The organism is Saccharopolyspora rectivirgula DSM 43747 (genome assembly GCF_000497205.1).
In the GTDB taxonomy this organism is placed as follows: Bacteria; Actinomycetota; Actinomycetes; order Mycobacteriales; family Pseudonocardiaceae; genus Saccharopolyspora; species Saccharopolyspora rectivirgula.
Window position 1 is genome coordinate 1 of record NZ_AYJW01000012.1, and the last position, 56,360, is coordinate 56,360.

At 67.8% G+C, this 56,360-nt stretch carries 51 protein-coding genes, 3 pseudogenes and 1 riboswitch (1 of these 55 running past the window's edge); of the genes and pseudogenes, 20 read left to right on the forward strand and 34 right to left on the reverse strand.

Translation table 11 applies throughout. From position 1 onward, the window contains the following. A pseudogene (locus tag SREC43747_RS21260) lies at positions 1 to 537 on the forward strand (glycosyl transferase); the annotation flags it as partial. Between the two features lies 1 nt (position 538). On the opposite strand, the gene SREC43747_RS0105350 reads toward SREC43747_RS21260, so the two are convergent. Both SREC43747_RS0105350 and SREC43747_RS0105355 read right to left on the reverse strand, forming a co-directional pair. Continuing rightward, complete coding sequence (locus SREC43747_RS0105350) at positions 539 to 1,900, reverse strand: PrsW family intramembrane metalloprotease (RefSeq protein WP_029720124.1); 1,362 nt, start codon at positions 1,898 to 1,900, stop codon at positions 539 to 541. Between the two features lie 343 nt (positions 1,901 to 2,243). Next, complete coding sequence (locus tag SREC43747_RS0105355; RefSeq protein ID WP_029720125.1) at positions 2,244 to 3,569, reverse strand: aspartate aminotransferase family protein; 1,326 nt, start codon at positions 3,567 to 3,569, stop codon at positions 2,244 to 2,246. Positions 3,570 to 3,716: 147 nt separating this feature from the next. Between SREC43747_RS0105355 and SREC43747_RS0105360 the strand changes: the two genes are divergently transcribed. After that, the gene (locus SREC43747_RS0105360) at positions 3,717 to 5,354 is read left to right on the forward strand and encodes a PucR family transcriptional regulator (protein ID WP_081722436.1); all 1,638 of its coding nucleotides are present in this window, start codon (positions 3,717 to 3,719) and stop codon (positions 5,352 to 5,354) included. Positions 5,355 to 5,368: 14 nt separating this feature from the next. On the opposite strand, the gene SREC43747_RS0105365 is transcribed toward SREC43747_RS0105360, so the two are convergent. Genes SREC43747_RS0105365 through egtA form a run of 5 tightly spaced genes read right to left on the reverse strand, consistent with a single transcriptional unit; the run spans position 5,369 to position 10,138 of the window. Then, the gene (locus SREC43747_RS0105365; protein WP_029720127.1) at positions 5,369 to 5,839 is read right to left on the reverse strand and encodes a nitroreductase/quinone reductase family protein; all 471 of its coding nucleotides are present in this window, start codon (positions 5,837 to 5,839) and stop codon (positions 5,369 to 5,371) included. Beyond that, on the reverse strand, positions 5,836 to 6,804 hold the full coding sequence (gene egtD / locus SREC43747_RS0105370) for an L-histidine N(alpha)-methyltransferase (protein WP_029720128.1): 969 nt from the start codon (positions 6,802 to 6,804) through the stop codon (positions 5,836 to 5,838). The genes SREC43747_RS0105365 and egtD overlap by 4 nt, the downstream gene beginning before the upstream one ends. Continuing rightward, complete coding sequence (egtC, locus tag SREC43747_RS0105375; RefSeq protein WP_037331403.1) at positions 6,797 to 7,555, reverse strand: ergothioneine biosynthesis protein EgtC; 759 nt, start codon at positions 7,553 to 7,555, stop codon at positions 6,797 to 6,799. The genes egtD and egtC overlap by 8 nt, the downstream gene beginning before the upstream one ends. Next, the gene (gene egtB, locus SREC43747_RS0105380) at positions 7,555 to 8,889 is read right to left on the reverse strand and encodes an ergothioneine biosynthesis protein EgtB (protein ID WP_029720130.1); all 1,335 of its coding nucleotides are present in this window, start codon (positions 8,887 to 8,889) and stop codon (positions 7,555 to 7,557) included. Before egtB ends, egtC begins: the two co-directional genes overlap by 1 nt. Then, positions 8,882 to 10,138 (reverse strand): ergothioneine biosynthesis glutamate--cysteine ligase EgtA, encoded by a 1,257-nt coding sequence (gene egtA, locus SREC43747_RS0105385; protein WP_051387730.1) that lies wholly within the window; start codon positions 10,136 to 10,138, stop codon positions 8,882 to 8,884. The genes egtB and egtA overlap by 8 nt, the downstream gene beginning before the upstream one ends. Before the next feature lie 185 nt (positions 10,139 to 10,323). Between egtA and SREC43747_RS0105390 the strand changes: the two genes are divergently transcribed. Beyond that, the gene (locus SREC43747_RS0105390; RefSeq protein WP_029720132.1) at positions 10,324 to 10,917 is read left to right on the forward strand and encodes a TetR/AcrR family transcriptional regulator; all 594 of its coding nucleotides are present in this window, start codon (positions 10,324 to 10,326) and stop codon (positions 10,915 to 10,917) included. 100 nt (positions 10,918 to 11,017) lie between these two features. After that, the gene (locus tag SREC43747_RS0105395) at positions 11,018 to 12,403 is read left to right on the forward strand and encodes a pyridoxal phosphate-dependent decarboxylase family protein (protein WP_029720133.1); all 1,386 of its coding nucleotides are present in this window, start codon (positions 11,018 to 11,020) and stop codon (positions 12,401 to 12,403) included. A gap of 63 nt (positions 12,404 to 12,466) precedes the next feature. Here SREC43747_RS0105395 and SREC43747_RS0105400 read toward each other — a convergent pair whose 3' ends face one another. Next, positions 12,467 to 13,942 carry a peptide MFS transporter gene (locus SREC43747_RS0105400; protein ID WP_306413767.1) on the reverse strand — a complete coding sequence of 492 codons (1,476 nt, stop codon included), beginning with the start codon at positions 13,940 to 13,942 and terminating at the stop codon, positions 12,467 to 12,469. Positions 13,943 to 14,620: 678 nt separating this feature from the next. Here SREC43747_RS0105400 and SREC43747_RS0105405 point away from each other — a divergent pair. From SREC43747_RS0105405 to SREC43747_RS0105420, 4 genes and pseudogenes are all read left to right on the forward strand, one after another. Further along, complete coding sequence (locus SREC43747_RS0105405) at positions 14,621 to 15,955, forward strand: hemolysin family protein (RefSeq protein WP_029720135.1); 1,335 nt, start codon at positions 14,621 to 14,623, stop codon at positions 15,953 to 15,955. Then, on the forward strand, positions 15,955 to 16,995 hold the full coding sequence (locus tag SREC43747_RS0105410) for a hemolysin family protein (RefSeq protein WP_029720136.1): 1,041 nt from the start codon (positions 15,955 to 15,957) through the stop codon (positions 16,993 to 16,995). Before SREC43747_RS0105405 ends, SREC43747_RS0105410 begins: the two co-directional genes overlap by 1 nt. Positions 16,996 to 17,143: 148 nt before the next feature. Then, a complete protein-coding gene (locus tag SREC43747_RS0105415; protein ID WP_029720137.1) occupies positions 17,144 to 17,458 on the forward strand; it encodes a hypothetical protein in 315 nt (104 codons plus the stop codon). A 69-nt stretch (positions 17,459 to 17,527) separates the two neighbouring features. Then, positions 17,528 to 18,136, forward strand: a pseudogene (locus tag SREC43747_RS0105420) (3-methyladenine DNA glycosylase); the annotation flags it as partial. Positions 18,137 to 18,156: 20 nt separating this feature from the next. Here the strand turns inward: SREC43747_RS0105420 and SREC43747_RS20930 are convergent. Next, positions 18,157 to 18,741, reverse strand: a complete 585-nt coding sequence (locus SREC43747_RS20930; RefSeq protein WP_160173034.1) for a tetratricopeptide repeat protein — start codon at positions 18,739 to 18,741, stop codon at positions 18,157 to 18,159. Between the two features lie 29 nt (positions 18,742 to 18,770). Further along, positions 18,771 to 19,094, reverse strand: a complete 324-nt coding sequence (locus tag SREC43747_RS20505; protein WP_081722433.1) for a helix-turn-helix domain-containing protein — start codon at positions 19,092 to 19,094, stop codon at positions 18,771 to 18,773. 1,812 nt (positions 19,095 to 20,906) lie between these two features. Between SREC43747_RS20505 and SREC43747_RS0105435 the strand changes: the two are divergent. Next, positions 20,907 to 21,182: pseudogene (locus SREC43747_RS0105435) on the forward strand (3-methyladenine DNA glycosylase); the annotation flags it as partial. 243 nt (positions 21,183 to 21,425) lie between these two features. Here the strand turns inward: SREC43747_RS0105435 and SREC43747_RS0105440 are convergent. The 4 genes from SREC43747_RS0105440 to SREC43747_RS0105455 form a co-directional block, all read right to left on the reverse strand. Further along, positions 21,426 to 21,770, reverse strand: coding sequence for a hypothetical protein (locus tag SREC43747_RS0105440; protein WP_029720141.1), 345 nt, complete (start codon positions 21,768 to 21,770; stop codon positions 21,426 to 21,428). Positions 21,771 to 21,784: 14 nt separating this feature from the next. After that, positions 21,785 to 22,375 carry a hypothetical protein gene (locus tag SREC43747_RS20935; protein ID WP_152528323.1) on the reverse strand — a complete coding sequence of 197 codons (591 nt, stop codon included), beginning with the start codon at positions 22,373 to 22,375 and terminating at the stop codon, positions 21,785 to 21,787. Between the two features lie 321 nt (positions 22,376 to 22,696). Next, positions 22,697 to 23,869, reverse strand: coding sequence for a GDSL-type esterase/lipase family protein (locus SREC43747_RS0105450; protein ID WP_029720143.1), 1,173 nt, complete (start codon positions 23,867 to 23,869; stop codon positions 22,697 to 22,699). 102 nt (positions 23,870 to 23,971) lie between these two features. After that, positions 23,972 to 24,409: a MarR family winged helix-turn-helix transcriptional regulator gene (locus tag SREC43747_RS0105455; protein WP_029720144.1), complete on the reverse strand. Its 438-nt coding sequence runs from the start codon at positions 24,407 to 24,409 to the stop codon at positions 23,972 to 23,974. A gap of 108 nt (positions 24,410 to 24,517) precedes the next feature. Between SREC43747_RS0105455 and SREC43747_RS0105460 the strand changes: the two genes are divergently transcribed. The 4 genes from SREC43747_RS0105460 to SREC43747_RS0105475 are packed head-to-tail and all read left to right on the forward strand — an operon-like array spanning position 24,518 to position 27,059. Further along, the gene (locus SREC43747_RS0105460) at positions 24,518 to 25,102 is read left to right on the forward strand and encodes a non-oxidative hydroxyarylic acid decarboxylases subunit B (protein WP_029720145.1); all 585 of its coding nucleotides are present in this window, start codon (positions 24,518 to 24,520) and stop codon (positions 25,100 to 25,102) included. A gap of 12 nt (positions 25,103 to 25,114) precedes the next feature. After that, on the forward strand, positions 25,115 to 26,539 hold the full coding sequence (locus tag SREC43747_RS0105465) for a non-oxidative hydroxyarylic acid decarboxylases subunit C (protein WP_029720146.1): 1,425 nt from the start codon (positions 25,115 to 25,117) through the stop codon (positions 26,537 to 26,539). Then, positions 26,536 to 26,793, forward strand: coding sequence for a non-oxidative hydroxyarylic acid decarboxylases subunit D (locus tag SREC43747_RS0105470; RefSeq protein WP_236623039.1), 258 nt, complete (start codon positions 26,536 to 26,538; stop codon positions 26,791 to 26,793). Before SREC43747_RS0105465 ends, SREC43747_RS0105470 begins: the two co-directional genes overlap by 4 nt. Further along, a complete protein-coding gene (locus tag SREC43747_RS0105475; protein WP_029720148.1) occupies positions 26,793 to 27,059 on the forward strand; it encodes a hypothetical protein in 267 nt (88 codons plus the stop codon). Before SREC43747_RS0105470 ends, SREC43747_RS0105475 begins: the two co-directional genes overlap by 1 nt. A gap of 112 nt (positions 27,060 to 27,171) precedes the next feature. Here the strand turns inward: SREC43747_RS0105475 and SREC43747_RS0105480 are convergent, their stop codons facing one another. From SREC43747_RS0105480 to SREC43747_RS0105515, 8 genes are all read right to left on the reverse strand, one after another. Continuing rightward, on the reverse strand, positions 27,172 to 27,441 hold the full coding sequence (locus SREC43747_RS0105480; RefSeq protein ID WP_029720149.1) for a hypothetical protein: 270 nt from the start codon (positions 27,439 to 27,441) through the stop codon (positions 27,172 to 27,174). Between the two features lie 121 nt (positions 27,442 to 27,562). After that, complete coding sequence (gene gcvP / locus SREC43747_RS0105485; protein WP_029720150.1) at positions 27,563 to 30,460, reverse strand: aminomethyl-transferring glycine dehydrogenase; 2,898 nt, start codon at positions 30,458 to 30,460, stop codon at positions 27,563 to 27,565. 174 nt (positions 30,461 to 30,634) lie between these two features. Then, positions 30,635 to 30,735, reverse strand: a riboswitch (glycine riboswitch). A gap of 85 nt (positions 30,736 to 30,820) precedes the next feature. Next, entirely contained in the window at positions 30,821 to 31,384 is a 564-nt protein-coding gene (locus tag SREC43747_RS0105490; RefSeq protein WP_029720151.1) for a MerR family transcriptional regulator, read from the reverse strand. 215 nt (positions 31,385 to 31,599) lie between these two features. Continuing rightward, the gene (locus SREC43747_RS0105495; RefSeq protein WP_029720152.1) at positions 31,600 to 32,076 is read right to left on the reverse strand and encodes a bifunctional nuclease family protein; all 477 of its coding nucleotides are present in this window, start codon (positions 32,074 to 32,076) and stop codon (positions 31,600 to 31,602) included. A gap of 348 nt (positions 32,077 to 32,424) precedes the next feature. After that, entirely contained in the window at positions 32,425 to 32,889 is a 465-nt protein-coding gene (gene garA, locus SREC43747_RS0105500) for a glycogen accumulation regulator GarA (protein WP_029720153.1), read from the reverse strand. Positions 32,890 to 32,995: 106 nt separating this feature from the next. Beyond that, positions 32,996 to 33,382, reverse strand: coding sequence for a glycine cleavage system protein GcvH (gene gcvH, locus SREC43747_RS0105505; RefSeq protein WP_029720154.1), 387 nt, complete (start codon positions 33,380 to 33,382; stop codon positions 32,996 to 32,998). Between the two features lie 123 nt (positions 33,383 to 33,505). After that, positions 33,506 to 34,114, reverse strand: coding sequence for a cardiolipin synthase ClsA (gene clsA, locus SREC43747_RS0105510; protein ID WP_408005220.1), 609 nt, complete (start codon positions 34,112 to 34,114; stop codon positions 33,506 to 33,508). 244 nt (positions 34,115 to 34,358) lie between these two features. Continuing rightward, complete coding sequence (locus SREC43747_RS0105515) at positions 34,359 to 34,568, reverse strand: hypothetical protein (protein WP_029720156.1); 210 nt, start codon at positions 34,566 to 34,568, stop codon at positions 34,359 to 34,361. A gap of 304 nt (positions 34,569 to 34,872) precedes the next feature. Here SREC43747_RS0105515 and SREC43747_RS0105520 point away from each other — a divergent pair, with 304 nt between their 5' ends. Next, the gene (locus SREC43747_RS0105520) at positions 34,873 to 36,747 is read left to right on the forward strand and encodes a propionyl-CoA synthetase (RefSeq protein ID WP_029720157.1); all 1,875 of its coding nucleotides are present in this window, start codon (positions 34,873 to 34,875) and stop codon (positions 36,745 to 36,747) included. Between the two features lie 150 nt (positions 36,748 to 36,897). Here SREC43747_RS0105520 and SREC43747_RS0105525 read toward each other — a convergent pair whose 3' ends face one another. The 7 genes from SREC43747_RS0105525 to SREC43747_RS0105555 form a co-directional block, all read right to left on the reverse strand. Next, on the reverse strand, positions 36,898 to 37,140 hold the full coding sequence (locus SREC43747_RS0105525; protein WP_029720158.1) for a phosphopantetheine-binding protein: 243 nt from the start codon (positions 37,138 to 37,140) through the stop codon (positions 36,898 to 36,900). Between the two features lie 11 nt (positions 37,141 to 37,151). Next, positions 37,152 to 37,805, reverse strand: a complete 654-nt coding sequence (locus SREC43747_RS0105530; protein WP_029720159.1) for an isochorismatase family protein — start codon at positions 37,803 to 37,805, stop codon at positions 37,152 to 37,154. A 9-nt stretch (positions 37,806 to 37,814) separates the two neighbouring features. Further along, positions 37,815 to 39,461: a (2,3-dihydroxybenzoyl)adenylate synthase gene (locus SREC43747_RS0105535; protein ID WP_029720160.1), complete on the reverse strand. Its 1,647-nt coding sequence runs from the start codon at positions 39,459 to 39,461 to the stop codon at positions 37,815 to 37,817. 25 nt (positions 39,462 to 39,486) lie between these two features. After that, positions 39,487 to 40,725 (reverse strand): isochorismate synthase DhbC, encoded by a 1,239-nt coding sequence (gene dhbC / locus SREC43747_RS0105540; protein ID WP_037331407.1) that lies wholly within the window; start codon positions 40,723 to 40,725, stop codon positions 39,487 to 39,489. 26 nt (positions 40,726 to 40,751) lie between these two features. After that, the gene (locus SREC43747_RS0105545) at positions 40,752 to 41,537 is read right to left on the reverse strand and encodes a 2,3-dihydro-2,3-dihydroxybenzoate dehydrogenase (RefSeq protein WP_029720162.1); all 786 of its coding nucleotides are present in this window, start codon (positions 41,535 to 41,537) and stop codon (positions 40,752 to 40,754) included. 155 nt (positions 41,538 to 41,692) lie between these two features. Beyond that, the gene (locus SREC43747_RS0105550) at positions 41,693 to 43,033 is read right to left on the reverse strand and encodes a carboxyl transferase domain-containing protein (protein WP_029720163.1); all 1,341 of its coding nucleotides are present in this window, start codon (positions 43,031 to 43,033) and stop codon (positions 41,693 to 41,695) included. Then, a complete protein-coding gene (locus SREC43747_RS0105555) occupies positions 43,026 to 44,474 on the reverse strand; it encodes an acyl-CoA synthetase (RefSeq protein WP_029720164.1) in 1,449 nt (482 codons plus the stop codon). The genes SREC43747_RS0105550 and SREC43747_RS0105555 overlap by 8 nt, the downstream gene beginning before the upstream one ends. Before the next feature lie 291 nt (positions 44,475 to 44,765). Between SREC43747_RS0105555 and SREC43747_RS0105560 the strand changes: the two genes are divergently transcribed. Together SREC43747_RS0105560 and SREC43747_RS0105565 are read left to right on the forward strand one after the other, a co-directional pair. Then, positions 44,766 to 45,263, forward strand: coding sequence for a VTT domain-containing protein (locus SREC43747_RS0105560; RefSeq protein WP_236623040.1), 498 nt, complete (start codon positions 44,766 to 44,768; stop codon positions 45,261 to 45,263). Between the two features lie 236 nt (positions 45,264 to 45,499). Beyond that, a complete protein-coding gene (locus tag SREC43747_RS0105565) occupies positions 45,500 to 46,963 on the forward strand; it encodes an APC family permease (RefSeq protein WP_029720166.1) in 1,464 nt (487 codons plus the stop codon). A gap of 21 nt (positions 46,964 to 46,984) precedes the next feature. Here the strand turns inward: SREC43747_RS0105565 and SREC43747_RS0105570 are convergent, their stop codons facing one another. Further along, positions 46,985 to 48,412: an MFS transporter gene (locus SREC43747_RS0105570; protein ID WP_029720167.1), complete on the reverse strand. Its 1,428-nt coding sequence runs from the start codon at positions 48,410 to 48,412 to the stop codon at positions 46,985 to 46,987. Positions 48,413 to 48,630: 218 nt separating this feature from the next. On the opposite strand from SREC43747_RS0105570, the gene SREC43747_RS21600 reads away from it, so the two are divergent. Then, a complete protein-coding gene (locus SREC43747_RS21600; RefSeq protein WP_162832381.1) occupies positions 48,631 to 48,798 on the forward strand; it encodes an Rv3202a family protein in 168 nt (55 codons plus the stop codon). A 60-nt stretch (positions 48,799 to 48,858) separates the two neighbouring features. Here SREC43747_RS21600 and SREC43747_RS0105580 read toward each other — a convergent pair whose 3' ends face one another. From SREC43747_RS0105580 to SREC43747_RS0105590, 3 genes are all read right to left on the reverse strand, one after another. Next, positions 48,859 to 49,821 carry an NAD-dependent epimerase/dehydratase family protein gene (locus tag SREC43747_RS0105580; RefSeq protein ID WP_201768632.1) on the reverse strand — a complete coding sequence of 321 codons (963 nt, stop codon included), beginning with the start codon at positions 49,819 to 49,821 and terminating at the stop codon, positions 48,859 to 48,861. A gap of 130 nt (positions 49,822 to 49,951) precedes the next feature. Next, positions 49,952 to 50,155 (reverse strand): cold-shock protein, encoded by a 204-nt coding sequence (locus SREC43747_RS0105585; RefSeq protein WP_029720169.1) that lies wholly within the window; start codon positions 50,153 to 50,155, stop codon positions 49,952 to 49,954. Between the two features lie 221 nt (positions 50,156 to 50,376). Continuing rightward, on the reverse strand, positions 50,377 to 51,570 hold the full coding sequence (locus tag SREC43747_RS0105590) for a Glu/Leu/Phe/Val dehydrogenase dimerization domain-containing protein (RefSeq protein WP_029720170.1): 1,194 nt from the start codon (positions 51,568 to 51,570) through the stop codon (positions 50,377 to 50,379). 456 nt (positions 51,571 to 52,026) lie between these two features. Here SREC43747_RS0105590 and SREC43747_RS0105595 point away from each other — a divergent pair, with 456 nt between their 5' ends. After that, positions 52,027 to 52,854 (forward strand): hypothetical protein, encoded by an 828-nt coding sequence (locus SREC43747_RS0105595; RefSeq protein ID WP_029720171.1) that lies wholly within the window; start codon positions 52,027 to 52,029, stop codon positions 52,852 to 52,854. A gap of 38 nt (positions 52,855 to 52,892) precedes the next feature. After that, positions 52,893 to 54,524, forward strand: a complete 1,632-nt coding sequence (locus tag SREC43747_RS0105600) for an amidohydrolase (RefSeq protein ID WP_029720172.1) — start codon at positions 52,893 to 52,895, stop codon at positions 54,522 to 54,524. 9 nt (positions 54,525 to 54,533) lie between these two features. On the opposite strand, the gene SREC43747_RS0105605 is transcribed toward SREC43747_RS0105600, so the two are convergent. Continuing rightward, positions 54,534 to 55,328 (reverse strand): serine hydrolase, encoded by a 795-nt coding sequence (locus tag SREC43747_RS0105605; RefSeq protein WP_051387728.1) that lies wholly within the window; start codon positions 55,326 to 55,328, stop codon positions 54,534 to 54,536. A gap of 212 nt (positions 55,329 to 55,540) precedes the next feature. Between SREC43747_RS0105605 and SREC43747_RS0105610 the strand changes: the two genes are divergently transcribed. Beyond that, positions 55,541 to 56,360, forward strand: the 5' portion of a protein-coding gene (locus tag SREC43747_RS0105610) for an aldehyde dehydrogenase family protein (protein ID WP_029720174.1). 761 nt of this gene lie beyond the right edge of the window; the window shows 820 of its 1,581 coding nt (coding positions 1–820); the start codon lies at positions 55,541 to 55,543; its stop codon lies beyond the right edge, outside the window.

A 56,360-nucleotide genomic window follows, 5' to 3' on the forward strand; every position in this document is an offset into this window, starting at 1 on the left:
CTGTTCGCCATGGGGCGCGACGGCATGGTCCCCGCGGTCTTCCGGAAGGTCCACCCCCACCTGCTCTCCGCGGTGGTCCCGGTGGCCTTGCTGCCGATCTACCCGCTGTCGTTCCTCGCCCAGCACCCGAACTTCCCCAGCTTCCCGCGGCTGTACGAAACCGGGTGGCCGCAGTTGCGGGACGCGGTGGTGGAGGCGTACCAGCAGCTCCCGCCGGAGACGCGCAGCAAGACCGTGGTCGTGGCCAGTCGCTACGACCTGGCCGGCCCGCTCGACGTGTACGGCAGGCCGGCCGGTCTGCCTCGCGTCTACAGCCCGCACCGCGGCTACTGGTTCTTCGGGTCTCCTCCGGAATCGGCGGTCAACGTCTTGCACGTCGGCGAACCGGGCCCGTTGGCGGAGTGCTTCCGCAGTGCGGAGCAGCTCGGCACGGTGGAGTCCGAGCTGGTCAACATCCCGCAAGGAGTGCCGGTGACGCTCTACCGGGACCGCGAGCAATCCTGGCAGGTGCTGTGGCCCCGGCTGCGCACGATGTAGTTCAGCGCGGCCATTGCGGCCCCCGCTGCGGGGGCTGCTGCCCGGGTGGTGGAGCCGCTCCCGGGAACTGCTGACGCGGTGGTTGCTGCGGCATCGGCTGCTGCTGCGGAGGGCGCGCCGGCTGCTGCGGCGCCTGCTGCGGCCCGCTCTGCGGGAGCGTGGGCAACTGCTGCAGCTGGGCCGGCAAGGTGAAGAAACCGGACTGCTCGTGCCGCGCCCACGGGGGCGCCACCGGTTGCGGGGCCCTGCGGAAGAAGGTGTCCCGAGCGACCCGCATCAGCCCGAGGATCGCCTGCTGGCGTTCGTGGAACTGCTGCGGGGAAACGGTGCGGCGAGCCGCGTGCGCGTGCAGCAGGGCCAATTCGGTGGCGGCCAGCTGGTAGTCGCTCATGGCCCGCACCCCGGGCAAGCCGGCCTGGCCGCGCGCCCAGCGGCGGGCCTGCCGACGGCCGGACATCGTGCCCAGCATCTGGATGTCGTTCTGGTGCACCAGACCGCTGGGGATGTAGGCCGGCAGGTAGGTCTGGATCAGGCCGACGATCCGCTTGCGGTCCCGGACCAGCACCACGACGACCGCGACGATCACCAGGAACTGGATCCCGTAGGCGAGCAAGCCGCCGACGAATCCGGCGATCGTGAGACTGCCGTTCCACAGCCCGTGCAGGAAAACGGCCCCGCACCAGCCGAGCACGGGGGCGATGACGCGGCCCGCGCCCCGGTGCGTCGCCGCGTAGGCGACGCCCAGCCCGGTCATGGCCGTATAGAGCGGGTGGCCGAGCGGGGCGATGACCCCCCGGAGGATCACCACGAACCAGACGCTCCCGTTGTAGATCCCCTGCATGTAGTAGGAGACGTTCTCCACCAGGGCGAAGCCGAGCCCGGACAACGCGGCGTAGACGATCCCGTCGGTCGGCCCGTCGAACTCCTGGGGGCGGTTCAGCAGCAGGTACAGCAGCAGCAGCCCCTTGCCGCTCTCCTCCACCAGGGGGGCGACCACCGAGGACGTGATCGCCTCCGCCGACTCCTCGCCCACGGCCGGGATCAACAGCACGTGCGTCGTGGTGTTGAGCAGCAGGGCGACGAATATCGCCACTCCGGCACCCCAGCTGAAGGCCAGGATCAAGTTCCCGCGTGGTTCGGGCTCCAACCGGTCGATGAGCAGGATCAACGCCACCAGCACGATCGCCGTGGGCAGCGCCAGCAGCGACGCCACCACCACGTTGATCGGCCCGCCTTCGAACAGGTACAGGGCCAGCGCCAGCAGCAAGCAGATGCCGGAAAGCACCATTCCGACGATCAGCAAGACCGGGGTGCGGTTCGAGCTCCGTCCCGCCAGGATCGATTTCGGGCTGAGTCCGGGCATGCCTGGAAGCCTAGAAGATCACCGGGGGTCACCGTGATCGGATCGGCGAAATCAACCCGGTGCTCCCAACAGGCGGAATGGGGACGAGCACAACGGGGACAGAGGAGAACAAAAAGGACTCGGACTGTCTGATGTAGACCGCGCACCGCCAGCCGACCCACCGCGGCTGCACCGGCGCACCGGCCAGCAGCGCGCGAAGTTCCCGCCCAGCCGGGCGGGTGCGGCGCCGATCCCGCGGTGCTTCGTCACCGCACCGCGGACCCGGCGCCACATCCGAGCCGAACGGCTTCGTCAACCGTGCAGCGCCATCACCGGCGGTCGCACGGACGTCCCGGCGCGCCGATCATCCGTTCGGGTGATCAGCGCGGCTGTACAACTCCTGCTGCGCCACCGACAGCGAGTCGGTGAGGATCTGCAGCGCTTCGGAGGCTTCCTGCTCGGTCAGCGTCATCGGCGGGGCCAGGCGCAGCACGTTGCCGTACAGCCCGCCCTTGCCGATGAGCAGACCGCGGCTCTTGGACAGCTCCAGCACGCGCCCGGCAGCCGCCGCAGCAGGGCGGTCGGTGCCCGGCTCGACCAGTTCGACACCGATCATCAGTCCTTTTCCGCGGACATCGCCCATCAGCTGGCACTGCTGGGCGTGCCCGCGCAGGCCGTCCAGCAGTCGGGTGCCGAGCTTGGCCGCGTTGCTCTGCAGGTCGTGGTCGAGCAAGTAGTCCAGGGTGGCCCGCGCGCTGGCGGTGGCCACCGGGTTGCCGCCGAAGGTGGAGATGGAATTCGCGGTCAGCGAATCCATCAGCTCGGCTTCGGCCACGACTCCCCCGATCGCCATCCCGTTGGCGAGCCCCTTGGCGAAGGTCATCGCCGCCGGGGTCACCCCGTGCGCCTGGATGCCCCAGAAGTGCTCTCCCGTGCGTCCCCAACCGGTCTGCACCTCGTCGGAGATGAGGGGGATCCCGTACTCGTCGAGGACTTCCGCGAACGCGGCGAACAGGCCGTCCGGCGGAGTGGCGAAGCCACCGACCCCCTGGATCGGTTCGACGATCATGCACGCCACGTCACCGGACGTGGTCGTCTCGATCACCTGCCGGAGGTCGTCGGTGCACGCCGCGATGTAGTCGGCGTCGGAGAAGTCGCGGAACGGGCTGCGGTAGCGGTAACCGCCGTGCACGTAGCTGACCTTCACCGGGGACAGCGAGCTCGCCGACCACCCGCGATTGCCGGTCACCCCCATCGCGGCGAAGGAACGCCCGTGGTAGGAGTTGCGCAGCGCCAGGATCTGGTTGCTCCGCCGGTGCTGGGTGGCCAGCAGCAGAGCTGTCTCGTTCGCCTCGGTGCCGGAATTGGTGAAGAACACCTTCGGGTTCTTCATCCCGGACAGGCTGGCGATGCGCTCGGCGAGTTCGACCTGGTTGCGGATCAGGTACAGCGTCGAGGTGTGCAGGATGCCGGTGTCGACCTGCTTCCGGATGGCATCGCTGATCTCGGGGATGTCGTAGCCGATGGCGTTGGTCAGGATTCCGGCGAAGAAGTCCAGGTACGTGTTCCCGTCGGCATCGGTCACGTGCCGGCCGCTACCGCTGACGATTTCGATGGGCTGCTCGTAGTAGAGGGACAGCCAGTCGGGCATCACCGCCCGGTGCCGGGCAAGCAGGTCGTTGTCGCTCATCACGTCTCCCACTCGGTCCGCTTTCGGCTCAGTGTCGTCCCGGGGAACAACCTGGCACCACCGACAAGCTGTTTTGTTCTCCGCCGCGGAGCAATACGGTGTGTCCACCCGTTCGTGATCGCGTGTCCGGGAAGGTTGGTGGTGGGCTTGACACCTCCGGATGAGCTGGCGCTGCCGACCGTGGCCGAGATCCTCGAGCTGCCGGAGTTGCGCTGCGGCAAACCCCGAGTGGTGGCCGGGGGATCCGGCCTGGACAACCGGGTTCGCTGGGTGCACGTCGCGGAAATAGCCGACATAGCACCGCTGTTGAGCGGCGGGGAACTGGTCTTGACCACCGGTATCGCCCTCCCGGAGGACGCCGAGGGGTTGGGCCACTACCTGGCCGAGCTGGCCGCGGCCGGCTGCTCCGGGCTGGTCGTGGAACTGGTCCGCCGGTGGCAGGACCGGTTGCCGCAGGCCTTGGTGGACGCCGCGCACCAGCACGGCATGCCGTTGATAACCCTGGGCGAGGAGACGAAGTTCGTCTCGGTCACCGAAGCCGTGATCGCCCGCATCCGGGACGCCCAGCTCGCCGAACTGCGCGCCACGCAGGCCGTGCACGAAGTGTTCACCGCACTGACCATGTCGGGGGCCGAACCGGCGGAGGTGCTGGCCGAAGCAGCTCGCCTCACCGACCGACCAGTGGTGCTGGAGACGCTGGCCCACCAGGTGCTGGCCTATGCCGCCGCCGGGAGGGATCCGGTGGCGCTGCTGTCCGGTTGGGTGGAGCGCTCCCGGGCCGCGGTGCAGCGCGGGCGCACCTGCTACCACCCCGAACCGGGCTGGCTGACCACCGTGGTCGGTGCTCGGGGTGACGACTGGGGACGACTGGTGGTGCTGTGCGGCGGCCCACCACCGAACCGGTACATCGCGGTCGCCGAACGCGCGGCTTCGGTGCTCGCGGTGAACCGCCTGATGGACCGGGAGCGGGAGAGCCTGGAGCGGCAGGCCCACCGCGCCCTGCTGACCGGGGTCCTGGAGGGCTCGGTGGAACCGGACGACCTGTCCGCCAGGTTGACCGGGCTCGGCATCCCGGTGGACCGCCCGCTGGCGGGCATGGCCGTGCGCCCGCGGACCGCGCAGGCCTGCGCACCGGTCCTGGAGACCCAGCAGTTGCTGCGGGACCTGGCCGACTCGCTCGCGCTGGCCGCCCGCAGGGCCGGTCTGGCGGTGCTGGTCAGCGCGGTCGACGACATGACGGTGCAGGCCCTGGTGGCGCTGCCGGACGAGGAGTCCGCCACGCCCGTGCTGCGCAAACTGGCCGCTGAGGTCCGGAATTCGGCGGTGGAGCAGGCCTTCCCGCCGCTGGTGGTCGCCGCCGGCGCCCCGGTTCGGCCGGCCACCGCAGCCCGGCAGACCCTCGCCGAAGCCGCCCAGGTAGCCGAAGCCGCGGACCAGATCGGGGACGGTTCGCGCGAACTGCACCAGCTGTCCGACGTCCGCCTGCGCGGCCTGCTGCACCTGCTGCGCGGCGACGAGCGGCTGCTCGCCTTCGCCGACCGGGAGCTGGAACCGCTGCGCGAGCACGGGCGGTTGCTGACCGCGCTGCGGCTGTACTGCCGACACGGCGGGAACAAGTCGGCCGCAGCGGCAGCCGCCCACCTGTCCCGAACCGCCTACTACGCCCAGTTGGCCCGCATCGAGCAGCTGCTCGGGGTGCGCCTGGACAGCCCGGAGTCGCTGGTGTCGCTGCACGTGGCGCTGCTCATCTGGGAAACCAACGGGGTCTTCCCGGAACGGGAGTGAGCTCCGGCGCGAGATCACCTCGATTGCGGCACCAACCGGAAGACGCGGATCTGCCGCTCCCCGGCGCTCCGCTGGTAGTCGCGATAGGTCGGCCACTCGCGCACCAGCAGCTGCCACAACCGCTGCCGCTGCTGCCCGGTCGCCAGTTCGGCGCGCACCGGTATCCGCCGACCGTCCACGCACACCTGGGCGTGCGGGTGGGCCAGCAGGTTCGCCGACCAACCGGGGTGGCTGCCGCCGCCCCAGTTGGAACCGGCGACCACGAAATCGCTGCCGTCGGCGACGTACAGCAGTGGCACCGTGCGGGGCTGCCCGGTCTTCCGCCCGGTGGTGGTCAGCAGCAGCGAACGCATCCCGATCAACCGCAGCAAACCGACTCGCCCGGCGGTGCGCTGCTGGAGGGCGCGGTCCAGCGGCACCAGCAGCTTCCCCAAGCCGGTGGTGGCGAGTCGTCTCGCGACAGCGCGCAGCGGGTCCACGGTCATGCGGTCGCCAGCGCCAGGGCGAAGTCGCCGGCCTCGTCGGTCCACCAGCACTGCAGGCTGAAGCCGGCCGCGGTGAGCTCCTCGTGCACCTGCTGCTGGGTGAATTTGGCGGACACTTCCGTGCGGAGTTCCTCGCCTTCGGCGAAGTCCACCGTCATGTCCAACGCGGACAACCGGACCCGCATCGGGCGCAGCGCCCGGAGCCGCATTTCCATCCACTGCTGCTCGGTGTTCCAGACCGCCACGTGGGCGAAGTCCTCCGGCGCGAAATCCGCCGCCAGTTCCCGGTTGAGCACGTGCAGGACGTTGCGGTTGAACTCGGCCGTCACCCCGCGTGCGTCGTCGTAGGCGCTCACCAACCGGTCCGTGGCCTTGACCAGGTCCGCTCCCAGCAGCAACCATTCCCCCGCGGCCAGCGCCGCGTGCGCTGCGGCGAAGAACGCGGCCCGTTCCGCGGGCAGCAGGTTCCCTATGGTGCCGCCGAGGAAGGTGAGCACCCCGGGTGAGGCGATGCGCAGTTCTGCCAGTCCCCGGGTGAAGTCGTCCACGATCCCGGTGACCTCCACCTCCGGGTAGTCCGCCGCGATGGCTGCGACCGTGTTCTGCAGCGCTTCCCGGGAAACGTCCAACGGGGTGTACTGCCGCAGGGTTCCAGCTCCGGTGAGGGCGTTGAGCAGGAGCCGGGTCTTCTCGGCCGAGCCGGCCCCCAGCTCGCAGAGGGCAGCCGCTTTGGTCAGCTCGGCGATGTCCATCGCGTGCTGCTGCAGGATCTGCTGCTCGGCACGGGTTTGGTAGTACTCCGGCAGTCGAGTGATGCGCTCGAAGAGCTCGCTGCCGGTGGCGTCGTAGAACCACTTCGGCGACAGCCACTTCGGGTCGCTGGTGAGCCCGGCGCGCACGTCGGCCCGCAGCTGGTGCGCTGCGTCCTGTTCGGTGAACCGCACGAGGAGACTCGGATCAGTCATAGCTCTCCGTTCCGGGAATCGGCGTCATGGTCACTCGTCCGGGCACCGCGGTCAGCAGCTGCCGGTCCGGCACTCGCTGCCACTCCACGGCCGGGCCGAACGGTTCGGAAGCGACGGTCACCGAACTCCGGGTGCGCCGCACCCACAGCGCGTGGGTCCAGGTCGTGGCGAACAGCTGGTCGCCGTCGGTCAGCAGGAAGTTCAACCGCGACCCCGGGGCGCACTGCTCGACCTCGACGAGCAGGGAGCGGATCGCTTTTCCCGGTTCCACGCCCTGTTCCAGGAGCTGGTGCAACAACGCCCACAGCACCGCCGAATCGGTCGGCGCCGGCAGGGTCATCAGGGCGGCCGGGTCCAGCCGGGAAGCGATGCTGCTCAACGAATTCGGCCAGCCGATGACCTTCCCGTTGTGGCTGAACAGCCATTTCCCGCTGCGGAACGGTGCGCACGCCGCCGGGCTCAGGGGCATGCCGACGGTGGCCGAGCGCACTGCGCCGACCACCGCGGTGCTGCGGACGATCCGGGCGACTTCCCGGAAGGCCTCGTCCGTCCAGATCGGCCTGTCGTTGCGGTACACCGCTGGAGCTTCCGGGGTGTCGTACCAGCCGACGCCGAACCCGTCGGCGTTGATCTTCCCGCCCCCGCGCATGTCCGCGGGGGCCCAGGACTGCTCCAGCAGCGAGTGCTCCGGTTCCAGCAGCAGCCCGGAGAGGGTGGTCGCAGGACCGAGGTACCCCACGTGCCGGCACATCAGCCGACCTCTCCCCGGCGCGGGGTGCGGGCCAGGCGGAATCCGGCGAATATCTGCCGGCGGATGGGGAAGTCCCAGTTCCGGAAGGTGCCCCGGCACGCCAGCGGGTCGGTGCCGAACGAGCCTCCGCGCAGCACTTTGTAGTCGCTGCCGAAGAAGACCTCCGAGTACTCCCGGTACGGGAACGCGGTGAACCCCGGGTAGGGCAGGAAGTCGGAAGAGGTCCACTCCCACACGTCACCGATCAGCTGCCGCGCCCCGCACGGGGCGGCCCCGGCCGGATAGGCGCCTGCGGGGGCCGGTTGCAGGTGCCGCTGTCCGAGGTTGGCGTGCTGCGGCCCGGGATCTGCGTCTCCCCACGGATACCGCCGGGAGCGCCCGGTGCGGGGGTCGAACCGGGCCGCCTTCTCCCACTCCTGCTCGGTGGGCAGGCGTTTGCCGGCCCACGCGGCGTAGGCCTCGGCCTCGTAGTAGCTGACGTGCACCACGGGTTCCTCCGGCGGCACCGGCTCGAAGTAGCCGAATCGCCGGCGGATCCAGCTGTCCCCGTCGCGCCGCCAGAACCGGGGCGCGGACAGGTTCGCGTGCTGCCGGTAGGCCCAGCCCGCTGCGCTCCACCAGCGCTCCTGCTGGTAGCCGCCGTCCTCGATGAACTGCTGGTACTGCCCGTTGGTCACCGGCGTGGTGTCGATGAAGAAGCTGTCCACGAACACCTCGTGCGCCGGGCGCTCGTTGTCCAGCGCCCACGGTTCGGTGGAGGTGCCCATGGTGAACGGCCCGGCGGGGACCAGCACTTCTTCCGGCAGGGCTGCGGTGTCCGTCGCGGCCGGCGGGGGTTCCGCGGCGAGCACCGGTGGTCCGGTGCGCAGCTGGTGCGTGGCCAGCATGGTCTCGTCGTGCTGCTGCTCGTGCTGGGCGATCATGCCGAAGGCGAACGCGCTTTCCACCAACCGGCGGCCCCGCAGCGGATTCCGCTGGAGGACGTCCAAGGCCTTGTCGCGGACTTCACCGACGTAGTCGCGCGCCTCGGCCGGCCCCAGGAGCGGCAGTTGCGGGCGTTCTGCCCGCGGGTGCTGGAAGGCGTCGTAGAGGTCGTCGATGTCCGGGCGGAGCGGTTCGACCCCACCGACGTCCCGCACCAGCCAGATCTCCTCCTGGCTGCCGATGTGCGCCAGGTCCCACACCAGCGGCGACATCAGCGGGGAGTGCTGCCGGACCAGGTCGTGCTCGTCGACCGCTTCGGTGAGCAGGGCGCTGCGCTGCCGGGTGCGGGTCAGTTCCGCAGCGACGTGGGAGCGCAGCTCTTCGGTGGTCATTTCGTCCAGGTCAGGCATGATCGACTCCGGTTCTGTCCGCGATCAGCGCGGCATCGCGCAGCCGACGGTCGACGAAGTCGGCCAGCCGGCCGGCGAGTTCCGGTGGGCAGCCGCAGTTGGACAGTTGTTGGCAGGCCAGTTCGAAGACGGATTCGGCGGTGCGGGCCAGGGTGGTGTCGGCCAGTCCGTGCTTGGCGGCGTGCACCCAGCGGCCCGCTGCCGGGGAGGTGCGCTCCAGCACTTCGTCCACCACCGCTTCGTCGTGGAACAACGCGATCACCGCCGCGGCCGGCAGCATCCAGTCCTGGCCCGGCTGGGTGTCGAGGTAGCGGACCTCGAAGTAGCCGCGGGGGCGGACGGGCGGGAACAGGGTGCTCAGGTGGTAGTCGAGGTCGGACAGGGTGGGAGGTCTGGGCAGCGCGCCGTTGATCCACTCGGCGAAGGTGATCCCGTTGGGCACGCTCCAATCCGGCCCTTCCCGCCGCATGCACACCACCGGGGTGTCCAGCGCCCGTCTGGCCCAGCTGCCGGCCGGGTCCGGGGTGACGGGGGCGGGGTGGGTGCGCACCGGGTCGGTGCGGAGCAGGCATTGCGTCCGGGTCGACGACCACCCGGTGCGCTTGCCGAAGAGCCGTGGCGAGTTGGCGAACACCGCCAGCATGACCGGCCCCAGCGAGTGCAGTGCGGCCCAGCGGGCCGCCACCCGGTGCCGCTCCCCCATGTCCAGGCAGACTTGCACGCCAGCGGTGCTGCACATCATCAGTCGACCGCCGATGCCGATGCGGTCGAAGGCGGTTTCCATCGCCGTGTAGCGCGGGACCTGCAGGATCCGCCGCGGCGGCCGCCAGGGGTCCGTGCCTTCGGTTCCCATGGCGAGGCCGCGTTCCGCGAGTCGCCGCTGCAGGTAGTCCGCGTCGGCGGTGACCGAGTTGAACAGGGAAGCCATCGAGCTGGTGGGCAGACTGGAGATCTCCACCTGTCCGCCGGGTTCGACGGTGAGCACCGAACCGTTGGGCAGCGGCTGGTGGGTGCTGTCAGGAACGAGGGATTGCGGCGCGTGCGGTTCGAGTGCGGTGATGAGGTCGACCAGTTCGAACGGAGCAGCGGGGTCGTGGACCGGGTGCACGGTCCATTCCAGTTCAACGCCCAGCAACGTCGGCGGGCCGTGCTTGAAGCACACGGACGCCACGTACGCCTCGGCTTCGGCTCGGGTGCGTATCCGCGGGCCGGAGAGCTCTGTGGCAGTCGGGCTTAACGACACGGACATGCTGATCACCGCCAGTAATCGGACGATTACCGACGCTACCGGCACAACCAACCGATCGCATGCGTTGCAGCCGCCCGTGGCGGATCAGCGCACCGCCAACACCGGGCCGCGGGATTCACCCGCATCACAGCAACAATACGTACGTACGGATTGCATTGGAGGAATGGCCCTGCAACGATCAGTGCATGCCTCGGGTCAGCCAGGACCACCTCGAAGCCCGGCGCCGTCAGATCCTCGACGGCTCCCGGAAGTGTTTTGCGCGCTTCGGATACGAAGGTGCGACGGTACGTCGCTTGGAAGAAGCCACCGGTTTGTCCCGCGGCGCCATCTTCCACCACTTCAAGGACAAGGAATCGCTGTTCCTCGCACTGGCCGAGGACGACGCCAAGAGAATGGCCGACGTGGTCGCCGAGCAGGGCTTGGTGCAGGTGATGCGGAACCTGCTCGACCAGTCCGATTCGGATGACACGCACACCCCGGAAGCCGACTGGCTCGGCACCCGGTTGGAGGTCTCCCGCCGACTGCGCACCGACGAGGACTTCCGCGCCCGCTGGGCCCAGCGCTCCGAACAGCTCACCGAAGCCACTCGCGCCCGACTGCAGTGGCAGCACGCCTCCGGGAACCTCCGCGACGACATCAGCGTTGACGTGCTGACCGCCTACTTGGAGCTGGTGCTCGAGGGGCTGGTGTCCCACCTGGCGATGGGGTTGCCCAGGGAGAACCTCAGCCAGGTGCTGGATCTCGTCGAGGAGAGCGTCCGGCGTCACCGAAGCCGGTGATCTTCCCGCCCCGTGTGGCGCAGACTTGTGCTCTACGAACCGCGTGCCGCAGCGGCCGCGCTGGCCGGCGGCAGGTCGCACTCTGCGTACTGGAGGTGTCGTGCATCCGCTGCTTTCCCGCGATCTCAAGCGCCTGCCCGAGCTGCTCGAACAAGCCCGCAACTACGCCGTTTCAGTGCTGGCGGACTTGCCGTCCCGACCAGCAGCGGTCCCTCCGGCCCCCAAGGACGCCGAACCGCTCCCGGAGGAGGGCATCGGGTCGGCAGCGGCGCTGGAGCACTTCCAGCGCAGGTGGGCCACCGGGTTCTCCGGCAGCGCCGGTAGCCGCTACCTGGGGTTCGTCACCGGCGGCGCCACCCCGGCGGCGGTGGTCGGCGACTGGCTGACCGGCGTGTTCGACCAGAACGTGGTGTCCAGCAGCGACTCGTGCGCCACCGACCTGGAGCGGGAGACGGTCGGCTGGCTGCGGGAACTGTTCGGGCTGTCCGCCGAGCACTCCGGGGCCTTCGTCACCGGTGCGACGATGTCCAACTTCGTGGGCCTGGCCATCGGACGGGAGTGGGTCGGCGAACAGCTGGGGGTTTCGATCGCGGACGACGGCTTGGCAGCGGTCGGGGACATCCCGGTGCTGTCGAGCAGCCCGCACTCCAGCACCTTCAAGGCGCTGTCCATGCTCGGCATCGGCCGCAACAGCGTCCGCCGCATCCCCTCCCTGCCGGGCCGGGAAGCCGTCGACGTCGACCAGCTCGCCGCTGAGCTGGAAGCGCTCGACGGGCGCCCGGCCATCGTGGTCGCCAACGCCGGCACCGTGAACACCGTCGACTTCGACGACTTGCGGGCGCTCGCCGAGCTGCGGCAGCGCCACCGGTTCTGGCTGCACGTCGACGCGGCCTTCGGGGGGTTCGCGGCGCTCTCCCCGCGGTACGCCGATCTCGTCGCCGGCCTGGACCAGGCCGACTCGATCTGCATCGACCTGCACAAATGGCTCAACGTGCCCTACGACAGCGGCGTGCAGTTCAGCCGGCGACCGGACCTGCAGGTCCGGATCTTCCAGAACTACGCGACGTACCTGGGGCTCCCCGGGCCGGACCCGGATTTCGTGCACCTGACCCCGGAGAGCTCGCGCCGGCTGCGGGCGTTGCCGGCGTGGTTCACCCTCACCGCCTACGGCAGGCAGGGCCACCGGGAGATCGTCGAGCGGGACGCGGCTCTGGCGCAGGAGCTCGGCAACCGGATATCCGCCGCTCCGCACCTGCGGCTGCTGGCCCCGGTGCGGTTGAACACGGTGTGCTTCACCCTGGCCGAACAGCCCACCGCGGAGAAGATCGATGCACTGGCCAACGCGATCGCCCGGTCCGGTCAGACCTTCCTCAGCCCCACCGTCCACCAGGGGGTTCCCGCGCTGCGGGCGGCGGTGAGCAATTGGCGCACCACGGAGGACGACCTGCCGAAGATCATGGACGCGCTGGGCTGCCCGGCCGCCTAGGTGGACGAACGAGTGCGGCCGGCCGCCCCGGAGGGCGAGCCGGCCGCACCGCTGCGAGGACGGTCAGAGCACTCCGTGCATGTAGCGCTTGATGCTGCGGGAAGCGATCAGCAGCAGCACCGCACACCCGATCGTGGCCAGGCCGACGAGACCGAAGTAGATCTGCTGGTTCTCCACCGAGTACAGCTTGACCAACTGGGCGCCCAGGCCCTGCCCCATGGCCGGGGCCAGGAAGTAGAGGCCCAGCGTCTGGGAGGCGAACACCTTGGGGGCCAGCTTGGTGGTCACCGACAGGCCGACCGGCGAGAGCATCAGCTCACCCACGGTCATCAGCACGAACACCAGGGCCAGCATGAGCGGCAGGTGGTTGTCGCCGCCGGCCACGGTCTTGGACAGCACGACCCACAGGAACGCGATGCCGACGAACAGCAGACCGCCGACGAACTTCCGCGGGGTGGACGGCTGCCGCTCCCCCAGCTTGATCCACAGGGTCGCGAACAGCGGTGCCATGATGATGATGGCCAGCGGGTTGATGGACTGGAACCACGAGGCCGGGATCTCGTAGCCGAACACGTTCAGATCGGTGTCCGACTCGGCCAGGTTCGCCAGCGTGTTGGGCTGCTGCTCGAACAGCAGGAAGAACAGCGCGGTCGCCAGGAACAGCGGGATGTAGGCCAGCAGCCGGTCCCGCTCCACCTTGGTGATCTGCTTGCTGCTGAGCATCACCGCGAAGTAGACGATCGGCAGCACCGCGGAGATGAAGCTGATCAGGTTCACCAGCCCGTCGAGGCCGAGGACGCCGAGGAAGCCCAGCGCGGCCAGCACACCCAGGAAGACCACCGCGAGCGCGATGACGCGACCCAGCACCCAGGACTTCCTCTCCGCCGGCAGCGGGTTGACCGGCTTCAGCCCGGAGGAGCCGAGGTTCTTGCGGCCGATGAGGTATTGGATGAGGCCGAACGCCATGCCGACGGCCGCGGCGCCGAAGCCGAGGTGCCAGCTGACCTTTTCGCCGAGCCATCCGCACACCAGCGGCGCCAGCAGACCGCCGATGTTGATGCCCATGTAGAAGATCGAGAAACCGGCGTCCCGGCGCGTGTCGTGCTCGCCGTACAGCCCGCCCACGATGCCCGAGATGTTGGGCTTGAGCAGACCGGTGCCGATCACCAGGAACACCAGCCCGCCGATCACGCTGACCATTCCGCCGGGCAGCGCCAGGCAGATGTGGCCGAACATGATGATGAAGCCGCCCCAGAACACCGACCACTGCGCACCGATGATCCGGTCGGCGAGCCAGCCCCCGACGATGCCCGACATGTAGACGGAGGCACCGTAGATCCCCACCAGGGACAGCGCGGTGGACTCCGGGATTCCCAGGCCACCCTCGGCGACCGAGAAGTACAGGTAGTACCCCAGGATCGCGCGCATCCCGTAGTAGGAGAACCGCTCCCACATCTCGGTGAAGAAGAGCGTTGACAGTCCGCGCGGATGGCCGAAAAACCCCCGCTGCGGCGCGTCCGCAACCGCGCTTGTGCTCACGATCACGTCCTCTCGTGCATTTCAATGAAAAGGCGGCTGTAGCCGCGCGAGACTTCGAGCGGCAGATTACGCCCCGTGTCCATATTTCACACTTTCGGGTCAGCTCATTTTCGCTATCTTGTTACCTTTGGTACAGACCTCTCCGCTGGCCGGTTGTCGCCACGATCGATCCACTGGCCGACATCGACGGCAGAACTGAGCGGACGAGCGGGCCAGTGGACAACCCCAAGTAATTCCGCGAAGCTGGATCGAGCAACCGCAAACCGTCCGCCGGGCACGCCTCCCCCTCCACCGTGCCACTGTCCGTGACCAGCGGACCCGAAAAGTGTTCAGAAGAACTGGCGTCCGCTCGCACCGCTCCCGTCCGCGGTCGGCACAACACCGAACGTCAGCGACAGGAGACTAGTCGAGCATCACAGCAACGGCTTCCCGGCCAGCGCACCGAGGATGACCCGCGAGAACAGCTCGACCGCACCGATCCCGCCGAATCCGTGATGACTTTGTCACTTCGGCTGTTCCCGGTGCGCGCATATACTCGTCCTGTAATTCACGCAATGCCCAATGAGGAGTGAAAACTTCAGTGCCAGAGGCACAATCCCCCGACGGCAGTACCAAGCCGGGGCAGCATAGTCCCGGCTTTTCCAGGCACAGGACCTCCCCGTGCCGGGGTGACCGCTGATGGAGGTCCTGCTAGCAATCATCGGACTGCTGTTCGTCGCGCTGTTGACTCTGGGCACGGCACTCGCGGTCGCGGCTGAATTCTCCCTCACTTCGCTGGAGCGCAGCACCGTCGACGCGCACGCCCGGGAAATCGGGGACCGCCGGGCCAAAGCCGTGCAGCACGCTCACCGCACCCTCTCGTTCCAGCTCTCCGGCGCCCAGGTGGCCATCACCTTGACCACCCTGGTGACCGGTTACGTGGCCGAGCCGCTCATCGGCGACCTGATCAAACCAGTGCTCACCCTGGTCGGGTTGCCCGCGACAGCAGCCCAAGCCATCGCGCTGACGCTGGCCCTGCTGCTGGCCACCGCCCTGTCGATGGTGTTCGGCGAGATGGTGCCGAAGAACCTGGCGATCGCCAAACCGCTGCCCACCGCGCGGGCCATCGCGGGCTACCACTCGGGGTTCTCCCGGATCTTCCGGTGGCTGATCGTGGCCATGAACAACAGCGCCAACTGGATGGTGCGCAAGCTGGGCATCGAACCGCAGGAGGAACTGCGGTCGGCCCGCTCGGCGGACGAGCTGGGTTCGATCGTGCGCTCCAGCGCCGAGCACGGCACGCTGGACGCGCAGACCGCGGAACTGCTCAACCGGTCGCTGCGCTTCAAGCACCGCACGGCGGAGGAACTGATGACTCCGCGCGTGCGCGTGGAGTCGCTGTCCACGCAGAACACGGTGGCGGACCTGCTCGAGCTGGCCAGTCGCACCGGCATGTCCCGATTCCCGGTGCACGGCCGGGACCTCGACGACATCCAAGGAGTCGTGCACGTCAAACACGCGTTCGGGGTGCCAGCCGAGCAGCGGCACACCACCCCGGTGACCGCGCTCACCCGCCCGGTGCCAACGGTCCCGGAAAGCCTCGACGGGGACGCGCTGCTGGAGAAACTGCGCGGGTCAGGACTGCAGCTGGCCGTGGTGGTCGACGAGTACGGCGGAACCGCGGGCATCGTGACCCTGGAAGACGTCGTCGAGGAGATCATCGGAGATGTCCGGGACGAGCACGACTGGCAGGACGCCATGACCATCCAGCGGCTGGACCCGGACACCTGGTTGGCGTCCGGCCTGCTGCGCCCGGACGAGCTCACCGAAGCCACCGGTTTCGGCTTCCCGGACGGGGACTACGAGACGGTGGCCGGGCTCGTGCTCGCCCAGCTCGGCCAGATCCCGCAGGTCGGGACCTCGGTCACGGTCGGGGAATGGCAGTTGACCGTCACCAGGATGGACCGGCACCGCATCGCTGAGCTCCGCCTGGCGCACAAGCCGGCCTACACCGGCGGCGAGAAGGTGGCGTGATGAGCGACGGTCTGGCCATCTTCCTGGGCATCGCCTTGCTCTTGCTGAACGCCCTGTTCGTCGGGGCGGAGTTCTCGCTGTTGTCCTCCCGCCGGGACCGCCTGGAAGCGCTGCTGGCGCAGGGCATCGGTCGAGCGCGCATCGTGATCAAGGCGAGCCAGGAGGGCTCGCTGATGCTCACCAGCGCGCAGTTGGGCATCACCCTCTGCTCGCTCGGCCTCGGCCGGTTGGGCGAGCCCGCTGTGGCGCACCAGTTGCAGCGGCTGGTGGCACCGCTGCCGGTTCCGGAACCGGTGCTGCACTCGGCCGCTTTCGCGATCGCCTTGGCGGTCGTGGTGGTGCTGCACGTGATGATCGGCGAGATGGTGCCGAAGAACCTGGCGATCTCCGACCCCGAGCGGCTGGCGCTGTGGCTGGTGCCTCCGCTGGTCGGGTTCGTCAAGGTGGCCCGCCCGCTGATCGCGCTGTTCAACATGCTGGCCAACGGCGTGCTGCGGTTGCTGCGCGTGGAGCCGAAGGAAGAGCTGGAAACGGCGTACACCTCTGCCGAGCTGGCGGAGTTGCTCGTCGAATCCCGCCGGGAGGGGCTGCTCGCGCAAAGCGAGCACCGCCGCCTGGCGCAGGCTCTGCTGTCCGCGCAGCACACCGTCAGCGACGTGCTGATCCCGCTGGAGGAGTTGAAGACCCTGCCGGCCAACCCGAACGTCGGCGACGTCGAGCGGGCGGTGGCCACCACCGGGTTCTCCCGGTTCCCGGTGTGCTCAGCCGAAGGCAGGATGCTCGGCTATCTCCACGTCAAGGACGTGCTGGACCAGGCCGGCACCGACCCCACCACTCCGGTTCCGGCGGAACGGATCCGCCCGCTGCCGTCGGTGTCGGTGACCGACCGGCTGGACGAGGCGATGACGTCGCTGCGCCGGGCGGGGAGCCACCTGGCGATGGCCACCACCCCCAGCGGTGAAGTGGCCGGGGTCGTCGCCCTGGAGGACCTCGTCGAGGAGTACGTCGGCAAGGTCCGCGACGGCACTCACGTAAGCTGATCGCGTGATCGCACGCGGTGGGCTGCCCGCACTTGCCGGAGCAGGTGGGCAGCCCACCGCGTCCTCACTCCGATTCGGCGGTCGTCGCCTGCCGGGGCGGAACTTCTGAGGGATTCCTGCGCAGCCGGTAGCGCCGGCCCAGTCGGGTGTGGAAGGAGTCGCACGCGAATCCGCGGGCCAGGCCGAGGGCCCGAACGCGCCGCTGCACGCAAGGGGGCTGATCATGTCCACCCGGGAAGCGAGATTGGCCGCTGCCATCCGGCAGAGCCAGTGGCTGGCAGACGACGTCGCGCACGACCTGCCGTACCGGAAGGTCACCGCGGCACAGCTGAGCGAATTGGCTGAAGGGCTCACCCGCCTGGCGCTCGAGCTGTCCCGCTACGCCGGGAGCCTGGAAGAAACCGAGGAGACCGGGCTCGCCCCGCGCACCGCAGGCCGGGACATGCCGGCCCGCAACGACTGACCACCAGCTGCCCATCCGTCTCTGACCTGCGACAAGAGCAGGAATCGCGGTCGACTAACCTGACTGGCGATGCACGTGCTGTCCGAATCCGAATGGCGGTCCCGCCAAGCAGCCCACCGCCGGCGCGTGGAGCGCTGGACCATCCCCCACCGGGAGCGGCAGCTCCGCGGGGAGAAACACCCGGTGATGGACTTCATGTGGACGTACTACTCGTTCCGCCCGTCCCGGCTGGAGCGCTGGCAGCCCGGTGTTGGCGTGGTCCTGGCCGGTGGGCAGGAGTTCCTCGACCGCCGCGGGTTCAAGCGGACGAGCCACGGCGTCGCCCTGGATCCCGCCGCTTTGACCTCCAAACGCCGCGACACCGTCGAATTCGTCCGCGGTCTGCTGACGGCGACCGCGTCCCGCAAGCCGCGCCTCAACTGCTTCGGTTTGCACGAGTGGGCGATGGTGTACCGGGCGGAGCAGGAGGAGATCCGCCATTCCGGCTGGCCGCTGCGACTCGGCCGGCGCGGCACCGATGAGGTCGTCGAATCGATGCCGCTGCGCTGTTCGCACTACGACGCCTTCCGCTTCTTCACCCCGCCGGCCCGACCGCTCAACGCGGTCCAGCCCACGCGGTCGGACCAGATCAGGTTGGAACAGCCGGGCTGCCTCCACGCGAACATGGATCTAACCAAGTAGAAGCTTCTTGTAAGCATTTAGCCTGCTAGAGCGGCTAGACGCTGCTGGCACCTGCCCACTGCCCTAGCTCGGTCCGGTCCGAACAAGGTCATGGCATGTTCAAGGCGGTCCACCGCCATCGGTACGGCTTTGGAGTGTCCGGCCAGAGCCAAGGCATGTAGCGCTTTCCCGGCATCCCTGTGCGGGTGCGCGGCATGACCAGATAGGTACGGCCGGTGCGTGTCCGGCACGGTCTCAGGATCGACATCAGCGTGGGCCTCGTCGGCTAGCCCGATATGCCGGATGGTTTGGTTCCAATCCCCCATCAGCGCATACGCGTATGCCTTGGATGAGTTGGCTGAGAACAAAAGCACAGCCGGAAGTTTCTTCAATGAGTCAAGCAGCTCCAGGGATTTTTGAGGCTCACCGATGTTCGCGTAATAAGCCGCCAAATCGATTGCGACCACGCCCCGGGTTATCAAGTCCGCTTCCGCAAGCTCCAGCGCGGTCTTATACAACTTCCCTGCCCGGGCAGTTCGCCCGACATCCCCGATAGACCAGGCCAATCGATCAGCCACCCGTGCGGCCTGAGCAGACAACGCCACTCGCACGTTATCCGACATTGTCTGATTGAGGAGTCCTTCGGCCCATTTCATTGGGCTGCAGCCATTCCAGCGGACTGAACACCGCCGTGACGAAGTCCTACTGAAGTGATGAGGTCTGCGGCGCGCCGAAGAAGTTCGACGTCCGCGAAGTCAATGCGGCTGTGTAGATTAATACGTACCCCAAGGGCTTCTTCATAGGCCGCTACATGGTCAGCAGAGACACTTCTCCGGCCTGTCTCGATGTGGCCAAGGGTGGCTTTTGAGTAGTGGGTCAGCTCGGCCATGCGAGACAGACTCACCCCGGCAGCTTCACGGGCTACTCGTAGTGCTTTTCCCAGCTCTGTACCTGAGCCCGAAGAAGCTGACCTCATCTGTAGACCCCCGTAGACAGCTAACTACTCCCCTAAACATCGATCACGGGCGAGTCTATCTATGTGAGCGTCATATCCACGGATGAGCCCCTCGACCTAGAGGAGATCGTTATAGATGGCCAGGTCTGGCTAGTGTGCCCGTACGGGGGTCCCTCATGCGGTCGAGTCCTTGCCGACTCCGGTCAGATGGGCATGGATTGCATGAGTTGGCACCTTCGGTACGCCCACTGGGATAAACGTCTGGTAGCCAAACCCCTTTTCGCCGCACCTAACCATCGACGAACGGTGGGCTATTCGCCTTTGGTCGAATTTGGCGGATAAGGGCATCGACAAAGCCAATTGGCCTAGATTGAATCGCGCCATGTCATCACGCCCAAATGGTCGGTATTACAGCCCGATTAGTCGTTACTACAACTTTGGAGTTACTTTTCGATGGATACGAGGAGATAATTTCATTGCAGTCAAGCCCGGCTATGTCTGCGAAGGCCAAGCATTCATCGCAAGAGCTCAGCCTAAGAACTACACAATCCAGGATCGCCCGGGAGACAACCCTTACTCCGACGAAGAGACGTGGATCGCCTGCATCCCAGTGAACTCAGATAAATGGGATGACGATGAGTTCTTCGTCAAAAAGACACACGAATGGGCATTCCAAAATCCCGACAAAGTCGACCTAAAAGATCGAACTGATATAGCACCTGGGAAGGGGCTGCATCATGGCTTGCGATCACGTTTTTCAACCTGATCGAGATGGGATTTGGGTATGCGTTAAATGCGGTAAACGCATGTAGTACTCCAGCAGGAGCCAACCATAACCCCCTCCTCAATCATCTCGGAGGGGGTTATTGCCTTTTCCTAGTCCGCCTACCTGACATGACACAGCTAGACAACTAGTGTTGTGAGGCTACTGAGATGCCCACCTCTTCAGGTGTTTTGGCGACAACTACGGAGCACGCAGAGACATGGACTGACCGCATCGGGGTCGTCCACGAGGAGAACCCCCAGAACCCGAACGATACCCGGTGCGGTATCCGCATCGAAGGCGCATCGTGCCGAACCACACGCCGAGGGTGCGGCACCTGTATCCGACTAAACTTGGCGGAGTGGGCAGCTAACCATCGGTACACCCCGGGATGCAGGGGCTGGGTCTGCGTTTAATGCTCCTCTTGCCGCCGTTGGCGCAGCTCGTAGGTCAGTGCAGAGCCTCGTAGTACATCCGAGCAACTTTGACGGATCCGCCAGAGACATAATCACTGAAGTCCTTCCCAGCCAGCTCGCAGAACGAGTAGGCGGAAAGCTCCGCTGGGTGGTTGTAAATCCGGTAGTACATGCCCTTCGCCAGCATCGTTAGCCGCCGAAGCTCAACAGCTTGCCGGCGTTGGTGTCGAACTCTGTCTTGCTTAGGCCGTGGCACGCTTCCGGCCGCCCCATCGAGCGTTAGCCACCTTGCGGGCGTTGGCCTGGACGCTGACAGATCAGCTGAGCCCCATCTTCGTCCAGCTCCGGTAGAGCTAGCGCATTCCACAGCTGGATAGCTGTTTGCCCGTGCATTCGAAGCTCTGAAAAACAAGGGTTGGCTTGGATGCCTCCGTGCGAAGCCCGTACGAACATCTCAGCCCTCCAGTGCTTGGTACAGCTGGCATGATAGTCAGCTCGTAGCAGTAATCTGCGAGGAGCCAAAGCTCGTCCTCGCGGAAGTCGTAAGTATCAACCATCATCTTCCATACCTTCCGCGCACTGACTACAAGCCAGGTGGGGCGGCTGGATTTCTGGACATTGCCGTCTCTTCTTCGACCGAAAAGCCCCTGAGGGTTGTTCGAGTGGGCTTACAAAATGGAGCCCTTCGTGCCGGCCGAGTTGATCGCCGATTGCTTCGACCTGGCGGTGCGGGTGCGCGAACTGGACATGCGAGCCAGCCCTTACGACCTGCGCGAGCTCGGCTACGAGCCGGTGCCGATCGAAACTCCCGAGGGACGCGCGGACTACGTGCGCCAGCAACGCGCTTTCGCGGAAGAAGCAACCGCGCTGCGCCAGCGGTTGATCGAGACCTGCGACCAGGTCCTCGAATGGAGCCGCCAGCCGGCGTGAACCCTGCCTCGGACGAGGAAGCGGGATGTCCGCACCTCCCCTGCTGCCGATTCCGAAGTGGACAGCGATCGGCCGGGTTCCCGGTGCGGCAGTTGCACGGTGGCTTCGGTTCCGCCAGCGCGGACGGCAGGTCGCGGTCGGTTCCAACGATCAGCGCCGCTGCTCAGAGCAGAAGTCGGCCCCGGGCGGTAGTTCCTCCGCACCCGGGGCCCACAGCGCTTCGGCAGCCACTCGTTCGGCGCGCTAGCTCGGTGCCACCGAACTGACGCCCGTGGCGTCCGGTACGAGCTCGGTTTGTCCTGGTTTCCGCGTTCTGATCGCCTCGTCGAGGTGCACCAGGAACAGTTGGAGCGCGCCGATGATGGGCTGCGCCTCGGGGAAGGCCAGCTCCCCATCGCGTTCCATCGCGCGCAAGTGCTCCCCCAACGATTGAGGAGTCACCTGGAGTCGAAGCGGAACCTCGAGCTCGACGTCCTCCCACGAGCTCAGCTCGACGTACCCCTCGCGGGAAGTCCGCACCTGCTCGTCGCTGAGTCTGCGCAGGAATTCCTCGAAGATCTCTTGGTCGTTGGTGCGGTCCAGGTGCATGGCGATCCATCTCGTCAGCGGGCGGGGAATGCCGTGATGATCTTCTGGTCCCCGTTGGCTATCGACACAACGGGGCGGTAAGTGTCCACGACATTACCATTGGAATCGCGGATCTGAACCGGAGCGCGGTACGTCCAGGTGTCGTTCTTCTTGTTGTAGGACGGAAAACCCGGCTCGGGCGCCTTCAGGATCTGCTCGATGGCGAAGTCGGTGAACGACCGCCAGTCACTGCCGACCAGCCCCGCCAGGTTCTGCCAGTCCCTCATGTGGCGGGCCTTGATGTGCCGATATCCGAAACCCGCGGTGCCGCAAAGCAATTTCGAGGTTCCCCCTGCCCCGGGCGCACCATTGCGCCGAAAAGCGCGAACCAGCTTCCCCGCCGGGTCGTTCATCCCGCAGGCCGCCCAGATCGCCCTCGTGCCAACAGTGCCGTAGCGAACACCAGCGACCTCAATGGTGTACGTCTCGGGCTGAGTTCGCTGCATCGACGAATTCGCCGACAACGGTGGAGTCGAAGCAATCGCTGGCCCGGCGGCACCGAGCATCGACAATGCACTGAACGCCAGGACCATTGCGAGCGCACGAATTCGAAAACTCTTCAGCACAATTGTTTCTCCCCCATTTGATCAATGACGCCGCGGAGGGAGATTAACGACGATTGCGAACCCGCGGTACTACGAACATCCGAAATGGTGAACACCGTTCGTGCGCGATCGCTGCGCCCAAGAACGCGACCACGGCAGCAGCGGCCGCGCTTTCCGCCGACCGCGGATTCGCACCGCTTCGATCCGGTGGCGCGGGGACGCGAACTGGACATGCGCACCCCGCCTCCGGGAGCTCGGCCCCCAGCCGGTGCCGAACGAACTCCCGGAGGAGGCGCAGAACAACCGCCGCGCACTGCTGACTCCCCTGCTTCCGCGGGGGTCTCAACCGGCGAACGGCCCCCTCGGGCCGAAGGCGAATTCGGCGAAGCGCTCGGCAATGCGGCGATGCGCGGCAGGGCCGGGGTGGAGCGCGTCGGGCAGCGGCAGTTCGGCGAAATCGGCTTCGCCGTAGAGCTCACGACCGTCGAGGTAGTGCAGATTGGGGTCGTCGGCCGCCCGCGCCGCGGTGATGCGGGACAGCTCCTCCCGGATGACGTTGAGCGTCAGCTTTCCCGCCGCGCGCTCCGCGGGGTCCCCGGTGGCGCGGAACCGCACCTTCCCGTCCTCGAACACCGGTTCGCCGGGGCCGGGGGTGTCCTCGTGGATCGGGCACAGGATCGGTGAGATCACCAGCAGTGGTGCGGTGGGGTGCCCTTCCCGGATCGTGTCGAGGAAACCGTGCACCGCCGGCCCGAAGGCGCGCACTCGCATCAGGTCGGCGTTGACCAGGTTGATCCCGATCTTGACGCTGATCAAGTCCGCCGGGGTGTCGCGCAGCGCGCGAGCGGTGAACGGGTCGAGCAGCGCGCTACCGCCCAAGCCGAGGTTGATCAGTTCCACGCCGCCGGCGGCAGCGGCCAGCGCCGGCCAGGTGGTGGTGGAGCTCTCGGCGTTGGAGCCGTGGCTGATCGAGCTGCCGTGGTGCAGCCACACCCTGCTCCCCCGGTCCGGGAGGGGCTCGACCGGGGCGTCGGTGCGCAACTCGACCAGTTCGGTGCTCTCCCGGTACGGCAACCAGATCTCCACGTCCTTCGTCTCGGCCGGCAGCTCGTCGAACCGCACGGTGGCGATCGGCCCGGGTTCGGTGACAGCGGTTCCGGCGGCCATGTCGATGGTCAGGACGTTGCCGCCGGTCGCCGTGGCTTGGGCGGCGAGACGACCGTCGACCAGCAGGTCGTAGGCGCTGCCGGGCAGCGGCTGGGCACCCCGGTACACCGTTTTGGTGGAAAGCACGTCCAGCTCCACGACGCTCGCCCGGGTGCGGAAGGCCAGCCGAACCCCGGAGGTGTGCGACTCCGCCATGGCCAGCTGCCCGTCGGAGCACTGCGCGCGGGCACGCGCGGGCAACCGGTGCGGCAGCAGCCCCCGCTCGGTTCGCTCCAGTTCGAGCGCTCCGCGCACGAGGTCCTCGGTGATGGGGGTGACGATCGAGGCTTTCCCCGGGGAATTGTTCATGGTCCTGCTCTTCCAAGCGGTTGTCCGGTGCGCACCCGACTGCGCCCAGGGCCGGTGCTCGCGCTCAGCCCGGCGCAGCAGTTCGAGCTGTCCCAGTCAGCGCTACCCAGCGCTGACCGCGGGGGGTTCGTCCGCTGTGGAGGCTAGTTTGCCCAGCAGCCGGTGCAGCTCGCCGCGTTCTTCCGGGGTGAGCCGGGAGAGCAGCTGGCTGTCCACGGCATCGGCTACGGGGATGCTGCGCCGCAGGGTGCGCTTTCCTTCTTCGGTTAGCTCCAGCAGCCGCCGGCGGCGGTCGGTGGCGTCCACTGTGCGGCGGATGAGACCGCGCTGCTCCATCCGCAGCAGCAGGGAGGCGAGAGTGGCTTTGTCGATGGCCGCCCGTTGCCCCAGTTGGGCCTGTTCGATCCCGGGTTTTTCGTGCACGGCCCACAGCACCGCGTACTGGGGCTTGGTCAGTTCCGGCAAGCGCTGCTGCCAGTTGGCGGTGTGCTCCTGCATGACGCGGCGGATGCGGTGGAAAACAGCTTGTTCCAGCTCCACGGGTTCTCTTCCGGGTCGGCGGGTCGGTGGTTCAGATCGTAGTAAATCCAACCGCGACCAGTGATAGTATGTACACAAACGTTTGTATACGAACTAATGGAGGCAGGTATGCGGCTGGTCCTCGGGATCACCGGCGCCACCGGCGCACCATTGGGAGTACGGCTTCTCGAGGTGCTGCACGACCTGCCCGAGGTGCAGACCCACCTGGTGATGAGCCGCTGGGCGCGCACCACCATCGAGCTGGAGACGCCCTACAGCGCCCGCGAAGCCGCCAAGCTCGCCGACGCGGTCTACGGCTGCAACGACCAAGCAGCCCCCATCTCCTCCGGCTCCTTCCCCACCGACGGCATGGTCATCGCACCGTGCAGCATGAAAACGCTCGCCGGCATCCGCGCCGGCTACGCCGACGGTCTCATCGGCCGAGCCGCCGACGTGACGCTCAAAGAGCGCCGCAAGCTGGTGCTGGTCCCCCGGGAAACCCCGCTGAGCGAGATCCACCTGGAGAACATGCTGGCGCTCTCCCGGATGGGCGTGCAGATCGTTCCGCCGATGCCGGCCTTCTACAACAACCCGGAATCGGTCGACGACATCGTCAACCACGTCGTCAGCCGGGTTTTGGACCAATTCGGACTGCAGGCTCCGTTCGCCCGCCGTTGGCAAGGGTTGGCCCACGCACGCCGACAAACCGACTGACAGGAGGAAGAATTGCCCTACGACGATTTTCGCTCCTATTTGGAGGCTCTGGACGAACAAGGACAGCTGCTGCGGATCACCGAACAGGTCATGCCGGAACCCGACCTGGGAGCTGCGGCGAACGCGGCGAGTCGAATGGGGGACCACGCCCCCGCCCTGTACTTCGACAACGTCCACGGCTTCACCAACGCGCGCATCGCGCTGAACACCCACGGCTCGTGGAGCAACCACGCCATAGCGATGGGGATGCCGTCGACCACCTCCACCAAGGAACAAGTCGACGAGTTCATCCGCCGCTGGGAGCAGTTCCCCGTCCCACCTGAACGCCGGGACAACCCGCCGTTCGCCGAGAACTCGCTCGACGGCGACGACGTCGACCTGTTCCAGGTGCTGCCGCTGTTCCGGCTCAACGACGGTGACGGGGGCTTCTACATCGACAAAGCGGCCGTCATCTCCCGCGACCCGGAGGACCCCGACAACTTCGACAAGCAGAACGTCGGCATCTACCGCATGGAGGTCAAAGGGCGCAACAAACTCGGCCTGCAGCCAGTGCCGATGCACGACATCGCGCTGCACCTGAACAAAGCCGAAGAACGCGGCGAAGACCTCCCAGTGGCCATCGCCCTGGGAAACGACCCGATCATGTCCATTGTGGCGAGCACCCCGCTGCAGTACGACCAGTCCGAGTACGAAATGGCCGGTGCGCTGCGCGGTGCTCCCGCCCCGATCACCGCTGGTCCGCTGACCGGGCTGGACGTTCCGTGGGGCTGCGAAGTGCTGCTCGAAGGCGTCATCGAAGGCCGCAAGCGGGAGATCGAGGGCCCCTTCGGGGAGTTCACCGGGCACTACTCCGGTGGGCGCAACATGACCGTGGTGCGCATCGACAAGATCTCCTACCGCACCAACCCGATCTTCGAATCGCTCTACCTGGGAATGCCGTGGACCGAGGTCGACTACTTGATCGGACCGGCCACCTGCGTTCCGCTCTACCAGCAGCTGAAGCGGGAATTCCCTGAGGTCCAGGCGGTCAACGCCATGTACACCCACGGACTGCTGGCCATCGTCTCCACCAAGAAGCGGTACGGGGGCTTCGCCAAGGCCGTCGGTCTTCGCACCATGACCACCCCGCACGGCCTGGGGTACTGCAAGATCGTCATCGTCGTGGACGAGGACGTGGACCCGTTCAACCTGCCGCAGGTGATGTGGGCGCTGTCCACGAAGGTCAACCCAGCTGGGGATCTGGTGAACCTGCCCAACATGTCGATCCTGGAACTCGATCCCGGATCCCAACCCGCCGGCATCAGCAACAAGCTGGTCATCGACGCCACCACACCGGTCGCGCCCGACTCCCGCGGCCACTACAGCCAGCCGGTGACCGACCTGCCGGAGACCGGCGCGTGGTTGACCAAACTGCAGGCGCTGATGGACCAGAAGTGATCGGCCTCGAGGAGGAGAAGATGATCTGCCCCCGCTGCGCGTGGGAAGAAGTCGAACAGCTCGCGGTCTCCCCGGTGGCCGGAGCTTGGGAAGTGCTGCAGTGCGCTCGTTGCCTGTACACCTGGCGCACCACCGAGCCGGCACGCCGCACCCAGCGCGACCTGTACCCGGAAGCGTTCCGGATGACCCAGGCCGACATCGACAACGCACCTGAAGTGCCGACCGTGCCGCCGCTGCGCACCGGGAGCGCGTGATGACCGACAAGGACACGCTGATGTGGGAAGCGCGCGCCCAACCCGGAAAACTCGATCAGCTGCTCGCCTGGATCGACTCCACCGCGCTCCCGCACCTCCGGAAGCAACCGCAATTCCGCAGCGCGGATGTCTTCCGCTCGGCTGAGGACAGAGCCGTGGTGGTCATCCGGTTCACCGGGCAGCTCGCACCGCTGCCGCAGCCTCCCGCCGAACTGCTGCGGCGAGAAGTGCACCAGTGGCCGTTCCGCTACCTGGGCAGCGCGTAGCGGCCAAGGACGGCAGGGCTCCCCCGGAGTCCTCGACCCACCACCGCGCCCAGGACGCGGTCGAGAAGCTGACGGCGGTCTGACCTCGGTCAGACCGCCGCGGGCTCATCGATCAGTCCCGCACCGCCAACGCCAGTTCCCCGTTCGCGTCTCGCTCCGCGTCCAGGGTCTTGTCGTCGAGCAGTTGCGCGACCTGTTCTTCCAGGAAGACCCGGATGCCAGAAGCTTCGACCACCTGGTCGGTGGCTTCCGGGGCACTGGCGATCGAAGCCTGCAGCCCGTCACCGGCAGGAGCGATGCGCAGCCCCGACCCTTCGGAAGAATCGCCGCCGACCAGTACGAGCTTGATGACCTCGGCAGCGCTTTCGCTAATTGTGAGCATGAGCTCCACTCCTCTCGGAGGCAGGTGAAGGGCCCACGGTCCCACCTAACCCCCGGCGAGCGCAAATGTGCGCCCCGGGTCCGTGTGTCGGAACACGCGGCCCGGGGCGCACTGGGGCAGCTCAGCTCTGGTACGCCTCCAGCGGCGGGCAGGAGCAGACCAGGTTGCGGTCACCACGTGCCCCGTCGATGCGGCGCACCGGCGGCCAAACCTTCGCCACGCCGGTCCCCATCGGATAAGCGCCCTCCTCCCGGGAGTAGGCGTGGTTCCACTCCCTGGCCAACGACGCGGCCGTGTGCGGGGCGTTCACCAGCGGGTTGTCGTCGAGCGGCCACTGCCCGGACGCCACCTTGTCGATCTCGGCCCGGATCGCGATCATCGCGTCGCAGAACCGGTCCAGCTCCGCGAGGTTCTCGCTCTCCGTCGGCTCCACCATGAGCGTGCCGGCCACCGGGAACGACATCGTCGGCGCGTGGATGCCGTAGTCGGCCAGCCGCTTGGCGACGTCGTCCACGCTGATCTTGCTGCTCTTGCTGACCGGCCGCAGGTCGAGGATGCACTCGTGCGCCACGTAGCCGCCCTGGCCGGTGTAGAGCACCGGGAAGTAGCTGTCCAGCCGTCGAGCCACGTAGTTGGCGGCGGCGATGGCGGTCAGCGTGGCCCGGCGCAGCCCGTCCGCTCCCATCAACCGGATGTAGGCCCACGAGATCGGCAGGATGGAAGCGCTGCCCCACGGCGCGGCGCTGATCGGCCCGACACCGGTTTCCGGCCCGGCCGCGGGCTGCAGCGGGTGGTTGGGCAGGAACTCGGCGAGGTGCTCGCGAACCCCGATCGGCCCCACGCCCGGTCCACCGCCGCCGTGCGGGATGCAGAAGGTCTTGTGCAGGTTCAGGTGCGACACGTCGGCGCCGAACTTGCCCATCCGGGCCAGTCCGATCAACGCGTTCAGGTTGGCCCCGTCGACGTAGACCTGTCCGCCCGCGTCGTGCACCAGGCCGCAGACCTCGCGCACGGTGTCCTCGTACACGCCGTGCGTGGACGGGTAGGTGATCATGATCGCGGCCAGGTCGTCCGCGTGCTTGTCGACCAGCTCCCGCAGGTGGTCCAGCTCGATGTTGCCTTCGCTGTCGCAGCGGACCACGACCACCCGCAGCCCGGCCATCACCGCGCTGGCGGCGTTCGTGCCGTGCGCGCTGGCCGGGATCAAGCACACGTCGCGCCCGGTGTCCCCACGGCTGCGGTGGTACGCCCGGATGGCCAGCAGGCCGGCGAACTCGCCCTGGCTGCCCGCGTTGGGCTGCAGGCTCACCGCGTCGTAGCCGGTGATCTCCGCCAACCACTTCTCCAGGTCGGAGACGATCTGCAGCAGCCCTTCAGCGTCCTCCGCCGGCGCGAACGGGTGCAGCGAGGTGAACTCCGGCCACGTGATCGGCTCCATCTCCGCGGTGGCGTTGAGCTTCATGGTGCACGAGCCCAGCGGGATCATGCTCCGGTCCAACGCCACGTCCTTGTCGGCCAGCTGCCGCAGGTAGCGCAGCAGCGAGGTCTCCGAGTGGTGCGTGTTGAAGATCGGGTGCGTCAAGTACTCGGAGGTCCGGGCCAACTCCGCCGGCAGCGCGTCCGGGGTCTGCGCGTCCAGCTCGTCGACGTCCACCGCGTCCCCGATCCCGAAGGCCCGCCACACGGCGGCCAGGTGCTGCCTGGTGGTGGTCTCCGCGCAGCTGATCCCCACGCTGTCGGCATCGATCTGCCGCAGGTTGATGCCTTCCCGCCGGGCGGCGGCGACGACTTCCGCGGCCCGCCCCGGGACCTTGGCCACCACGGTGTCGAAGAAGTGCTGGTGCGCCACCTCGACACCGCTGCGGCGCAGCTGCTCGGCGAGCACCGCCGCCATCCGGTGCACCCGGGTGGCGATCTGCCGCAAGCCGTTCGGACCGTGGTAGACGGCGTACATCGACGCCATCACGGCGAGCAGCACCTGGGCGGTGCAGATGTTGCTGGTCGCCCGCTCCCGGCGGATGTGCTGCTCCCGCGTCTGCAGCGCCAGTCGGTAGGCCTGCGCGCCGTCGGCGTCGACGCTGACCCCGACCAGTCGGCCGGGGAGCTGCCGCTCCAGCCCCTTGCGCACCGCCATGTAACCGGCGTGCGGGCCACCGAACCCCAGCGGGACGCCGAACCGCTGGGTGGTGCCGACGACGACATCGGCCCCCATCTCCCCCGGCGGCCGCAGCAGGGTGAGGGCGAGCAGGTCAGCGGCCACCACCGCCATCGCCCCGCGGCGGTGCACCTCGGCGATGATCTCCTCCTGGTCGCGAACCCGCCCGGAAGCACCCGGGTAGGCCAGCAGCACGCCGAAGAACTCACCGTCGGGCAACCCCTGGGGGCCGGTGGAGAGGTCGGCGACCTCGAGCTCGATGCCGAGCGGCTCGGCCCGGGTCTCCAGCACGGCGAGGGTTTGCGGCAGCGTGTCGGCGTCCACCACGAACCGCGGGGACTTGACCTTGCCGGCCCGGCGGACCAGCGTCATCCCCTCGGCGGCCGCGGTCGCCTCGTCCAGCATCGACGCGTTGGCCACCGGGACACCGGTGAGGTCGGCGACCATGGTCTGGAAGTTCAGCAGCGCCTCCAGCCGCCCCTGGGAGATCTCCGGCTGGTAAGGGGTGTAGGCGGTGTACCAGGCGGGGTTCTCGAGGATGTTGCGCCGGATCACCGGCGGGGTCACCGTCTCGTAATAGCCCAAGCCGATCATCTCGGTGTGCGGACGGCACCGCCGAGCGAGTTCTCGCAACTCCTCCAGCACTCGGGCTTCCGAAACCGGCTCCGGCAGGGCCAACTGCAGGCTCCGCTCCCGGATCCCTTCCGGCACCGCTTTGTCGGCCAGCTCCTCCAGCGAACCCACGCCGATCACGTCGAGCATCCGGGCGAGCTCCGCGGGCGCCGGGCCGATGTGGCGGTCAACGAACGGATTGCCGTTTTCCAGGGCTGCTAGAGGGGCACGGTCGTGTCTTACGTCGGTCATCGCCAAACCTCGCTCATCGCGGCGAACACGGGGCGCCAGTGCAGCCGGGGCTGCCTTCTGGTCTCCCCCTCTGTCATGTCCGCTCAGCGAACGCCTGAGAGCTTCGCCCGGCGAGCCGGGCTTGCACCGTCGGCGGGGCCACACCGCTGGTGTGCGCCCTCTTTCCAGAGGTATCTCGCCCGTACGGTCCGGTGGCCTGAGAGGTTGTCGGGGAGGGTTGCTCCTTCGGCGCCGGCCACGGCAGCACCGTGACCGAACTCTCCCGCACGGGGTCAGCGATGCCAGGGAGCCTACCTGATCAGGTGGCTGATTCGAACCGCCGATGTCGCCGGGTACACACCCGGTCGGAGCAGTGCCTCGTCAGCCCGTCCGACGGTCCCGCCGGCGGCGGGCCAATTCGTCCTCCACCGGAGGTTCGACCTGCTGGCCGTCCGCCCGCTCAGCGGGGAACTCGTGAATGGTGCCGCTGATCTCCCGCATCGCGCCGCTGACGGCGATCCCGAAAACGCCTTGGCCGCCTTGCAGCAGGTCCACCACCTCCTCGGCGGAGGTGCACTCGTAAACCGTGGTGCCGTCGCTGAACAGGGTCAGCTTCGCCAGATCTTCCACCCCGCGGTTGCGCAGGTGCTCCACCGCGACACGGATGTTGTGCAGCGACACCCCGGTGTCCAGCAGTCGCTTGACCACCTTCAGCACCAGGATGTCCTTGAACGAATAAAGGCGCTGCGTGCCAGAACCACTGGCGCTGCGAATGGAAGGACGCACCAGCTTCGTACGCGCCCAGTAGTCCAGCTGGCGGTAGGTTATGCCGGCGATTTGGCAAGCCGCTGGGCCCCTGTAGCCGACGAGCTCATCCGGTATCGAAGCATCGCGGAACAGCTCTCCCTGCTCCGCAGCATCCCGGCTGGGTGCCTCCTCGACCACGCCTGCCTCCCCTCGTCCGGCCCGAGAGCCGATGACGATGCCCGCACCCGGCCTGTCCGGGTGCCGTGAACTGCTCCATCGCGCCAAACCACATCGGAGCAATTCATGTCTTGAAGGTAAGCCCGCCCCACATACCGGTCAACGCGACGCGCGGGCACCCCCGGGACAGACGAGCCGGCCCGGAGGGCCGGCCGCCGCCTGTGCAGATGGCAGGGTCAGGTGTCGGCACCGCGGAAGTCCTCCGGGGAAACCGAGTCGAGGAACTCCCGGAACTTCTCGACCTCGTCCTCCTGCTCATCCGGAATGATCAGGCCGGCCTCGTCCAGCACGGACTCGTCGGCGTGGATGGGCACGCCGGCGCGCAACGCAAGAGCGACGGAGTCACTCGGACGCGCGGACACCCGGACGTCGCCGTCGAACACCAACTCGGCGAAGAACGTCCCCTCCTGCAGGTCCGTGATGCGAACCTGCTCAAGGTCACGTCCCAGAGCGCCGATAACGTCCTTGAGCAGGTCGTGGGTCAGCGGCCGGGCAGGCCGAACCCCCTGCTGCTCGAGAGCGATTGCCGTAGCTTCGACCGACCCGATCCAAATGGGCAGATAGCGCTCGCCGTGCGCTTCGCGCAGCAGCAAAATCGGCTGGTTGGCTGGCAGTTCCACCCGCACGCCGACGACGCGCATCTCGCTGCTCATCGTCACATCGCCTCCTCCAGCGCGCCGAAGCGTGACCTCCCGTCGGGAGCGCACCGACGCTTTCGACGTTACCCGCGTCCCGGCGGACATGCCCATCACAAGAGCAGGCCGACGAACCGACCGCAGCAACGGGTGTCCTGGGAAGGGCTCCTCGTCGAGCATTACCCCAGCACGATACACCGCACGCCTGCCCAACAGGACCGGCTGAGAAGCGGAAAAACACCTGCTGCAGCGGTGAAACCGCGCCGAGCGCCGGGCTCCCCGGGCCACGCGACCACGCGCCACCCCCTGCAAACGGCCGGGGAAGCGCCAAGGCTCCCCCGGCCGTCTCAGAAGTCCTGCGGCAGTTCAGCGGTTGTTCTGTTCCCCATCGACCGGGCCGGTGAGGAAAACGAGCCGGAACTTCCCGATCTGGACCTCGTCACCGTTGGCCAGGACCGAGGTGTCCACCGGTTCCCGGTTCACATAAGTGCCGTTGAGACTGCCGACGTCGACCACCACGAAGTCATTGCCTTCGCGCCGGAACTCGGCGTGCCGACGCGAAACAGTGACATCGTCGAGGAAGATGTCACTGTCCGGGTGGCGGCCAGCGCTGGTGGTTTCCCGGTCGAGCAGGAAGCGCGAGCCCGCGTTCGGGCCGCGTTTGACCACCAGCAGGGCCGCACCCGCTGGCAGCGAATCGACCCCGGACGCAGCAGGCTCCGGGGGCGCACTCTCGGTGCTGTCCGGCTCCGAGAGGAAGGGCCTGAAGACCGAGGTGGTCTCCGGTGACTGCTCCGGTGGAACGTCGCCGGAGCCGCTGTTCTGGCTCACCTGAGCTCTCCTCTACGCGGATAGATCGTGCTAAGTACGTTCCAACGTACCGTGCTGCGAGAACGGCGAAGCGCCTGACTCCCATGATCGGCGGCCGGACCGCCGATCATCCCTGGTCGATCAGGTTTTGGTACGCCGCCTCGTCCAGCAGCTGATCCAGCTCTCCTGGATCGGTCATCCTCAGCTCTACCATCCATCCGGCCTCCAGCGGAGCGGAATTGACCAGCTCCGGCTGATCCGCCAGATCCTCGTTGCGCGCAGCGACTTCCCCGGAGACCGGAGCGTAGATGTCCGACACGCTCTTGGTCGACTCCACCTCGCCCATGACGGAGCCGGCGTCCAGCTGGTCACCGATCTCCGGGAGCTGCACGAACACCACATCGCCCAGCTGCTGTTGGGCGTAGTCGGTGATGCCGACCCGGACCCTCTCCGAGTCGATCGGCTTCACCCACTCATGCTGCTCGGTGTACTTGATCACGTCCGGGGCCGCCACCTGGGTCCCGCCTTCCTTGTCCGCTGCCTGCTGAGCACTGCCTGTGCGATCACCGCCTAGCGCGGTGAGCGTAGGCACCACCGGACCACCCCCGCAAGACGCGTCCCCGCAGGAGCTGAAGAGCTACCCCCGCGGTGCGGTGCGAGCTCGTCGCACCGCGGCCACGACCTGACCGAAGTAGAGGACCCCGGCCCAGAGGTACAGCGCTCCGCCCCAGCACGTGAGCGCGAAAGCCGCCGGCCTGGCGACCTCGGAGAACGGGAAGTCCCCCTGGATGAGCAGCAGCAGCGGGAAGGCGTACATCAGGCAGAACGTCGCAGCTTTGCCCAGGTAGTGCACTTCGGGTGGCCGGTAGCCGTGCCAGCGCAGCACCGGCAGGCACAGGGCCAGCACCACGTCCCGGACGATGAGGGCAGCAGCGACCCACCACGGCACCACCTCGCGCAGCACGAACGCGATCAGCGTGGCGATGATGTACAGCCTGTCCGCAGCCGGATCGAGCAGCTCGCCGAGCCTGCTGTACTGGTTGAGCCAGCGAGCCAGCTTCCCGTCCAACCAGTCCGTTATCCCGCTGACGACCAGCACCAGCAGAGCGAGCAGTTCCGCTTTGGGACCGAGCAGCAACCACAGGAAGAGTGGGACTCCTGCTAACCGGAGCACGCTGAGCAGATTCGGCACCGTCAGCCACGGGCCGGCCACCACCCCTGCTGCTGCTTCCCGCAACCGCGCAATGCCGGGGTCCGGCTGATGTGGTTGAGGGTTCTGGCTCGGTTTGCGGGGTTCCGCACCGTGTTCTCCGGTGGTGACCCCGTCCGTGGTGCTGTCAGAATCCTGCACCACGAGCCCTCCCCCCGACTCCGCTGTGAAACTTCCCCTCGTGCAGAACCCAGCTGGTCCCGCTCAGGTCAGGATCTCACATCCGGGACTCCCCAGCCGGGGTGGCCGGTGCTCAGCGAGCTGGTCGACGGTGGTGCGCTCAATCCCGGGTGCGGCTCCATCCTCGCCGGCGGAGCTCGGCGTCGGTCAGAAAACGAGGGCGCCCCCGGTCGTCCATTCCGACCCAGCGAGCTCCGTGGAGGCCCTCCAGGACGTAGGAGTGCCCGCCGCTCCACACCACGCTGCACGGGTCCGTCGGCAGTTCCGGGGCGGCGTCTTCCGCGGACTCGACCACCTGCTGCTCGTTCACCTGACTCCACCTCCACACAACCTGTCGACCTGATCTACCTGGGCGTTATCCCAAGTGGATGTTGATCAAATTCTCGGTTGGAGAGCCGGGTCCGGAGTGGAATATGCGCTCAGCGGCCCGTCCGCGTCGCCGAGCTGTCGCACCTCCTTCTGCCGTGCGGATCAGCTGAATTGAAATCCGGCTCACACTCGAGTGTGCGACAAGATGTCCGCTTCGGCCGCCCGGAACGAACCAATCCACCCCCTGGCGTCCCCGCCCCTTGTGCGGTAGGACACAAACATCATCCGCACCGAGGAGGTGACGCATGGGCTCCTATGCCGACGCTTACCGGCGCAGCCTGGCCGACCCCGAGGGGTTCTGGCTGCGAGCAGCAGCCGCGATCGACTGGGAACGCGCTCCCGAGCAAGCCCTGGACGACTCAGCCGCGCCGTTCTACCGGTGGTTCCCGGACGGCGTGCTCAACACCTGCTTCAACGCGCTCGACCGGCACGTCCGCGACGGTCGGGGCGAACAGCCGGCTTTGGTCTGGGACTCGGCGATGACCAACTCGGTGCGCACGCTCACCTACCGCCAGTTGCTGGAGCAGGTGGCTCGATTCGCCGGGGTGCTGCGCGACCAGGGAGTCGCGGCCGGTGACCGCGTGGTGATCTACATGCCGATGATCCCGCAGGCCGTGATCGCCATGCTGGCCTGCGCCCGGTTGGGCGCCGTGCACTCGGTCGTCTTCGGCGGTTTCGCCCCGAAGGAGTTGGCGGCGCGGATCGAAGACGCCACCCCGAAGGTGATCGTCGCCGCATCGTGCGGGCTGGAGCCGAACCGGGTCGTCGAGTACAAGCCGATCGTGGACCAGGCCCTGCGGATGACGTCGCACCAACCGGACAAGGTGATCGTCCACCAGCGGCCGCAGGCGACCGCCTCCCTCGACGACCGGGACGCCGACTGGGACGAGCTGATGGCCCGGGCGGAACCCGCGGACTGCGTGCCGGTGCGGGCCACGGACCCGCTGTACGTCCTCTACACCTCGGGCACCACCGGGCGACCGAAGGGGGTCGTGCGCGACAACGGCGGCCACGCCGTCGCCCTCCGCTGGTCGATGGCCAACATCTACGGAATCGAGCCCGGTGACGTCATGTGGACGGCTTCGGACGTCGGATGGGTCGTCGGGCACTCGTACATCGTCTACGGGCCGTTGCTGACCGGGGCCACCACAGTGCTGTACGAGGGGAAGCCGGTCGGCACTCCCGACGCCGGTGCTTTCTGGCGAGTGGTCGCCGACCACCAGGTCAAGGTGCTGTTCACCGCGCCCACCGCGTTCCGGGCCATCAAGCGGGCCGATCCGCAGGCCGCTCTGCTGGCCGACCACGACGTCTCCAGTCTCCGGACGCTCTTCCTGGCCGGGGAACGGCTGGACCCGGAGACGTACCGGTGGGCTTCCGAGAAGCTCGGCATCCCGGTGGTGGACCACTGGTGGCAGACCGAGACCGGGTGGCCGATCTGCGCCAACCTCCGCGGTCTGGAGCCCATGCCGCTCAAGCCGGGCTCGCCGAGCGTCCCGGTCCCGGGGTTCGACGTGCAGGTGCTCGACGATTCGGGCAAACCCCTCCCGGCCGGGCGGGAAGGCTCGATCTGCCTGCAGCTGCCACTGCCTCCGGGCACGCTGACCACGCTGTGGGGCGACGACGAGCGGTTCCGGCAGTCCTACCTGTCCCGCTACCCCGGCTACTACCTGACCGGGGACAGCGGGTACTTCGACGAGGACGGCTACCTCTTCGTGATGGGCCGCACCGATGACGTCATCAACGTGGCGGGGCACCGGCTGTCCACCGGGGCGATGGAAGCCGTGCTGGCCGCGCACCCGGCGGTGGCCGAATGCGCGGTGATCGGCGTCCACGACCCCCTCAAAGGCCAGGTCCCCCGCGGTTTCGTGGTGTTGAAGTCCGGTGTGGAAATCACCCAGGAGGCGTTGAAGGAGGAACTCGTCGCCGCGGTGCGCGAGCAGATCGGCCCGGTGGCCGCGTTCAAGGACGTGACCGTCGTCGACGGTCTGCCCAAGACCCGATCCGGGAAGATCCTGCGCAAGTCGATGCGGGAAATAGCCGACCGGGGCGACACGGCTGTCCCGTCCACGATCGAGGACCCGGGAGTGCTGGAACAGCTCCGCCCGGTGCTGCGCCGGTGACCGCGGTGGCCCTCGTGCTGCCGCAGCGGTCCACCGGCGAGCGGTGCCGCGTTCCGCGCCGGACGGCGACGGCCCAGCTGGGGCGCCGTCCGGCGTGCGGTACCGACCTGGCGACGGGACGAGCGTCCGGTCAGCGCGGGAGCCGACCGGTCACTTCGCTTGCGAGACGTGCGGTTCGATCAGCGCCCACCACTGGGACAGGGTCGGCTGTTCGGCGAGGTCTGCGAAGGTGACCTCCACACCGAGCTTGCGCCACTTCTCGATCAGCGACATGATCCGGACCGAGTCCAGACCCCAGTCCTCGATGAGGTCGTCGTCGTGGCCTATCTCGTTCGGCTCCTCGTAGAGCAGTTCGGCGACCTGCGCGCGGACTTCTTCCAACGTCAACGACATGGCAACTCCCGTCAGGCTACTTCGGATCGCTCGGGCTCGAATGACATCGCCAGCTGAGCGGACGTGGCGACCACCGCGCACCGCTTGGCCGCGTAGTCCAGCGCCATGGTGTGCTCCTCGTAGGAGAAGTCGGCCACCGCGTCCGCAGCCAGGAAAGCCTGGATGTCGCGTTGGAAGGCCTCCGCTGCGGTCATCAGGCAACCGATGTGGGCGTAGATGCCGGTGATGACGAGCTGGTCCCGCTGCCAGTCCTGCATCATTTCGGCCAGCTCGGTGCGCTGGAAAGCGCTGTAGCGCCACTTGGTCAGCAGCACGTCGCCCGGTTCGGGGCGCAGCTCGTCGATGATCTCGGCCTGCTCGGGGTCGGCGACTCCGGTTCCCCACCACTCCAGCTGCAGGCCCCGCTGCTCAGGGGTCTGCGGTCCTGGTTGCGCGCAGTACACCACCGGTATTCCCGCTGCGCGCGCCTGCCGGCTCAGCAGCGAGATGTTCTCGACGACCTTGCTCAGCGGTTCGCGACCGGGGGTGAACTGCCCGACGAAGTGGCGTTCCATGTCGTGCACGAGCAGGACGGCGCGTTCCGGCTCGGGCTGCCAGGCCACCCGGTTCTTCGGCAGTTCCTCCGGGCGCGGCAGGCCGTACGGAGCGATGGCTGGTAGACCCACGTGTCCCTCCTAGTTCTTCTCCGGCCGCTTGAGCTTGGGGACGTATTCCCGGGCGATGACTTCGCGCAGTTCTCGCTTGCTGATCTTCCCCACGCCGGTTTGCGGGAACTGCTCGACGAACTCCACTCGGTCCGGCACTTTGTAGGAGGCGAGGCCGCGACTGCGCACGAACTTGATGAGTTCGCGCGCTTTCGGCGGAGCACCACGGGGGACCACGAAAGCGCAGCTGCGTTCCCCGAGGTAGTCGTCCGGCATGGAGACGACGGCCGCGTCGAAGACCGCCGGGTGGGCGAGCAGGTGGTTCTCCACCTCTTCGGCGGCGATCTTCTCCCCGCCCCGGTTGATCTGGTCTTTCGCTCGCCCCTCGACGACCAGGTTGCCCTCGGGGGTCATGCGCACGACGTCACCGGTGCGGTAGAAGCCGTCCGGGGTGAACGCTTTGGCGTTGTGCTCTTCGGCTTTGTAGTAGCCGCGGATCGTGTACGGCCCGCGGGTCAGCAGGTGGCCGGACTGCCCCGGGGGAACGGGGTTGTCGTCGTCGTCGACGATGAGGATCTCGTCGTCCGGCGAGATGGGGCGCCCTTGGGTGGTGAGCACGACCTCCTCGGGGTCGTCGAGCCTGGTGTAGTTCACCAGGCCTTCGGCCATGCCGAACACCTGCTGGAGCTTGGCCCCGAAGGCCGGTCCGATGCGGCGGGCGACCTCTTCGCTGCACTTGGCGCCGCCCACTTGCAGCACCTGCAGGCTCGACAGGTCGTAGTCGGTGTTCTGCACGGCTTCCAACCACACCAGGACGAGCGGAGGGACTGCCGCGGTGAGCGTGACCCGTTCCCGTTCGATCAGCGGGAACACTTCGTCCGGGCTGGGCCGGCGGGCCAGCACCACCCGACCACCGGCGTGCAGCACCCCGAAAGTGCCGGGCGAGCTCATCGGGAAGTTGTGCGCGATGGGGAGCGCCCCGAGGTAGACGGTGTCGCTGGTGACGCCGCAGATCTCGTTGCTGGCCCGGAACGAGTAGATGTAGTCGTCGTGGGTGCGGGGGATCAGCTTGGGAATCCCGGTGCTTCCGCCGGACAGTTGCAGGAAAGCGACGTCGCTCGGCTCCGGGCCGTCCAGTTCGACGGGTTCTTCGTCTATGTCGGACAGTGCGAGGAATCCGTGCTCCCCCGGATCACCAGCGATGATCACGTGCTGCAGTCCGGGCACCTTCTCCTTGACTTCCGCGGCCAGAGCCCGGTGGTCGAAGCCGGCTTCGATGTCCACCGTGATGTACGCCGCTGCTTCCGCGAAGTCGCAGAAGTACGAGATCTCGGTCAGCCGGTGGGCGGGGAGCGCGAACACCGGGAGGGCCCCGATCCGGTACAGCGCGAAGCAGACTTCGAAGAATTCAGCGATGTTGGGCAGTTGGACCACGACCCGGTCCCGGCGCTGGATGCCCAATCCCACCAGGCCGGCCGCCAACCGGTCCGCCCGCTGGTCCAGTTCCCGGTAGGTGATGCGGCGCTTCTCGTCGACGATCGCCACCTTGTCAGGGTGCTCCGCCGCTCGCTCCCGCAGCATCTGGCCGAAGGTGTAGCCGCGCCAGTAGCCCGCTTCCCGATAGCGCCGGGCGAATTCCTCTGGCCACGTCGGGCAGCCAGGAAGTGAAGCCGTCATTGGTTCTCCAACCGGTTCCAAAGGACTACTCCAGCCCCATGGCGGACAAGGCGGTGCGGAATTTCGCGGTGGTTTCGGCCAGTTCCGAAGCCGGATCCGAGCCCTCGACGATTCCGGCGCCGGCGAACAGGCGCAGCACCTCGTCCTCGATCTCGGCGCAACGGATGGCGACCACCCACTCACCGTCCCCGGAGGCGTCGCACCAGCCGACCATGCCCGCGTAGTAGCCGCGGTCGAACGGTTCGATCTCCGCGATGACCTTGCGGGCTTGGTCCACCGGCGTTCCGCAGACCGCGGGGGTCGGGTGCAGAGCTGCGGCGAGCTCCAGCGAGGTGGTGTCCGTGCTCTTGAGCCGACCGGTTATCTCGGTGGCCAGGTGCCACATCGCCGCCGTGCTGATGACCGAAGGCCGGGGTTGGACGTCGAGTTCGGAGCAGAACGGTCGGAGCTGTTCGACGACCGCGTCCACCACGGCAGCGTGCTCCCGCAAATCCTTGTCCGATGTGGATAGTTCTGCGGCTCGGCGCTGGTCCTCCACCGGGTCGGTGCTGCGCGGCCGGGATCCCGCCATCGGATTGGCCCGCCCCCTGCCGCCGAACCGGGAGACCAGCAGTTCCGGGCTGGCGCCCAGGAACGTCCTGGCGAACTCGGGGTGCGGACCGCGGGGGTCGCGGATGCCGTCTTCGCCACGCCTGGGCAGGTCCACCGCGAAGGTGTACCCACTGGGATCGGTCGTGGCGAGGTTGCGCAGCACGTCCTGGATCTCGATCGGCTGCTGCGCGGTCAGCTGCAGCGAGCGGGCGAGCACGATCTTGCTCATCTCACCGTCGGCGATTCGCCGCAGCACCCGCTGCACCCCGCGTTCGTACTCCTCGGGGAGCGGGACCGGCTGCACCGCGCACTCCGGAGCGTTGACCGAGCGCACCGATTCCCCGGTGGTGCGCAGCGGTTCGGCACGAACGACCTCGCTGGGCAGCACCAGGTGGGCCGGGAGGTTCTCGCCGAACGGGACGGCGCCCACGACCATCGGGTCGGGGCGGTTGAAGCCACGAGCTCCAGCGAGGAATTCCGCTACCTTCTGCGGCAGGCCGGCCTTTCCGCAGCGGACCTTGGGAACGACTGCTTCCACCCCCCTCGCCAGCACGGCACCTCGTGGCGAGGAGAAGTAGAAGGAGGAGCCTGCTTCGTAGTCCTCCAACAGCCGCAGCGCCGCGTCATCAGGAACGACGTCGAGGTCTTCAGTATCGCTGTCTATTGTGCCCATTTGAGCCTTCCCGGTATTGCGGCGGATTACGCGCGCAAGGTAGCGCCACCGTCTACGTACAGGTCATGCATGGTGATGTGGCCGGCCTGGTCGGATACCAGGAAGACGACCGCATCGGCGATGTCGTCGGGCGTGGCCAGCTTCCCCAGCGGAATTCCCGCTCGATAAGTCTCCAGAGAACCTTTGATGATCTGCTCCGGCCCGTTCTCCTCCGTCCACATTCCGCGCTGCATCTCGGTGTCCGTGGAGCCGGGCGCCACGACGTTGCACCGGATGCCGTACTCGGCCAGCTCCAGGCCGAGGCACTTCGTGAACGACGTGGCAGCTGCTTTCGAAGCCGCGTAAGCGGACATCCCGTGCCGGGGCACCCCTGCCGCGTTGGAGCTGACCGTGACGATCGCGCCGCGCCGCCGCGGAACCATGCGCTTGGCCACGGCGCGGCACATGTTGAACACACCGGTGGTGTTCACCGCGAAGGTGCGCTGCCATTCCTCGTCGGTGAGCTGTTGCACCGTTCCGGTCTGCAGCACGCCGGCGACGTTCACGAGGATGTCGATGGGTCCGACCTCGCGTTCCACCCGGTCGATCACCTCGGTGACCGCAGTGCTGTCGGCCACGTCGACTCCGTGCGCGCTGACCTCGAGACCTTTCTCGCGGAGCTCCTCGGCCACAGCGCTGACGCGTTCGGTGTTGCGGTCCAGGGCAGCGACCTCGGCTCCGAATTCGGCGAGTGCCGTCGCCACTGCAGCGCCGATTCCCTGCGCCGCTCCTGTCACCACGGCGACCTTGTCGCCGATTCCGGTCCGGTCCATCTCACCCTTTCGCAACTCAGGGTAGCCTAACCTTTGTCAGGTTAGCCTGAGTTTAGAACAGGACCAGGTCGTGGTCTGCCCTCTCGCCAGGTGGCATTGATCACCGAGGTCATCGCACTTCCAACCGCTGCCGCGGACGCGAACCGGAAAAGCGGTCAACCGTCCGCAATGCCCCGGACAATGCCCAACTCCACCAGGTCCTGCGGGCGCAGCCGCAACCAGTCGGCGACCTCCGGCACCTCCTCCGGCGCCCGACGCAGCACCGCAGCCGCCGATTCCGGAGCGATCACCGAGAAGTAGGCGTCCGCGGTGATCCACGTTCGCTCCGGGGACGCCAGCGCCAGCGCTCCCCCGGAACCGCCTTCCCCGATCACCAGTGTGGTTATCGGCACGGTGGCCTCCGCGACCGCGCTGAACGTCTCGGCGATGGCCGGGCCGATCCCGCCCCGCTCGGCCTCCTCGCCGTTGGCCGCCCCCGGCGTGTCGACCAAGGTCAGCACCGGGATGCGCAACCTGTCCGCCAGCCGGATCAGCCGCGCCGCCGACCGATAGCCGGCCGGGGTGTTCGCCGTGCCGGTCTGCGCCGCGAACGCCAGCGTCCGCCCCTGCCGCTGCCCGAAACCGCACAGCATCCCCTCGTCGACACCACCAGCGCGGTCCCCTCCGAGCACGAAGCGCCGCGAGAAGTACCGGTCGAGGTACGCCTGGGCCCGCGGACGTTCGGGCGCCCTGGCCTTCAACACCGCTTCCCAACCGGACTGGGGCACGGCCTCCCCGGCGAGGGAGCGAGGAACCGGGGCCGGTTCGAGCGGGCCGGACAACACCTGCGGGTGCAGCAGATCCACCAGCTCGGCCAGGGTCCCGGCCAACTGGGCGGGCTCGACGATCCGATCGACCTGGCCGGTGGTGAACTTCCCCTCCGCGGTGAACGGCTCCTCGTCAGCGCTCTGCGCGCGGACCCGGCTACCGCCGAAGGCCACCGCCGCTCCCGGCAACGCCAGCACCACGTCGGCGGACGCGGCCAGCACCGCCCACATCCCCCCGGTGGTCGGATTCCGCAGCACCGCGATGTGCGGTATCCGTTCTTGCCTGGCCAGCAGGCAGGCCCGGGCGATCTCGTGCAGCTGCCGCAGCGCGCACATCCCTTCCTGCAGCCGGCTGCCGCCGGAGGCGATCAGGGAGACCACCGGCACCCGCAGCTTCCTGGCCTGCTCGAACGCAGCGGTGATCCGGGCCCCGGTCGCTTCCCCGACCGATCCGCCCAGGAACCGGAAGTCGAACGCGATCAGCACCGCCTGGCTTCCCCCGACCCGCCCGAGTCCGCACAGCACGGACTCCGCCAGGCCGGTGCGTTCCGCAGCGCGGCCGAGCTGCTCCTGGTAGCCGGGCCAGTCGAGCGGCCCGCCCGGAGCGGGCTGCTGCTCCGGGGCCGGGAATTCGGTGAAGTCCTGGCAGATCTCCGACAGCACCTGCCGGGCCGACCGGTGATCAGCCATGTCGCAACGCCTTCTTCTGGACCTTGCCGAGCTCGTTGCGCGGCAGCGCGTCCACGAACCGCACCACGCGCGGCCGCTTGTGCGGGGTCAGCAAGCTCGCCACGTGCTGGACCAGCTCTTCCTCGGTGGCCTGCTGGCCCTGCGCGAGCACGACCCAAGCGACGATGCGCTCGCCGAGGTCGGCATCGGGTTCTCCGGTGACCGCCACTTCGGCGACGGCCGGGTGCTCCAGCAGGGCGTTCTCGATCTCACCGGCGCCGATCTTGTAGCCACCGCTCTTGATGATGTCGGTCGCCTTGCGCCCGACGATCCTGATGTAACCGTCCGGCGCCCGAGTGGCCATGTCACCGGTGCGGAACCAGCCGTCGTGGAACGCCTCGGCCGTGGCGTCCGGGCGGTTGAGGTACCCGCTGAACAGGTTCTCCCCCCGGATGTAGATCTCCCCGACCGTCTCGTCGTCGCTGACCAGGATTTCCTCGCCCTGCTCGTCGACCAGTTTGAGCTCGACCCCCGGGAAGGGCGGTCCGACGTAACCGGGGCGCCGGTCGCCGTCGGCCCGCACCCCGCAGTTCATGATCGTTTCACTCATGCCGTAGCGCTCGACGACCCGCTGTCCGGTGAGCCGTTCGATCCGCTCGTGCTCAACGGCGGGCAGCGCCGCCGAACCGGACACCAGCAGCCGGGCTTCGCCGAGGGCCGCGGCGATGCCGGGATCCCGTTCGGCGTCCGCGGCGAGCCGGTGGTACATCGTCGGCACTCCGAACATCATCGTCGCCGGGCCGGAGAGCTCAGCGGCAATCGCCTGGGAGGAGAACTTGCCGATGTGGTGCACCGAACCGCCCAGCCGGAGCGGACCGACGGTGCCCAGGATCAGCCCGTGCACGTGGAACAGCGGCAGCGCGTGGACCAGGACGTCCCGGGCGGTCCACTGCCAGGCCCGGGCCACGGCGTCCAAGTTCGTCCGGACCGCCCGCCGGGACAGGACCACGCCCTTCGGCGCCCCGGTGGTCCCGGAGGTGTAGACGATGAAAGCCGGCGCTTCCGGAGACGGCTCCGGGGGCAGCTGGCCCCCGGCGGCGGTGAGGTCCACCTCGTGGACCCCGATGTCCTGCAACGTCGCGGGGAGTTGCACACCCGGTGGAGCCAGCAGCAGGTCCGGTTCGCTGTCGGCGGCGATGTGCTTGAGCTCACGTTCCCCGGCCTTCGGGTTGATCGGAACCACCGCGGTCCCCGCGGCCAAACCTCCGACCACCGCGACGCAGGTGTGCACGCTCGGCACGGCCCACACCGCGATGCGCCGCGCCCCGGCTGCCAGTTCGGCCACAGCTGCCGCGGCGCGAGCCAGCTCGCGGTAGCTCAGCGCGCCGTCGGTGAACCGCAGCGCCTCGGAGTCGTCCGGCTCCTGGAGCTTCGGGATCAGCGCTTGCGGCGTGCCCTCCATAGCCACCTCCACCTCACCAACATCCTGCCGCCGAAGTCCGGCCCGGGCGGCCTGACCACTTTTGCGTCGCGCCAATACCCAGTCAAGCGTTGGCTCCCCGGGCGGCTGGCTCCCGCCGGCGAGTTTGTTGCCCTGCCCACTTTTCGGCGGGCTTCGAGCCCGCAGCAGCCGGGGACCGACATCCGGTCGGCATCGGGGTGCTGGGTACGCTCGGTCCGGTTTCTTCACCCGCATGGAGTCTCCCCCAGGGGGGCTCGCGGATCTCCGGCAAGCGACGGGAAGTGGCTTTTGGTGGACGGTGCAGTGCTGGGGTGGCTGCTGGCCACGATGGGCACCGCCGCGTTGGGCAGCGTGTTCCCCCTGGTGAACATCGAGCTCTACCTGCTCGGCGTGGTCTCCTCGGTGAACAGCGTGAGCTGGTGGGCGCTGGCGGTGGCCGCCGCGTTCGGCCAACTCATCGGCAAGACCCTCTTCTTCTTCGCCGGCAGGGGGAGCTTCCGCCTCGGTGAGCGGCTGATGCGCAAAACCGACACCAGCAACAGCCGGTGGACCGAGTGGCTGCACTCCTTCCACCGCCGCACCGAAGAGCGCCCCCTGTGGGGGACATTGGTGTTGTTCGCCACTTCCATCCCGGGGATACCGCCGTTCACCCTGATGTGCTTCCTGTCCGGCGCGGCAGGACTGCCGCTGTTGACCTTCTGGATCGCCTGCCTGGCCGGCCGGACGCTGCACTTCTTCCTCATCACGGGCGCACCGGAACTGCTCAGCTTGCTCCCGGCCGGCGGCTGAGCCCGTTCTCGCACCGCTCCGCTGGGCGGGTCAACGACCACCGGATCGAGTGTGGACTGTCAGCAGCGCGGAGGATTGAGCGGAATTCGCGATTTTCACCATTTCAGCGGCGAATTTGCAGCCGCCCCAACAACCGGACAGAATTCAGATTTCAGTCAACTCTGCGATTGCTGCCGATAACTTTTTAACCCTCTCGGGGGACACATCGGGGCTTTCTTCTTCTACGGTAGCCCGCCATGAGCATTTTTCGCACCATGCCGGTGGACAACGTGCTCACCCGCCACAGCGGGAGCGAGCTCGTTCAGCGTCTCACCGCCCGGCACCTGGTCGGGTTCGGCATCGGGATCATCATCGGCACCGGGATCTTCACCCTCACCGGTGTGGAAGCCAAGCAGCACGCCGGCCCCGCCGTCGTGCTCTCCTTCGTCATCGGTGGTCTCATCGCCGGGCTCGCCGGGATCTGCTACGCCGAACTGGCTTCCTCCGTGCCCACCGCGGGCAGCGCGTACACCTACGCCTACGCCACGCTCGGCGAGATCTTCGCTTGGATCATCGGCTGGGACCTGTTGCTGGAATTCGCCCTCGGCTCCGCCGTAGTCGCCCGCAGCTGGTCCGGCTACGTCGCCAACCTGCTCGACCTGCCGCAAGAGTGGTTCGGGGAATCCGCAACGATCAACATCGGAGCGATAGGCATCATCGCGGTGCTCACCACGGTGGCCCTCACCGGGATCCGGGAGTCCTCGTGGGTCACCAACGCCCTGGTGGTGGTCAAGGTCGCGGTGTGCGTGATCGTCGTCGGAGCCGGCCTGTTCTTCGTCAAAGGGGAGAACCTCACCCCGTTCGTCCCGCCCGCCGAAAGCGCCCCGAGCGAGACCAGCGCCCTGGAGCAGCCCCTGGTGCAAGCCGTGCTTGGCATGGAGCAGTCGGTGTACGGCATCGGCGGCGTGCTCACCGCCGCGGCGGTCGTGTTCTTCGCCTACACCGGGTTCGAAGCGCTGGCCAACCTGGGCGAGGAGACCAAGCGGCCGCAACGGGACTTCCCGATCGGTCTGCTGGGGAGCCTGGTCGTGTGCGCCCTGCTGTACGTCGCGGTCTCCTTCGTGCTCACCGGCATGGTCGACTACCGCAACATCGACGAGGGAGCACCGCTGGCGGTGGCTTTCGACGTGGTGGGGCAGCCCTGGGTGGCCGCGCTCATCTCGCTGGGCGCGCTCACCGGACTGACTTCGGTGATGATGGTGCAGCTGGTCACGATCGGTCGGATCGGCTACGCCATGAGCCGGGACGGCCTGTTCCCGAAGATCCTCTCCCGGGTGCACCCCCGGTTCGGCACCCCGCACCTGATGACCGCCGGCGGCGCCCTGGTGATCATGATCTTGTCCGGGCTCATCCCCATCTCCGAGCTGGCCGACATGGTGAGCATCGGCGCGCTGTCGGGGATGATGCTGGTCGCCATCGCGGTACCGGTCCTCCGGAAGACCAAGCCCCACCTGCGGCGCCCGTTCCGAGTTCCGCTGTCCCCGTGGGTTCCGGTGATCACCGCACTGGCGTGCCTGTACCTGATGGCCAATCTGAGCCTGATCACTTGGATCCGGTTCGGCGTCTGGCTCGCCCTGGGCATCGTCATCTACGTCGGTTACGGGCGCCGGAACGCCGTGCTGACGAAGTCCGAGCAGCAGCGGGACGTCCTCGACGGCTGAACCGAGTCCGGCGCGGCCTCGTCACGACCTGCTGACCACCGGCCGGCTGGTGAGGCCCTCCACCACCGCCACCAGCAGAGCCGCGGTGACGAACCCGATGGAGACGAGCAGCCCGCTGAAGATGGCCGTGCTGTAGTTGGCCGAGGACAGGAAGCTGAAGAACAGGCCGGAAGCCGTTGCCGTTCCCACCGCGGAACCGATCCGCTGCCCGGTCTGCTGGATCCCCGCCGCGGCGCCCCCTTGGGCGGGGTCGATCTCGCTGAGCGTCACCGTCTGGTTGGGCGAGATCACCAGCCCGCTTCCCGTCCCGGCCAACAGCAGCGGCAACGCCGTTGCCAACCCGGTCGCGCTCCCCGGCTCGAGCACCAGCACCACATCGGTGACCAGCAATCCGGTCAGCGCGGTGACCAGCCCGATCACCACCACCCGCCTGCCCAACCGCACGACCAGGCGACCGCTCAGTCCCGAAGACACCGCTGATCCCACGGCGAACGGGGTGAGCGACAGGCCCGCCTGCAGCGGTGAATACCCCAGTCCGTTCTGGAAGAACAGTGCCAGGACGAAGAAGATGCTGGTGAATCCGGCGAAGTACAACAGGGACAGCAAACTGCCGAACGAGTAGCTGCGGATCTTCAGCAGCCGCAAGTTCACCAGTGGTGTCCTGCCCCGGCTGTCGTACCAGCGTTCCCAGGCGATGAAACCGGCGAGCAGGAACGGCGCTGCGGCGAGCAGCAACCAACCCGGGCCAGCACCCTGGCCGTGCTGGATGAGCGGCAGCAGGATGCAGGACAGCGCGCTCGCGAGCAGCAACACCCCCACCGGGTCCAGGTTCTGCGACCGCCCCGCGGCCTGGCGGGCCGGGAGGATCCGGTAGCCGTAGAGCAGTGCGGCCGCGCCGAGCGGAAGGTTCACCAGGAACACCAGCCGCCAGCCGTGCTCCGCCCCGGCCAGTTGGATCAACAACCCGCCCAGCAGCGGGCCGATCGCGGTGGAGATCCCCACGACGGCCCCGAACATGCCGAACGCCCGGGCGCGCTCCCGCCCCTGGAAGAACTGCTGGATGAGCCCGAAGACCTGCGGATTCAGCAAGCCCCCGGCGCATCCCTGCAGCAGTCGGGCCCCGACGAGCCACAGGGAGTGCTGGGCGACCCCGGCCAGCGCGCTGGCCAGGGTGAAGACGAACAACGCGAGGAGGAACATCCTGCTGCGACCGTGGTCGTCGCCCAGGCGACCAGCTGGCACCAGCACCAGGCCGAACGTCAGCACGTAGCCGGAGACCACCCAGGCCAGCTCCGCCGGGGAGGCGTTCAATCCGCGTTGCATCGATGGCAGTGCGACGTTGACGATGCTGACGTCCAGCAGGGTCATGAACCCGGCCACCAGGCACAGCATCAGCACTGGCCAGCGCTTGACTTCTCCGGTGGCCGAATCGGCCTGCGACTTTGCCACTGCGAACCCCAGACGAGATGTTCCTGGTGCGTCCGATGCAGGTCTTCAGCTTGAGAACTCGGCGCGGTTCCCGCCAGCTTTCAAACGGTTGTTCCGCGAGCTCTGCATGGTGCATCCGCAGTCAGCTACGGTGGCGGATGACCCCCGGTTGAAGAAACGTGCTACCGGAAATCCGGGGTGTTCCGGGTGCGGTTCCCCCCACGGCGAATGGAGGACAGATGAACCCTGAGACCCCAGAAGCGGACGCTCTGGAGCAAGCCCAGGAGATCACCGAGACCAACGAAGATCTGACCCCCCAGAACGCCGAGCCCCCGCTGGACACCAATCCCGCCGACCTCCTCGAACAGCAGCAGGAAGTGCCGGAGGACGACGGATACGACTACTGAGGAGCTGGGCAGGCAGCCGCGGCGCGCGGCTGCCTGCCGCCGACCGCACCCGGAAACGCTTCACCCCAGCCACAGGCCGAACATCTCGGCGAACCCCTCCCGCCAGCTCGGCCACACCGGTCGCCACCCCAGCTCTTCCCGCAACCGGAAGTTGGAGGCGCCGCGCTGTTCGGTCAGCTGGTACACCGTCAACCAGTCCAGCTGCGCCCTGGCTTGCTCCTGGGTGAGGGCCACCGGTTCCGGTCCGCCCACCATCCGGGCGTAGGTCGGCAACCACTCAGCCACTTCGGCCGGCTCGTTGTCCACCACGTTGTACACGCCCGGGGTGGCGTCCAGCACCGCGACCACCGCCCCGGCGGCGTCCTCGACGTGCGTGAACGAGGTGAGACCGGCTCCGTCGATGACCAGGGGCAGCGCGCTGCTCCGCACCCGCTCGTGGACCGCTCCTCCCGGGGCGTACTCGGTGCCCGGCCCGTAAAGAGTCCCGTAGCGCAGGACGACCGCCTCGATCTCGGAGCAGTTCAGCACGGCTTCTTCCGCGGCGGCCGCACCGCGGACCGCCTCCCCCCAGCAGCCGGGCGCTTCGGTCCACAGCGGGGCGTCCTCGTCCAAGACGTCGTGCCCCCTGGGCGAGTACGCGGCCATGCTGTGCCCGATGATGCGGTTGGCTCCGGCGGCAACGGCGGCGGCCACCAGGTTCCGGCCACCGACTTCGCGCAACTGGCCGGTTCTGCGCAATCCCGTTTCCAGGTCGACCTCGCGGAAGCAGCTCGTCTGGTCGACCACCACGTCGGGTCGCGCGGCGCGCAGCACCTGGCGCAGTTCCTCTTCGCGGAGCACATCGGCCACGACGATGTCGTCGACGTCCGCCGGATCGGGCAACCGCCCGGTGGGACGGACCAGAGCTGTGACGTGATGCCCCTGCTTGCGGAGCATCGGCAGCAACGTCCTTCCGACCACGCCGGTAGCGCCAGCGACAACAACACGCAGGGGCACTTCGACCTCGCATCGGCTCGACGTCACTGATCGCAAAGCCTACCCGCGCGGCGCGGCTCGGAAGGCGCGTTCGCCGAACGCGAAGAAGGGCGGACTGCTGAACGCAGCCCGCCCTTCTGTTCTGGTTTCACCGGGTTGTCCACCCGGTGGAGTGCGATCAGACCGCGCGGATCCGCGCCGCCTGCGGCCCCTTCGGGCCCTGGGCGATCTCGAACTCCACCCGCTGGTTTTCGTCCAACGTGCGGAAACCGGAGGCGTCGATCGCGGAGTAGTGGGCGAAGACATCGGACCCACCGCCGTCCGGGGTGATGAAGCCGTAGCCCTTCTCCGCGTTAAACCATTTGACGGTACCGGTAGCCATTCTTGCTTTCTCCTGTTTCTTGCTGGCCGGGGTCAACACCACGCAGACCCCTGAAGTCGCCGAGATGATCACCCCGGGCCCGGAGGCCGCCGGCACGAAAAAGTGCCTGCGCGTTCTGGCAGGCACTTTCAAGTACTGCTGGGAACCAAAACTGCAACTGCGTTCACGCTAGCAGCCCATCAGCCGCTTGTCACACCGGAAACGCGAACACCGTCACCGTTTCAGGGGATGCTGAGCAGCTCGTGCCCCGCTTCTTCGGCCGCGCGGTTGTGCTCCACCTGCTGCTGAGCCAGCCGCAGCGCGGCTTCCCGCGGCGTGATCCCCTCCTCCTCCCAGGCCGCCAGCAGCAGCGGAACCTTGGCCTGCATCTCTTCCTTGAGCACTTGGAAGGAACGCACCGGATCGGCGTCGACCCTGCCGAGCAGCAGCCACCACGCCCACGCGGCCGCCCCCGCATTGGCGACGAAGTCCGGGATGACCGGGATCCCCCGCCACGCGAGCACCGCCTCGGCTTCCGGGGTGACCGGCGTGTTCGCCGCCTCGACCAGGAGCCGCGCTTTCACGTCCGCCGCTTCCCGGGGGGTGATCGCGAACGACACGGCTGCCGGTATGAGCACGTCGACGTCAGCGGTGACCACGGCCTCCCGGGGCAGTTGCTGCACCCGCGCCGGCACCTGGCCGCGGTCGACCTCACCGAACCGGTCACGGGCCTCCAGCAGGGCTGGCACGTCCAATCCGCTCGGGTCGTAGAGGGTGCCGGCCGCATCGGCGGCCGCGACGACCTTCATGCCGGCCTCGTGCAAGTAGTACGCGGCGCTGCCGCCCATGGTGCCCATGCCCTGCACCGCCACGGTGGTCCGCTCCAGGTCCCACCGGCGCGCGTGCACGGCGCCGAGGCAGCACTGCGCCACCCCGTAGCCGCCGACCACGTCTCCCAGCAGCAGTCCACCCGGCACCGGCGCGTTGAGCCCAGCTCTGATCCGGCGGAGGGTGCTTTCCACGTCGGGCGCCCGGCTGATCGCCGCGTAGTAGGACTGGTGCATCCCCAGTTCGCTGAACACCTCGTCGATCAGGTGCTGCGGCGTGCCGAGGTCCTCTGCGGTCACCCAGTGCTCCTTCGCCCAGGGACGCATCGCCTGCAGGAACCGGGTGAGCACCCCGCGCGCTCGCGGGTCCCTCGGGTCGCAGTCGATGCCTCCCTTCGCCCCGCCCACGGGGAGGTTGAAGACTGCTGTCTTGCGGGCCATGCCGCGGGCGAGCTCTTCCACTTCGGCCAACGTGCACCCGGCCCGCATCCGGGTTCCTCCGGTGGCCAGTCCGGCCACCAGGTTTTGCACCACCAGGTAGCCGTTCTTTCCGGTCACGGGGTCTGTCCAGGTGATCCTCAGCAGCGGATTCTGGTCAACAGCAACCACCGGCCGAACCTCCTTCCAACGAGCACGCCGAAAACGGGTGCACTCCGCCCAGGTGAAAAGAGAAAAGCGAGCTGGAACAAATCAGCGAGCAGTCAACGGATCGTCGCTGCTCGGGGCCGCACCGCGGAGCAGAGCGACCCGTCAGCGATGTCGCAGCCAGAGAGAGGAAGAGGACAGCCAGCGACGCGGATGCGGAACGCCGTGCTCATCGGTTCGCATCGTCACCTCCGCGTCTTTTCCGGCTAGCTCGAAGCTAAGGGCCGCCCAGACCAATTGTCAACAATCCGCACATTAGACTTTCTTCTTCGAAACATTGTTTTCATCCGCGCCAAATCGCCGAAAAGAGCGTCTTAAGCTGTGCAAGCCAGCACACGTGTCCACGCCGGACAGGGTTGGGCACGGCGCACTTGACTGAAATATCCCCGATTTCCCAGCCTTACTGGAAGGATGCAGGGCATGAGCCAACCGGGACCCCAAGAAGCAGCGGGATCGCTGGACGAGGCTGCGCAACAGCAACTGATCCAGGAAATCGGTCGAACAATCGTGCAAGCCCTGCCGCCGGGCTGGCAGGAAGCACGCGTGGAGTACCGGGCCGTCGGGGAGCACTACGAATTGGTCGCCCAGCTGCAAGCCCCCAACGGCACAGTCGTCCCGCTCGCACCTCCCGTGGAGACCGCCGGGCACTTCCAGCGGCTCCGGCACGGCATGTACCACCCCGATCGAGGCACCTGGGTGAGCGCGCTCTACCAGCTGCGCCGCCCGGGCAGCTACACCGTCGACTTCAACGGCGACCAAGAACCCGCCTGGCACACCGCTCCTCCACCGCAGGCTTATGCCGACGAACTGCGCAGATACCCCAGGCCAGCCGAGTCGACCCCGGAATGGCTGAGCCGGCAGGCGTCCGGCGCGGCGACGGCTGAATTGCGCACCGCCACGGTTTTCGACGAGAACGGGCAGCCGGTCACCACCCACCCGGAACTGGCCCCGCAAGAACGCGATCTGGTGCTCGAGTACCTGAACCGGGCCCCGGTCGTGCTGGCCGCCCGCAGCTACGACACCGACCGGCTCGACCCCAGCCGCAACCCGGCGGTGCCGATGACCTTCCACACCGACGGCACCTGGATATGGCCCGGGGCGGCCGCCTACTACTTGCGCGAGCACGGCGTGCCTCCCCAGCCGGAGCTGGTCGAGCACATCCGCCGCCAGGAGTTCCAGGTCCCCCCGGTCGACGAGCCCACCAGGGAACGCGCGGTCTCGATCATCACCACCGGCCAGCACCGCTGATCCCCCGCAGCCCCTGCGCGAGCTGCCAGAATCAAGCCGTGGAACGTTGCTATTCCGCCGACACGGCGTTCGTGGGCGGGCCCGTGGCCACAATGGACTCGGCCCGCTCCTTCTCCGATGCGGTGGCCGTCCACGACGGGCGGATAACCGGGGTCGGGTCGGCCGCCGTGCGCGAGCAGGTGACTGCTCGCACCGAGGTGATCGACCTGCGGGGCAGGCTGCTGCTGCCGGGTTTCCACGACGCGCACGCCCACCCGGTCTACGGGGGCATCGAACGGTTGCGCTGCGATTTGAGCTGCGGCAACGGGGTGGCCGACTACCTGGACCAGATCAGCGACTACGTCCAAGCCCACCCGGATGTCGAGTGGGTCCTCGGCGGCGGGTGGGAAATGGCCGCCTTCCCCGGTGGGGCACCCGACCGGCAGACGCTCGACGCCGTCACCGCTGGCCGGCCCGCCTACCTGCTCAACCGCGATCACCACGGGGCGTGGGTGAACACCGCCGCTCTGCACCGCGCCGGCATCGACCGGAACACACCGGACCCACCCGACGGGCGCATCGAACGGGACAGCGCCGGAAATCCCAGCGGAACGCTGCACGAAGGCACCACGCGCCTGATGGAGCCCCACCTGCCCCGGCTCTCCGCGGACGACTACCTGGCCGGGCTGTTGGAAGGCCAGCGCTACCTGCACGCCAGAGGAGTCACCTTCTGGCACGACGCGATCATCGGCCGATACCTGGGCTACGACGACACATTGGACATCTACCGGGAGGCCGACCGGAGAGGTCTGCTGACCGCCAGGGTCCGCGGAGCGCTGTGGTGGGACAGGGCGAGGGGACTCGAGCAGATCAGCGAGCTGCTGCAGCGGAGCGAACGTTCCACCGGGCACAAGTTCTCCGCCCGAACGGTGAAGATCATGCAGGACGGCGTGTGCGAGAACTTCACCGCAGCACTGCTGCAGCCCTACCTCTCCGACAAGGGAAGTGGACTGTCCTTCTTAGACGCAGAGCTGCTGGACCGAGCAGTGCAGCAGTTGGACGCCGCGGGTCTCCAACTGCACTTCCACACCGTCGGTGACCGCGCTGTCCGAGACGTCCTCGACGCCCTGCAGCGGGCCAGCCGGCGCAACGGTCCCACCGGACTGCGCCACCAGCTGGCCCACCTCCAGCTGGTGCACCCCTCCGACCTCCCCAGGTTCGAGCAGCTCGGCGTCGTGGCCAACATCCAGCCCGCTTGGGCGGTGAACGACCCCGCGATGACCGACCTGACCCTTCCCTACCTCGGTTCGCGAGGAGCGTGGCAGTACCCGTACCGCTCCCTGCTCCGCACCGGTGCGGTGCTGGCCTCCGGGAGCGACTGGCCGGTGTCCGAGGCGGAGCCGATGCAGAGCATCCACGCCGCTGTCAACCGGCAGGAGTACGGCGAGGACGAAGCGCCGTTCCTGCCCGAGCAAGCGCTCACCCCCTTGGAGGCGTTCGCCGCGTACACCACCGGCACCGCGTGGGCCAACCACATGGAACAGCTGACCGGGTCCATTTCCGTCGGCAAGGCAGCCGATCTGGTGGTGCTGGACCGGAACCCGCTCGAGCTGCCGACCGCGGAGCTGGGGCAGGCCCGAGTGGACCTGACCATGGTCGGGGGCGAGATCGTCCACCAGCGCGCTCCCTGAGGCTGCCGGCTAGCCCGGCAGCGCGTCGAACGCCGCGCGCCCGATCCGGGCGATGAGCTCGCACGCGGGGCCGCCCCGGTGGTCGGCTGTGGAGCGCTCGTCGGTGAGCTGGTCGACCAGCACCGCCACGACCGCCTGGGGTCGGCTGCCGCCGATCAGTCCGACGTCGTGCCGGACCCCGGAGATCTCCCCGGTCTTGTGCCAGCAACCGGCTTCTCGCGGCAGCAGCGCGGGGAGCCGGTCGCGCACCTGCTGCCGGCGGAGGACGTCCAGCGCGAACCCGGTCAGTTCGGTGGTCAGCGCCCGTCCGGTGGCCAGCGCGTCGAACACGCGCGCCTGGTCGAGCGCGGTCGTCTCGATCCGTCCCGGCGCGGACACCTCCATCAGCCGGCGCTCCACCCGGGTGGCGGTGCAGCCCAGCTGTTCCGCGCAGCGCCGGATGGCCGGGAACCCGACCACGTCGATCACCGCGTTGGCCGCGGTGTTGTCGCTGATCACGATCATCAGCCGAAGCAGGTCGGCCAGCGACAAGCGGTGCACGCTGGTGAGCTCGGCCAGGACGCCGGCACCGCCGGGCCGCTCAGCCGGCAGCGGCACCTCGGCGTCCAACGCCAGCCGCCCCGCTTGCACCTGCTGCAACGCGGTGATCATGACCAGCGTTTTGATCGTGCTGGCCGCGTGCACGACGGTTTCGGCGTTCACCAGAACGGGCTCGCGTTCCTCGAGGTGCCAGGCGGCGAGGCACACCCGTCCCGGGAACCGGGAGAGGTCCACTGACGATTCCAGCTTTTCGGCGAATCCCACTCGTTCTCCATGCTCCGCGGGCTGCGCGTGGTCGAACCAACGGTAGGGCACGCCGGGCAGTGCGAGGGGAAACTGAGCGTAAGCATTGCTTGTGCTCAGCCCTAGAAGAATTCACTCCACTGATTCTCCGCAGAAGCGGCGCCGAAGATTTACGGTGAGCCCAGCAACACGGCCTGCGGCATCCCTGGACTCAGCGGACCGGAATGAGGTGCATGTCGGTGCAGTCCAACCTGAGCTCGATCATCGGCTCGGAACAAGATCCCGGCCGAGGAGGCGGCGAACACCTTTCCCGCAACCCGGCGAATCTCGACGACATCGTGGCGAAAGTCCAGCTCGGCGACGCCGACACACTGCTGTCCGCCACCAGGTCGGCGCAGCAGGCGCAGCGCGAGTGGGCCGCGGTGCCGGCTCCCGTCCGCGGCCGGGTGATCGCCAACCTGGGCCGACTGGTCGAGGCCAACAAGGAGGCGTTGGCCCAGCTGGTCACCAGGGAGATCGGCAAACCGCTTTCCGAAGCGCGGGGAGAGGTCCAGGAGATCATCGACACCTGCGACTTCTTCCTCGGCGAGGGACGACGCCTGTACGGCCAAACGGTGCCCTCGGAGATGCCCGACAAGCAGCTGTTCACCTTCCGGGTGCCGGTCGGGGTCGCCGTGGTCATCACCGCGGGCAACTTCCCGGTGGCGGTGCCGTCGTGGTACATGGTCCCGGCGTTGCTGTGCGGCAACGCGATGGTGTGGAAGCCGGCCGAGTACGCCGCGGCAGCTGCGCGAGCTCTCGCCGAACTGGCCTGGCGGGCGGGTGTGCCGCGCGGCGTGCTCAACCTGGTCTACGCCGACGGCGAAGCCACCTACCGCGGGCTGGAGTCCGCCCTCTCCGCCGGAACGGTGAACAAGGTCGGCTTCACCGGGTCCAGCGCTGTCGGCTCCCGGATCGGCGAGCTGTGCGGTCGCCACCTGCAAACCCCGTGCCTGGAGCTGGGCGGGAAGAACCCGATGGTCGTCGCCCCGGACGCGGACCTGGACCTGGCGG

What these genes read in the sequence shown, in the direction of transcription:
- SREC43747_RS0105475 (WP_029720148.1), top strand. Translation starts at nt 26,793, where the DNA reads ATGACCGACAAGGACACGCTGATGTGGGAAGCGCGCGCCCAACCCGGA.
- SREC43747_RS0105520 (WP_029720157.1), top strand. Translation starts at nt 34,873, where the DNA reads ATGGGCTCCTATGCCGACGCTTACCGGCGCAGCCTGGCCGACCCCGAG.
- SREC43747_RS0105350 (WP_029720124.1), bottom strand. Translation starts at nt 1,900, where the DNA reads ATGCCCGGACTCAGCCCGAAATCGATCCTGGCGGGACGGAGCTCGAAC.
- SREC43747_RS0105555 (WP_029720164.1), bottom strand. Translation starts at nt 44,474, where the DNA reads ATGGAGGGCACGCCGCAAGCGCTGATCCCGAAGCTCCAGGAGCCGGAC.
- SREC43747_RS20930 (WP_160173034.1), bottom strand. Translation starts at nt 18,741, where the DNA reads ATGTCGGATAACGTGCGAGTGGCGTTGTCTGCTCAGGCCGCACGGGTG.
- SREC43747_RS0105390 (WP_029720132.1), top strand. Translation starts at nt 10,324, where the DNA reads ATGCCTCGGGTCAGCCAGGACCACCTCGAAGCCCGGCGCCGTCAGATC.
- SREC43747_RS0105480 (WP_029720149.1), bottom strand. Translation starts at nt 27,441, where the DNA reads ATGCTCACAATTAGCGAAAGCGCTGCCGAGGTCATCAAGCTCGTACTG.
- egtD (WP_029720128.1), bottom strand. Translation starts at nt 6,804, where the DNA reads ATGACTGATCCGAGTCTCCTCGTGCGGTTCACCGAACAGGACGCAGCG.
- SREC43747_RS0105535 (WP_029720160.1), bottom strand. Translation starts at nt 39,461, where the DNA reads ATGACGGCTTCACTTCCTGGCTGCCCGACGTGGCCAGAGGAATTCGCC.
- SREC43747_RS0105525 (WP_029720158.1), bottom strand. Translation starts at nt 37,140, where the DNA reads ATGTCGTTGACGTTGGAAGAAGTCCGCGCGCAGGTCGCCGAACTGCTC.
- dhbC (WP_037331407.1), bottom strand. Translation starts at nt 40,725, where the DNA reads ATGGGCACAATAGACAGCGATACTGAAGACCTCGACGTCGTTCCTGAT.
- SREC43747_RS20505 (WP_081722433.1), bottom strand. Translation starts at nt 19,094, where the DNA reads ATGAGGTCAGCTTCTTCGGGCTCAGGTACAGAGCTGGGAAAAGCACTA.
- SREC43747_RS0105365 (WP_029720127.1), bottom strand. Translation starts at nt 5,839, where the DNA reads ATGACCGTGGACCCGCTGCGCGCTGTCGCGAGACGACTCGCCACCACC.
- SREC43747_RS0105595 (WP_029720171.1), top strand. Translation starts at nt 52,027, where the DNA reads ATGAGCCAACCGGGACCCCAAGAAGCAGCGGGATCGCTGGACGAGGCT.
- SREC43747_RS21600 (WP_162832381.1), top strand. Translation starts at nt 48,631, where the DNA reads ATGAACCCTGAGACCCCAGAAGCGGACGCTCTGGAGCAAGCCCAGGAG.
- gcvP (WP_029720150.1), bottom strand. Translation starts at nt 30,460, where the DNA reads ATGACCGACGTAAGACACGACCGTGCCCCTCTAGCAGCCCTGGAAAAC.
- SREC43747_RS0105410 (WP_029720136.1), top strand. Translation starts at nt 15,955, where the DNA reads ATGAGCGACGGTCTGGCCATCTTCCTGGGCATCGCCTTGCTCTTGCTG.
- egtA (WP_051387730.1), bottom strand. Translation starts at nt 10,138, where the DNA reads ATGTCCGTGTCGTTAAGCCCGACTGCCACAGAGCTCTCCGGCCCGCGG.
- SREC43747_RS0105585 (WP_029720169.1), bottom strand. Translation starts at nt 50,155, where the DNA reads ATGGCTACCGGTACCGTCAAATGGTTTAACGCGGAGAAGGGCTACGGC.
- SREC43747_RS0105440 (WP_029720141.1), bottom strand. Translation starts at nt 21,770, where the DNA reads ATGCACCTGGACCGCACCAACGACCAAGAGATCTTCGAGGAATTCCTG.
- SREC43747_RS0105565 (WP_029720166.1), top strand. Translation starts at nt 45,500, where the DNA reads ATGAGCATTTTTCGCACCATGCCGGTGGACAACGTGCTCACCCGCCAC.
- SREC43747_RS0105545 (WP_029720162.1), bottom strand. Translation starts at nt 41,537, where the DNA reads ATGGACCGGACCGGAATCGGCGACAAGGTCGCCGTGGTGACAGGAGCG.
- egtC (WP_037331403.1), bottom strand. Translation starts at nt 7,555, where the DNA reads ATGTGCCGGCACGTGGGGTACCTCGGTCCTGCGACCACCCTCTCCGGG.
- SREC43747_RS0105405 (WP_029720135.1), top strand. Translation starts at nt 14,621, where the DNA reads ATGGAGGTCCTGCTAGCAATCATCGGACTGCTGTTCGTCGCGCTGTTG.
- SREC43747_RS0105495 (WP_029720152.1), bottom strand. Translation starts at nt 32,076, where the DNA reads ATGAGCAGCGAGATGCGCGTCGTCGGCGTGCGGGTGGAACTGCCAGCC.
- SREC43747_RS0105450 (WP_029720143.1), bottom strand. Translation starts at nt 23,869, where the DNA reads ATGAACAATTCCCCGGGGAAAGCCTCGATCGTCACCCCCATCACCGAG.
- SREC43747_RS0105550 (WP_029720163.1), bottom strand. Translation starts at nt 43,033, where the DNA reads ATGGCTGATCACCGGTCGGCCCGGCAGGTGCTGTCGGAGATCTGCCAG.
- SREC43747_RS0105355 (WP_029720125.1), bottom strand. Translation starts at nt 3,569, where the DNA reads ATGAGCGACAACGACCTGCTTGCCCGGCACCGGGCGGTGATGCCCGAC.
- egtB (WP_029720130.1), bottom strand. Translation starts at nt 8,889, where the DNA reads ATGCCTGACCTGGACGAAATGACCACCGAAGAGCTGCGCTCCCACGTC.
- SREC43747_RS0105460 (WP_029720145.1), top strand. Translation starts at nt 24,518, where the DNA reads ATGCGGCTGGTCCTCGGGATCACCGGCGCCACCGGCGCACCATTGGGA.